50 protein-coding genes and 1 riboswitch (1 of these 51 running past the window's edge) are annotated in these 57671 nt (G+C 49.7%); of the genes, 10 read left to right on the top strand and 40 right to left on the bottom strand.

The window, feature by feature from the left end; translation table 11 throughout:
• The first annotated feature begins 66 nt into the window (after window positions 1-66).
• The 4 genes from typA (at window position 67) to C6I21_RS03160 (ending at window position 4965) form a co-directional block, all read left to right on the top strand.
• The gene (gene typA, locus C6I21_RS03175) at window positions 67-1908 is read left to right on the top strand and encodes a translational GTPase TypA (protein WP_105957975.1); all 1842 of its coding nucleotides are present in this window, start codon (window positions 67-69) and stop codon (window positions 1906-1908) included.
• Window positions 1909-2038: 130 nt separating this feature from the next.
• The gene (gene ectA / locus C6I21_RS03170) at window positions 2039-2569 is read left to right on the top strand and encodes a diaminobutyrate acetyltransferase (protein ID WP_105957974.1); all 531 of its coding nucleotides are present in this window, start codon (window positions 2039-2041) and stop codon (window positions 2567-2569) included.
• The gene (ectB, locus tag C6I21_RS03165; protein ID WP_105957973.1) at window positions 2570-3847 is read left to right on the top strand and encodes a diaminobutyrate--2-oxoglutarate transaminase; all 1278 of its coding nucleotides are present in this window, start codon (window positions 2570-2572) and stop codon (window positions 3845-3847) included. It begins immediately after the preceding gene.
• 71 nt (window positions 3848-3918) lie between these two features.
• Window positions 3919-4965 (top strand): AbrB family transcriptional regulator, encoded by a 1047-nt coding sequence (locus tag C6I21_RS03160; RefSeq protein WP_105957972.1) that lies wholly within the window; start codon window positions 3919-3921, stop codon window positions 4963-4965.
• On the opposite strand, the gene C6I21_RS03155 is transcribed toward C6I21_RS03160, so the two are convergent.
• Entirely contained in the window at window positions 4955-5503 is a 549-nt protein-coding gene (locus C6I21_RS03155; protein ID WP_105958021.1) for a site-specific integrase, read from the bottom strand. The two genes, C6I21_RS03160 and C6I21_RS03155, sit on opposite strands and share 11 nt — an antisense overlap.
• A 474-nt stretch (window positions 5504-5977) precedes the next feature.
• On the opposite strand from C6I21_RS03155, the gene C6I21_RS03150 reads away from it, so the two are divergent.
• Entirely contained in the window at window positions 5978-6373 is a 396-nt protein-coding gene (locus C6I21_RS03150; protein ID WP_105957971.1) for a thiol-disulfide oxidoreductase DCC family protein, read from the top strand.
• Between the two features lie 3 nt (window positions 6374-6376).
• On the opposite strand, the gene C6I21_RS03145 is transcribed toward C6I21_RS03150, so the two are convergent.
• From C6I21_RS03145 to C6I21_RS03040, 22 genes are all read right to left on the bottom strand, one after another.
• Window positions 6377-7189: a cobalamin-binding protein gene (locus C6I21_RS03145; RefSeq protein ID WP_105957970.1), complete on the bottom strand. Its 813-nt coding sequence runs from the start codon at window positions 7187-7189 to the stop codon at window positions 6377-6379.
• A gap of 10 nt (window positions 7190-7199) precedes the next feature.
• The gene (locus C6I21_RS03140) at window positions 7200-8084 is read right to left on the bottom strand and encodes a 5'-3' exonuclease (RefSeq protein WP_245411521.1); all 885 of its coding nucleotides are present in this window, start codon (window positions 8082-8084) and stop codon (window positions 7200-7202) included.
• A gap of 22 nt (window positions 8085-8106) precedes the next feature.
• A complete protein-coding gene (locus C6I21_RS03135; protein WP_105957968.1) occupies window positions 8107-8610 on the bottom strand; it encodes a DNA-deoxyinosine glycosylase in 504 nt (167 codons plus the stop codon).
• Entirely contained in the window at window positions 8610-9053 is a 444-nt protein-coding gene (locus C6I21_RS03130; protein ID WP_105957967.1) for a DUF6884 domain-containing protein, read from the bottom strand. Before C6I21_RS03130 ends, C6I21_RS03135 begins: the two co-directional genes overlap by 1 nt.
• Before the next feature lie 100 nt (window positions 9054-9153).
• Entirely contained in the window at window positions 9154-10221 is a 1068-nt protein-coding gene (locus tag C6I21_RS03125) for a branched-chain amino acid aminotransferase (RefSeq protein ID WP_105957966.1), read from the bottom strand.
• Between the two features lie 133 nt (window positions 10222-10354).
• Window positions 10355-11728, bottom strand: a complete 1374-nt coding sequence (argH, locus tag C6I21_RS03120; protein ID WP_105957965.1) for an argininosuccinate lyase — start codon at window positions 11726-11728, stop codon at window positions 10355-10357.
• Window positions 11729-11872: 144 nt separating this feature from the next.
• On the bottom strand, window positions 11873-13090 hold the full coding sequence (locus tag C6I21_RS03115; protein ID WP_105957964.1) for an argininosuccinate synthase: 1218 nt from the start codon (window positions 13088-13090) through the stop codon (window positions 11873-11875).
• Between the two features lie 79 nt (window positions 13091-13169).
• Window positions 13170-14075 (bottom strand): ornithine carbamoyltransferase, encoded by a 906-nt coding sequence (gene argF / locus C6I21_RS03110; protein WP_105957963.1) that lies wholly within the window; start codon window positions 14073-14075, stop codon window positions 13170-13172.
• A 1-nt stretch (window position 14076) separates the two neighbouring features.
• Window positions 14077-17247, bottom strand: a complete 3171-nt coding sequence (carB, locus tag C6I21_RS03105) for a carbamoyl-phosphate synthase (glutamine-hydrolyzing) large subunit (RefSeq protein WP_105957962.1) — start codon at window positions 17245-17247, stop codon at window positions 14077-14079.
• Complete coding sequence (locus C6I21_RS03100) at window positions 17226-18317, bottom strand: carbamoyl phosphate synthase small subunit (RefSeq protein WP_105957961.1); 1092 nt, start codon at window positions 18315-18317, stop codon at window positions 17226-17228. The genes carB and C6I21_RS03100 overlap by 22 nt, the downstream gene beginning before the upstream one ends.
• Window positions 18317-19489, bottom strand: a complete 1173-nt coding sequence (locus tag C6I21_RS03095) for an acetylornithine transaminase (protein ID WP_105957960.1) — start codon at window positions 19487-19489, stop codon at window positions 18317-18319. The genes C6I21_RS03100 and C6I21_RS03095 overlap by 1 nt, the downstream gene beginning before the upstream one ends.
• Entirely contained in the window at window positions 19482-20273 is a 792-nt protein-coding gene (gene argB, locus C6I21_RS03090; RefSeq protein ID WP_105957959.1) for an acetylglutamate kinase, read from the bottom strand. Before argB ends, C6I21_RS03095 begins: the two co-directional genes overlap by 8 nt.
• A gap of 14 nt (window positions 20274-20287) precedes the next feature.
• Window positions 20288-21511, bottom strand: coding sequence for a bifunctional glutamate N-acetyltransferase/amino-acid acetyltransferase ArgJ (gene argJ / locus C6I21_RS03085; RefSeq protein ID WP_105957958.1), 1224 nt, complete (start codon window positions 21509-21511; stop codon window positions 20288-20290).
• 16 nt (window positions 21512-21527) lie between these two features.
• Window positions 21528-22553, bottom strand: a complete 1026-nt coding sequence (argC, locus tag C6I21_RS03080) for an N-acetyl-gamma-glutamyl-phosphate reductase (protein WP_105957957.1) — start codon at window positions 22551-22553, stop codon at window positions 21528-21530.
• A gap of 526 nt (window positions 22554-23079) precedes the next feature.
• Window positions 23080-24528, bottom strand: a complete 1449-nt coding sequence (gene cls, locus C6I21_RS03075) for a cardiolipin synthase (RefSeq protein ID WP_425352467.1) — start codon at window positions 24526-24528, stop codon at window positions 23080-23082.
• A 152-nt stretch (window positions 24529-24680) separates the two neighbouring features.
• The gene (locus C6I21_RS03070) at window positions 24681-25643 is read right to left on the bottom strand and encodes a ring-cleaving dioxygenase (protein WP_245411520.1); all 963 of its coding nucleotides are present in this window, start codon (window positions 25641-25643) and stop codon (window positions 24681-24683) included.
• Window positions 25644-25654: 11 nt separating this feature from the next.
• Complete coding sequence (locus tag C6I21_RS03065; RefSeq protein ID WP_105957955.1) at window positions 25655-26500, bottom strand: serine hydrolase domain-containing protein; 846 nt, start codon at window positions 26498-26500, stop codon at window positions 25655-25657.
• Complete coding sequence (gene msrA, locus C6I21_RS03060) at window positions 26493-27032, bottom strand: peptide-methionine (S)-S-oxide reductase MsrA (RefSeq protein WP_105957954.1); 540 nt, start codon at window positions 27030-27032, stop codon at window positions 26493-26495. Before msrA (C6I21_RS03060) ends, C6I21_RS03065 begins: the two co-directional genes overlap by 8 nt.
• A 17-nt stretch (window positions 27033-27049) precedes the next feature.
• The gene (gene msrA, locus C6I21_RS03055) at window positions 27050-28195 is read right to left on the bottom strand and encodes a peptide-methionine (S)-S-oxide reductase MsrA (RefSeq protein ID WP_105957953.1); all 1146 of its coding nucleotides are present in this window, start codon (window positions 28193-28195) and stop codon (window positions 27050-27052) included.
• A 241-nt stretch (window positions 28196-28436) separates the two neighbouring features.
• Window positions 28437-28859, bottom strand: coding sequence for an organic hydroperoxide resistance protein (locus C6I21_RS03050; protein WP_105957952.1), 423 nt, complete (start codon window positions 28857-28859; stop codon window positions 28437-28439).
• A gap of 88 nt (window positions 28860-28947) precedes the next feature.
• On the bottom strand, window positions 28948-30471 hold the full coding sequence (locus C6I21_RS03045) for a prenyltransferase (protein ID WP_105957951.1): 1524 nt from the start codon (window positions 30469-30471) through the stop codon (window positions 28948-28950).
• A gap of 36 nt (window positions 30472-30507) precedes the next feature.
• Window positions 30508-31605 carry a C45 family autoproteolytic acyltransferase/hydrolase gene (locus C6I21_RS03040; protein ID WP_105957950.1) on the bottom strand — a complete coding sequence of 366 codons (1098 nt, stop codon included), beginning with the start codon at window positions 31603-31605 and terminating at the stop codon, window positions 30508-30510.
• Between the two features lie 151 nt (window positions 31606-31756).
• Here C6I21_RS03040 and C6I21_RS03035 point away from each other — a divergent pair, with 151 nt between their 5' ends.
• A complete protein-coding gene (locus tag C6I21_RS03035; protein ID WP_142393203.1) occupies window positions 31757-32272 on the top strand; it encodes a hypothetical protein in 516 nt (171 codons plus the stop codon).
• Here the strand turns inward: C6I21_RS03035 and C6I21_RS03030 are convergent.
• The 3 genes from C6I21_RS03030 to C6I21_RS03020 form a co-directional block, all read right to left on the bottom strand.
• Window positions 32254-33090 carry a gamma-glutamylcyclotransferase family protein gene (locus C6I21_RS03030; RefSeq protein ID WP_105957948.1) on the bottom strand — a complete coding sequence of 279 codons (837 nt, stop codon included), beginning with the start codon at window positions 33088-33090 and terminating at the stop codon, window positions 32254-32256. The genes C6I21_RS03035 and C6I21_RS03030 overlap by 19 nt on opposite strands.
• A 51-nt stretch (window positions 33091-33141) precedes the next feature.
• Complete coding sequence (locus C6I21_RS03025; protein WP_105957947.1) at window positions 33142-34077, bottom strand: hypothetical protein; 936 nt, start codon at window positions 34075-34077, stop codon at window positions 33142-33144.
• 133 nt (window positions 34078-34210) lie between these two features.
• The gene (locus C6I21_RS03020; protein WP_105957946.1) at window positions 34211-34819 is read right to left on the bottom strand and encodes a hypothetical protein; all 609 of its coding nucleotides are present in this window, start codon (window positions 34817-34819) and stop codon (window positions 34211-34213) included.
• Window positions 34820-34960: 141 nt separating this feature from the next.
• Here C6I21_RS03020 and C6I21_RS03015 point away from each other — a divergent pair, with 141 nt between their 5' ends.
• Window positions 34961-36565: an ABC-F family ATP-binding cassette domain-containing protein gene (locus C6I21_RS03015; protein ID WP_105957945.1), complete on the top strand. Its 1605-nt coding sequence runs from the start codon at window positions 34961-34963 to the stop codon at window positions 36563-36565.
• A 55-nt stretch (window positions 36566-36620) separates the two neighbouring features.
• Here the strand turns inward: C6I21_RS03015 and addA are convergent, their stop codons facing one another.
• From addA to C6I21_RS16745, 6 genes are all read right to left on the bottom strand, one after another.
• Entirely contained in the window at window positions 36621-40184 is a 3564-nt protein-coding gene (addA, locus tag C6I21_RS03010) for a helicase-exonuclease AddAB subunit AddA (protein WP_105957944.1), read from the bottom strand.
• A complete protein-coding gene (addB, locus tag C6I21_RS03005; RefSeq protein ID WP_105957943.1) occupies window positions 40165-43599 on the bottom strand; it encodes a helicase-exonuclease AddAB subunit AddB in 3435 nt (1144 codons plus the stop codon). The genes addA and addB overlap by 20 nt, the downstream gene beginning before the upstream one ends.
• Before the next feature lie 175 nt (window positions 43600-43774).
• Complete coding sequence (locus tag C6I21_RS03000; RefSeq protein WP_105957942.1) at window positions 43775-45112, bottom strand: FAD-dependent oxidoreductase; 1338 nt, start codon at window positions 45110-45112, stop codon at window positions 43775-43777.
• Between the two features lie 21 nt (window positions 45113-45133).
• Complete coding sequence (locus tag C6I21_RS02995; protein WP_105957941.1) at window positions 45134-45793, bottom strand: TVP38/TMEM64 family protein; 660 nt, start codon at window positions 45791-45793, stop codon at window positions 45134-45136.
• 42 nt (window positions 45794-45835) lie between these two features.
• The gene (locus tag C6I21_RS02990; RefSeq protein WP_105957940.1) at window positions 45836-46948 is read right to left on the bottom strand and encodes an NAD(P)/FAD-dependent oxidoreductase; all 1113 of its coding nucleotides are present in this window, start codon (window positions 46946-46948) and stop codon (window positions 45836-45838) included.
• Between the two features lie 290 nt (window positions 46949-47238).
• On the bottom strand, window positions 47239-47370 hold the full coding sequence (locus C6I21_RS16745; RefSeq protein ID WP_280953434.1) for a hypothetical protein: 132 nt from the start codon (window positions 47368-47370) through the stop codon (window positions 47239-47241).
• A gap of 136 nt (window positions 47371-47506) precedes the next feature.
• Window positions 47507-47691, top strand: a riboswitch (Lysine riboswitch).
• Window positions 47692-47808: 117 nt separating this feature from the next.
• Between C6I21_RS16745 and dapA the strand changes: the two genes are divergently transcribed.
• Window positions 47809-48702 (top strand): 4-hydroxy-tetrahydrodipicolinate synthase, encoded by an 894-nt coding sequence (gene dapA, locus C6I21_RS02985; protein WP_105957939.1) that lies wholly within the window; start codon window positions 47809-47811, stop codon window positions 48700-48702.
• A gap of 86 nt (window positions 48703-48788) precedes the next feature.
• Here dapA and C6I21_RS02980 read toward each other — a convergent pair whose 3' ends face one another.
• From C6I21_RS02980 to C6I21_RS02970, 3 genes are read right to left on the bottom strand one after another with little or no spacing between them, the layout of a single operon-like run.
• The gene (locus C6I21_RS02980) at window positions 48789-49610 is read right to left on the bottom strand and encodes a YihY/virulence factor BrkB family protein (protein WP_105957938.1); all 822 of its coding nucleotides are present in this window, start codon (window positions 49608-49610) and stop codon (window positions 48789-48791) included.
• Between the two features lie 24 nt (window positions 49611-49634).
• Window positions 49635-50720, bottom strand: coding sequence for an AI-2E family transporter (locus tag C6I21_RS02975; RefSeq protein ID WP_105957937.1), 1086 nt, complete (start codon window positions 50718-50720; stop codon window positions 49635-49637).
• Window positions 50721-50735: 15 nt separating this feature from the next.
• Window positions 50736-51680 carry a ribose-phosphate diphosphokinase gene (locus C6I21_RS02970; RefSeq protein WP_105957936.1) on the bottom strand — a complete coding sequence of 315 codons (945 nt, stop codon included), beginning with the start codon at window positions 51678-51680 and terminating at the stop codon, window positions 50736-50738.
• Window positions 51681-51801: 121 nt separating this feature from the next.
• Here C6I21_RS02970 and pssA point away from each other — a divergent pair, with 121 nt between their 5' ends.
• Entirely contained in the window at window positions 51802-52500 is a 699-nt protein-coding gene (gene pssA / locus C6I21_RS02965; protein ID WP_181186062.1) for a CDP-diacylglycerol--serine O-phosphatidyltransferase, read from the top strand.
• Between the two features lie 56 nt (window positions 52501-52556).
• Here the strand turns inward: pssA and C6I21_RS02960 are convergent, their stop codons facing one another.
• From C6I21_RS02960 to C6I21_RS02950, 3 genes are all read right to left on the bottom strand, one after another.
• Complete coding sequence (locus C6I21_RS02960) at window positions 52557-53048, bottom strand: TraR/DksA C4-type zinc finger protein (RefSeq protein WP_105957934.1); 492 nt, start codon at window positions 53046-53048, stop codon at window positions 52557-52559.
• 222 nt (window positions 53049-53270) lie between these two features.
• A complete protein-coding gene (gene pfkA / locus C6I21_RS02955; RefSeq protein WP_105957933.1) occupies window positions 53271-54230 on the bottom strand; it encodes a 6-phosphofructokinase in 960 nt (319 codons plus the stop codon).
• A gap of 67 nt (window positions 54231-54297) precedes the next feature.
• Window positions 54298-55011: an HAD family hydrolase gene (locus C6I21_RS02950; protein ID WP_105957932.1), complete on the bottom strand. Its 714-nt coding sequence runs from the start codon at window positions 55009-55011 to the stop codon at window positions 54298-54300.
• 380 nt (window positions 55012-55391) lie between these two features.
• Here C6I21_RS02950 and C6I21_RS16325 point away from each other — a divergent pair, with 380 nt between their 5' ends.
• Window positions 55392-55679: a hypothetical protein gene (locus C6I21_RS16325; protein ID WP_181186061.1), complete on the top strand. Its 288-nt coding sequence runs from the start codon at window positions 55392-55394 to the stop codon at window positions 55677-55679.
• A 170-nt stretch (window positions 55680-55849) separates the two neighbouring features.
• On the opposite strand, the gene rlmN is transcribed toward C6I21_RS16325, so the two are convergent.
• A complete protein-coding gene (rlmN, locus tag C6I21_RS02945) occupies window positions 55850-56941 on the bottom strand; it encodes a dual-specificity RNA methyltransferase RlmN (protein WP_105957931.1) in 1092 nt (363 codons plus the stop codon).
• Between the two features lie 48 nt (window positions 56942-56989).
• A protein-coding gene (locus C6I21_RS02940; RefSeq protein WP_105957930.1) for a S1 family peptidase crosses the window boundary here: on the bottom strand, window positions 56990-57671 show its 3' portion. It continues 230 nt past the right edge of the window; the window shows 682 of its 912 coding nt (coding positions 231-912); its start codon lies beyond the right edge, outside the window — the gene reads right to left on this strand; it ends in the stop codon at window positions 56990-56992.

Raw genomic sequence — 57671 nt, 5'->3', positions numbered from 1 at the left:
TATTCATCCGCTCCTGTGCTATACTAGGACAGATGTAATCTAAACAAGACAGGAGCGTTTTATTGAATGAACGTACGAGAAGATTTACGCAACATTGCTATTATCGCCCACGTAGACCACGGAAAGACGACACTGGTGGACGAGCTGCTTAAGCAGTCAGGTACTTTTGGAGACCACGAACAGGTTGCTGAGCGGGCAATGGACAACAATGATATAGAGAAAGAACGCGGAATAACGATTCTTGCAAAAAATACCGCAGTCAAGTTCGAAGAAAAGCGGATCAACATTCTCGACACTCCCGGACACGCTGATTTCGGTGGTGAAGTGGAACGAATCCTGAAAATGGTGGACGGTGTATTACTCGTTGTCGATGCGTTTGAAGGCTGCATGCCGCAGACACGCTTCGTGCTGAAAAAGGCACTCGAACAGAAGCTGACGCCGGTTGTCGTGCTGAATAAAATTGACCGGCCGATGGCACGTCCCGACGAAGTCGTCGATGAAGTACTCGATCTGTTCATCGAACTTGATGCAGATGAAGACCAGCTTGACTTCCCTGTCGTTTATGCTTCCGCGATCAACGGAACAGCAAGTAATGACCCGGAAAAGCAGGATGAGAACATGAATGTTCTGTTTAAGTCCATTATCGAAAATGTTCCGGCGCCGAAAGATACGCGCGAAGAGCCGGCTCAGTTTCAGGTGACGATGCTTGACTACAATGAATACCTCGGCCGTATTGGTATCGGCCGCGTTTTCCGTGGAACACTGAACGTCGGAGACCAGGCGGTACTCATCAAGCGCGACGGAACGCAGAAATCATTCCGCATTACGAAAATGTTCGGTTTCTTCGGTCTGAAAAAAGAAGAAATTCAGACAGCGGAATCCGGTGATCTGGTCGCACTATCCGGTATCGAAGACATCATGGTCGGCGATACAATCTGCCCTCCGGACCATCCGGAGCAGATGGAACTTGTCCGTATTGACGAACCGACGCTCCAGATGAAGTTTCTCGTTAATAACAGTCCGTTTGCCGGCCGCGAAGGCGATCACGTCACGAGCCGCAAAATTGAAGCACGTCTTCTGACTCAAGTGGAAACTGACGTCAGTCTCCGCGTGGAACCTACCTCGTCTCCGGACGCATGGACTGTTTCCGGACGCGGCGAACTGCACCTTTCCATCCTTATTGAAAACCTGCGCCGCGAAGGATATGAGCTTCAGGTTTCCAAGCCGGAAGTTATCGTCAAAGAAATTGACGGCGTAAAGTGTGAGCCATTCGAAAGCGTCCAGGTGGATGTACCTGAAGACTACACGGGCTCAGTCATGGAATCTCTCGGAGAAAGAAAAGGCGAAATGCTGAACATGATTAATAAAGGAGACGGACAGGTGCGGCTGGAATTTCTCGTTCCTTCCCGCGGACTGATCGGCTACTCCACGGAATTTATGTCTCAGACAAAGGGATATGGCATCATTAATCATTCCTTTGACAGTTACCGCCCGAGAGCACAGGGCTTTGTCGGCGGCCGTCGTCAGGGTGTTCTCGTTTCCATGGAAGCCGGTAAGACAACCGGGTACGGCATGCTTCAGATTGAAGACCGCGGTACGCTCTTCCTTGAAGCCGGTACGGAAATTTACGAAGGAATGATTGTCGGCGAGCACAACCGCGACAATGACCTGACAGTCAACATTACGAAAATGAAGCAGCAGACCAACATCCGATCGGCAACGAAAGACCAGACCGTTACGATGAAGCGCCCGCGTATTCTTACGCTGGAAGAAGCGCTCGAATTCCTGAATGACGATGAGTACTGCGAAGTCACTCCGGAATCGATCCGCCTCCGCAAAAAAGTACTCGATAAGAGTACACGTGAGCGCGAAGAAAAACGACGCAAGCTTGCTGCGAAAGACAGCTGATCCACGAAAAGTCACCACATCTATTCCGGGTGTGGTGACTTTTTCTTTGAATTAGTGATTAAATCTTCTGAAAACAGGGTATATATATGCTGTACTTATTATTTCCACTAACTTAAAAAGGGTGACTGCCATGGGAGATCATTCATTGAAAGAATCGCTTGTTTTTGAAGCCCCTTCCAAAGAAGATGGTCAAAAAATGTGGGCACTCGCGAAAAAAACATCACTGGATTTAAACTCAGCCTATAAGTACGTTATGATGGCCGAATATTTCAGTGAAACATGCATGACTGTAAAAGAAAAAGATGACGTCGTCGGTTTTGTGACCGGATTTATCCAGCCGGATAATCCGGACGTCTACTTCGTCTGGCAGGTTGGGGTTGATGCATCCCAGCGCGGCCGGGGCCTTGCCTTCCGGATGCTGGATACACTGCTTTCCAGGCCGGTGATGGAAGACGTTTCGTATGTCGAAGCGACGATTACAAAAGACAACAAAGCATCCCAGGCTCTTTTCAAAAAAATTGCTGAGACGAGAAACACCGAATTTACCGTAACGGAAACATTTCCTGCAGACGTATTTCCCGGCGATTCCGGCGAAGCAGAATTTACGTACCGGATCGGCCCGTTCCCCTACGCCGGCTCTCAAAAAAAGGAGGCAGATTAAATGGAAGACCGTTTAGCGATTATTCATGATATGGAATCCAGTGTACGAAGCTACGTCCGCAGCTTTCCCGCTGTGTTCACCAAAGCGAAAGGGTGCCGCATCTGGGATGAAGAAGGCGCTGAGTACCTGGACTTTTTCTCTGGAGCCGGAGCGCTTAACTATGGACATAATGATGACAACATGAAGAAAAAGCTCGTTGAATACATTAAAGACGACGGTATTACGCATTCACTTGATATGGCATCTACGGCGAAAGTTGCGTTTCTTGAAACGCTGCGGGACGTTATCTTAAAGCCACGCCACATGGACTACAAAGTGATGTTTCCCGGACCGACCGGTACAAATACGGTCGAAAGCGCGCTGAAGCTTGCACGCAAAATGACCGGCAGAACGGAAATCGTCAGCTTTACAAACGGATTTCACGGAATGACTGTCGGCGCCCTTTCTGTTACCGGAAACTCCATGAAGCGCCGCGGCGCAGGTATCCCGCTGAACCATACCGTAACGATGCCTTACGATGATTTTATGGAGGAGGATACACACGATTCCCTTCACTATTTTGAACGTTTCCTTCAGGATAACGGAAGCGGTGTTGCGGTGCCTGCAGCCGTCATTCTGGAAACGGTACAGGGAGAAGGCGGCATCAATGCAGCCAGAATGTCCTGGATCAAACGGCTGGAGGAGATCTGCCGTGAGTGGGGCATTCTGATGATCATCGATGATGTCCAGGCCGGCGTCGGCCGCACCGGTACGTTCTTTTCCTTCGAGCCTGCCGGCATATCTCCGGATATAATCTGCCTGTCAAAATCCATCGGCGGCTACGGCATGCCGCTTGCTGTTACGCTGATTAAACCGGAACTGGACGATTGGATCCCGGGAGAGCATAATGGAACGTTCCGCGGAAACAATCCCGCATTTATTACGGCGGTGGAATCCCTCAAATACTGGGCCGATCCGGATTTTGAAGCGTCCATCCAGCGCAAAGCAGCTGTGGTCGAAGATTTTCTGAATGAAATGATTGCCAAATATCCGGATATGAAAGGGCGGCGTAAAGGCCGCGGTCTGATGCAGGGCATCGCCTCAGATGTGGAAGGCTTCAGCGAGAAAGTCGCCGAGCATGCGTTTGAACATAAACTTATTATGGAAACGGCCGGCGGCAGCGACGAAGTGTTCAAACTGTTTCCGCCGATCAATATTTCCGACGAAGACCTGCGCGAAGGTTTGACCCGTATCGAAAAAAGCATACAGGATACGTTGAAAAGCCACGTTTCCTCCTGATGGTGAAAAAGCACGCAGCCCGTTCGGCTGCGTGCTCTTCCACGTTCAGGTACATAAACTAAATCATAAACATGTTGGTGATCGGATTGTCTTTTTTAGTAAGTTTTGCAGCTGCTGTAGTGGGTGGAAGTATTTTTAGCATGTTGTCACTCCCGCTTCCATGGATGCTCGGCCCGTTAACTGCAGCGCTCCTCCTAAAAGAATATGTGAAACCGGGTCCGGCAGTACCGGATATGGTTAAACAGGCGGGCCTCGGTATTCTCGGGATCACGTTCGGCATGACATTTACCGCGGATACGTTCTCCCAGGCTGCTCCAATCCTTCCCCCCTACCTGCTTCTAACCTGCTTTACCATCGCTTTCGGCGCATGTTTCGGCTGGCTCATCAGCAGGCGGACCGGTATCCAGAAGCAGGCAGCCATCTATGGAGCGGTGCCGGGCGGGCTTTCCGAAATGGTCATTGCCGCAGAAACGGTGCGGGCCGACCCTTCCATCGTGATCGTATCGCAGACGATCCGCCTCGTCATGGTTCTTTTTCTCGTACCAGCCGCCATGACCATGATTTTTGCTTCCGGCAGCTCTGGAACGGAAACGATGTTTTCTGCGCCGGCAGTCGAGGCTTCCTATGTATCATCAGGTACCGTCTGGCTCGCTGCAGCCATCGCGGGAGGATGGGTGCTCCGAAAAGCTGTGCCGGCCGGCATGGTACTGGTGCCGCTTCTTTTCGTCATCGCACTCCAGCTCTCCGGCACAGCGCTCCCTCCCGTTCCGGAGACGATGTTTTTGGCTGCCCAGGCTGCTGTCGGCGTATCCCTCGGTATATCGATATCGTTTACGGATATCGCCTATGCCGGAAAGCGGAGCACGTACTTTTTCACGATGGCGCTTTCGCTTATCCTGTTCAGTGCTGCCATGGGTGTTTTACTCATGTTCTGGACCGGCATGGACATTGCTACTGCGCTGTTGTCCACCGCGCCGGGCGGGCTTGTGGAAATGGTGCTGACAGCCGGAGCAGTCGGAGCAGACGCAGCTGTCGTAACGAGCCTCCAGCTGTTTCGTATTCTGCTCATCCTTCTCCTTGTCCCGCCGATTTTTAAACGGCTGCTTGCTAAAGAATGAAATCATCCATCGCGTCATCGATCTCCTCCTGGGAAATCCCGATATAGCGGAGCGTGATGCTCTGGGAGGAATGATTAAATATCTGCTGAAGCATGGATGCATCTTTATACTGCTTGTAAAAATGATAGCCGAACGTCTTCCTGAGCGTGTGGGTGCCGACAAAGTCACACCCTGCTTCTTCGGCTGCATGGCGGAGAATTTTATAGGCCCGGTCCCGCTTGATGGGCCTGCCGGATTTTCTCGACGCAAATAGGTACTCTTTATCCGTCATGCCCCGCGTATATTCATCGAGCTCCCTGCGGATCCCCTGGTTTAATGCAAACCGTTTCGCTTTGTTTGTTTTTTCTTCTTTTAACACGATGTATTTTCGTCTCCGGACATCGCCCGCCGTTAATGGCAGCAGGTCACCGATCCGGAGCCCGGTATTTAATCCGGTTAAAAACAGCATGTAATTGCGCTCTCCGTTTCTGCGGAGAGCCTTTTTCATTTTTTCGATTTTGTCCCGGTCCCGGATCGGCTCCACCGTCCTCGGCGCCATCGCCGAAAGTGCCTGGAAATCCGAGCGCATGATTTTCGGCCTTTTCCCGCTGTCTTTCAGCTTCTGCAGCTGATCGAGCCTGCGCTTAAATTCGTGGCTTCCGAGCTGTGCTTCCAGCGACTCCTTCTGTTTTTCGGTTACAAATATATCTTCGGCGATTCGTATTTTTTCCATGTGGCTGACTCACTCCCCTGTATTATACTATCACACTCATTTAGTATCTTGCGATATCAATGAAGCCTGCTGCTGAATATCGTCTGTAAACCCTTGAGGCTCAATGCTTTCAGCCATTTCGAAAAACAGAATAAAACAGGATAGGATACAAATTGAGTATTTAGTATCTTCCGCATGATCCAGCATCCGCCCTTTCAGATTTCCACTGAATGGTTCTGACTGGACAGATGAAGGGGAAAACACGTACGATAAAGAAAAACGCAGAGAAGAGAATCTCTGCGTTTTCAGGAGGTTTCGTTCATGCCCACTCATATTTTATTGTTTGACGGTGAATGCGAGCTCTGCGACCGCTCTGTCCGCTCGATTCTTCAACTGGATAAAAAAGAACAGTTCCAGTTCGCTTCGCTGCAGTCAGAAGCAGGAAGCAGGCTTAGAAAAGAAACGAATACAGAAGACATTGATTCGGTTGTTCTGCTTCGTGCGGACGGACGTGTATTTATCCGCTCCGATGCGGCACTTGAAACCGCGGCTCTTCTCGGCTGGCCGGCTAAAGCGGCAGCCATTTTCAAATGGCTGCCGCGGTTTGTCCGGGACCCTGTATACAACTGGATCGCAGAACACCGGTTTCAGCTGTTCGGGAAAAAAAGCGTCTGCGGCATTCCGTCGAAAGCCGACCGGGCACGATTTCTTGATTAACAGCTATATCCGGAAAAGAAACGCATCTTCGTCTCCATCTGGAACCGGAAACCGATCGGGATGAAGCAGGTGCGCCGCTTTGGCCAGACCAGCCAGAAGTCTCGGAGACGGCCGGCAGAACAGTGCTTCCTCTACGATGTGCCAGTTCATTGTTTCTAATAATTCGGCCCGGGGTCTCTGCATAATCGCTTTTTTCGTCACTTTTTCCGGATCCACCCCCACCCAGGCAAACAGTGCTGTATCCGGCATGCGCCCGGCTGCCTCCTCCCAGGTCGTCTGCACAGAGGCTGTATCTTCACCGGCAAAGACATTGACTCCGCCGGCAAGTTCGGTTAATTCGGTCAGCCAGTTCCGCGCCCCGGGGGTGAAAACGGGTTTCGGCCACCATTCCCAGTAAACGGCAGGACGATGTTGTATCCCGCTGCTCTGTTGGCGGTACTGCTCCAGATGCTCCAGGTACGCTTTTTCCAGAAGCTCTCCACGGTCCGGGTTCCCGATGCCTTCGCAGATCTCTTTTAATGCCGTCCCTACTTCAGAGAGGGTTTCCGGATTGCGGACAATGGTATACGGCAGCCGGCGTTTTTCAAGTTCTTCAATATTTTTCTCCATGCCGGGTACAGAAAGGGAGGCATAGATCATATCCGGCTTCAGCGAAGCTGTTTTATCCATATCAATCGATAAATCAGGCCCAAGCTGAGGGAGCCGCTTCACCTCCACAGGCCAGTCACTGTAGTTATCGACACCAACCAGCTGTTTTCCGAGTCCTGCATAATATAGCAGCTCGGTGTTACTCGGACAGAGCGAAACAATCCGCATAAATGCCTCCTTACCCGCCGAACGGCGCTTTGACGATTCCTGCCTCTTCCAATACTTCCTGACGCAGTTCCGGGTCGGATACGCCAAGCTCGTCGATATCCAGCTCCAGAATTTCCTTCACCTCGGGATCAATTGCCGCAAGCTCTTTGCTGATCTTTACATTTTCCTCGCCGGCTGCAAGCTTTTTGTAATACCGCTTAAACAGTGGATCCAGCTCGTCCAGCTTTTCGTAAAGCTCTTCCACCGTTACGTACTGCTTAATTAACGGCAGCGCGGCTTTTTCTCCGACACCCGGGCATCCCGGAATATTGTCGCTCGGGTCCCCAAGAAGTGCCTTGACGTCCACCCACTGGTACGGCTCAATTTCATAATCCCGCTTAAAATCGTCTACAGTATAATGAATTTCCTGCTTTTTCTTCATGAACAGCTGATCTGTATGCAGATTCAGCAGCTGAAATAAATCCCTGTCGTTACTGTACATATACACATGAAGATTTTCGTCCGCACGTTTGGAAAAGGCACCGATAATGTCATCCGCTTCAAATCCTGTGACATTCGTGTGATGAATGCCCATATTATTGAGGACGGTGCTGGCAGTATGATACTGGCTGATTAATGCTTTCGGAAGGTCTTTCCGCTGCGCTTTATAAAAAGTGTGCTGCTGGTTCCGTGTCGTATCCTCTCTTTTTCCGTCCCATGCAACGCTGATATGTGATGCTCCAAGCTGGCGCTCAAGCTGGTTCATTTTTGCAAAAAATACGCGGAGCGCATTAATGTACTCTCCTTTATCATTGACCGGAAGCTCCTCCTCGGGACGCCCGTAGGACGTAGCGAAATAGCCTCGGCTCAACAGGTTGAATCCATCGATGACGATCAGCTTTTTCATAGCAGTCATTCCTTTCCAGTTCAGTTTCGTTTTATATTGTTTGCTTTAAATAAGGCTGAAGAAAATCCCGCCACACTTCCACTTTCTCTTCAAAAGAGAGTACGTTTTTACCGGGAATCGGGCTGGTTGACGGTAATTTTGTTATGTAAACTTCATCGCCCGTCACATATTTCGTAAAGGACGTGTATGCTTTCGTTCCATTTAATCCGCAGGCCCGGATTTTAGTATATTTTTTGAATATGCCCCCTATATCGTTTGGATTCTCCTTCTTTATCCTGCTGTCGAGGCTCCCCTCCCGTTCGCAGGAGCCGATAACATCCCACAGCGCAATCCGGTGCTCTTTTAAAAGCTTCACTTTTGTTTCATAATCTGACGCTGTGAATGGGATTCCTGTCACACGCTCTAAAATCGGCCAGAAATGGTTGCGTGGATGCGCATAGTACTGCTGCGTTTCAAGCGACTTCGCTCCCGGCATCGAACCGAGCAGCAGAATAACCGGATGCTCGGGAAGAATCGGGTCCATAGAGTATAACATCAGTACCGATCCGCCTCCTCTTTTTTTAAATAGTTCAGTATATATCCGATGCCGCCGAGACCTTCCAGTGGATAGGTCCGCCGCTCTTCAGGAATAATCCCTTTTACTACCTTCTCATATTTTCTTCCGGTCATCATCATATACCGGTCAAAAGCATCCAGCCCTTTTTCATGAAACTGCCGTGTGAGCTCACCCGTTGAAATGGTCTCCGACGGCGGCTGGGAAAAACTGCGGTCATAGTCTTCCGGTACAATATCTTCAGGCAGAAGAAATCCGTGCAGGGCGGATAAAATGCAGAAGTCATCTGCATGAAATCGTGCATAAGACTGCATATACCGGTGAAGCGTCCCTGTATATGCTTCTGCTGCGAAAGCAGGCCCGGATTCCGGGTGATGCTTCCAAATTTTCTGTTTCCCGCATGGCAGAACGGCAAGTGTTCGCATTGAAGTCCTCCTGAAATACATGGTATCCGGGAAAAAACGCCACCCGGAGACTATTATTGTCTCAGGATGGCGCCCTTCTGTCATCTATCTTTATCTTTTTCTAAATTTTCATGACCCAGTTGAACGGATCGTCTTGTTTTCCTGTTTGAATACGGGTGAGCGTCTGATACAGATCGCGAGTCGTATCTCCTGTCTCACGGCCGTTGACGATCATGGTTTCCCCTTTCCACGTCAATTCACCAATCGGGGAAATCACTGCCGCCGTACCGGAGCCGAACGCCTCTTCCAGCTTTCCCTCCCGGTGCGCATCAAATATTTCCTGCATCGTAATTTTCCGCTCTGTTACCGGAACACTCCAGTGTTCCAGCAGTTCGATGACCGATTTTCTCGTCACCCCCTGCAGAATACTGTCGTTCAGCTGTGGCGTCACGACTTCACCGTCAATTTTGAAGAACACGTTCATACTGCCGACTTCTTCGACGTATTTTTTCTCCACACCATCAAGCCACAGCACCTGCGCATGCCCTTCCTGGGACGCTTTCGCCTGCGCGTTGTATCCGGCCGAATAGTTACCACCGGTTTTGGCCGTGCCGGTACCACCGCGTGCTGCACGCGTGAAATGATCTTCCACCATAATGCTGACAGGGTGAATCCCTTCCGGATAGTAGGACCCGACTGGTGACATAATAATAAAGAACTGATACCGGTGGGCGGGCGCAACCTGCAGGCTCGGCTCCGTTGCGATAATAAACGGCCGGATGTAGAGAGACGTTCCCTCCGCTGTAGGAATCCAGTCTTTTTCAAGCTCGAGCAGCTGGCGGAGATAATCGAGCGCCAGTTCCTCATTGACCGGTGGAATGCTGAGCCGCTTATTGGACCGGTTCAGCCGCTTAAAATTCTCCTCGGGGCGGAACAGAATCACTTCTCCGTCTTCGTTTTTATATGCCTTCAGTCCTTCAAACACGCTCTGGCTGTAGTGAAACACCATTGCGGCCGGATCGATTTCCACCGGAGCGTACGGTTTAATTTCCGGATAGAACCAGCCTTTTTCCGAAGAGTACTGCATCGTAAACATATGGTCTGTGAACGTTTTTCCAAACTGAAGAGTTTCGGGATCCGGTTTTGGCTTCAGCGTTTCTGCTTTTGTGATCGCTACCGTCGCTTCCATTACATATCTTCCTTTCTTCTGCCTGAATTTCAACTTATAACTTCCCCGCTCAGTTATGAACGGGGTGTGGCTGGTTGTTGGGAATGAGCCTTATTGTATCATGATCTCCGGTGAAAATCACGCTGTTTACAGACTATTCGAAACTTTTGGCTGCTTCCTCCAGCTGCCGGCGCACCTGCTCCTGACCGGTTCCTCCGTAACTGTTGCGGTTCCGGACGACTTCGGAAGGCTTCAGCACATCAAAAATGTCTGCCTCAAAGGCCGTGTGGAACTGCTTGTATTCATCAAGCGTAAGGTCCAGAAGGAATTTTTTCTGCTGGATCGCTGTCAGGACAATGTTTCCGATGACTTCGTGCGCCTCCCGGAACGGCACATCCTTCGTGACCAGATAGTCGGCGATATCGGTTGCGTTGGAAAAGTCCTCCGATACGGCTTTCGTCATTTCGCCCGTATTTACGGTCATTGTTTCGATCATCGGAGCGAGCATCTGAAGCGCCGCTTCTACTGTTTCCACGGTGTCGAACATGCCTTCCTTATCTTCCTGCATATCTTTGTTGTAAGCGAGCGGAAGCCCCTTCAGGACCGTAAGCAGCCCCATGAGGTTGCCATACACGCGGCCGGTCCGGGCCCGAAGCAGTTCCGGAACATCCGGATTTTTCTTCTGCGGCATGATGGAGGAGCCGGTGCAGAATGAGTCATCCAGTTCAACAAACTGGAATTCCTGGCTGCTCCATAAAACGAGCTCTTCGGATAACCGGGAAATGTGCATCATCATAATCGACGCGGCCGACATAAACTCCAGTATGAAATCCCGGTCGCTGACGGCATCCATGCTGTTAGGATAGACCCGGTCGAACTCGAGCTCCTCTGCCGTCTGATGACGATCGATCGGAAACGTCGTCCCGGCAAGCGCACCGGCACCGAGCGGAGAAATGTTCGTCCGCTTCAGGCTGTCCAGAAGACGTCCGCGGTCCCGGTCCAGCATCCAGAAATACGTCAGAAGATGATGCGCAAAGGAAACCGGCTGCGCCCGCTGCAGATGTGTATAGCCGGGAATCAGCGTATCGACGTTCTGCTCTGCCTGCGTATAGATCGCTTTCTGCACCTCTTCCACCAGGCTGATAACTGCTTCCGTATGATCTCTTAAGTATAAGTGCATATCCGTGGCGACTTGATCGTTCCTGCTCCGACCGGTATGGAGCTTCCCGCCGACCGGGCCGATCTCATCGATCAGAAATTTTTCAATGTTCATATGAATATCTTCGTTTTCTGCGGAAAATGTAAGCTTTCCTGCTTTCAGCTTCTCTGCTACGGCACTCAGTCCGTCGAGAATCGTATCCCGTTCCTCTTCTGTCACGATACCGCTCGAAGCAAGCATCCGAACGTGCGCTCTGCTGCCGCGGATATCCTGATCCGCAAGCTTATAATCAAATCCGATGGAAGCTGTTTCCTCTTCCACAATTTTATTCGTCGGCTTTGTAAATCGGCCGCCCCATAATTTCGACATAATCAAACCGCCTTTCCAAAAGTCTCCTTCATAAGTATACCTGTCTTTCCTGAAAAAACAAACCCCGCCGTGACGGAAGTGTCACCGCGGGGAAAACGGAACGGCGTGCAGTTTTGCTGACGCCGCCCGGCTGCCTTCCTTCGTTTATTTCGACTCGACGAGATTCTTCTTTTTGTTCACCTGGGAATAAGTCTTAGTCGACAGTCCCCAAAGCTTGATGAATCCGAGCGCTGCATTGTGATCAAACGCATCACCTTTCGAGTACGTAGCAAGCTCTTCATTGTACAGGCTGTTCTCTGAGTGACGGGCCACTACGGTGTGCGTTCCTTTCCAGAGCTTCACCTGGACTTTGCCGTTTACCTGGCTCTGTGTTTCAGAAATGAAGCTGTACAGTGCATCTTTGAGCGGAGAATACCAGAGACCGTCATAGATCAGCTGCGTGAACTTCTGCTCCACCGATGTTTTAAACTGCGTGACTTCTTTTGTCAGCGTAAGAAATTCCATTTCTTTATGCGCATTGATCAGAACGAGCGCTCCTGGATTTTCATACACTTCACGCGCTTTGATACCGACGAGACGGTTTTCAATGTGGTCGATACGCCCCACACCGTGGATGCCGGCCGTTTTGTTCAGCTCCTGAATGATGGAGACGAGCGGTTTCTTTTCGCCGTTCAGTGATACCGGCTTTCCGTGTTCAAATCCTATTTCCACGTATTCCGGCTCATCCGGTGTATCTGCAATGTTCGCCGTCCAGTCAAATGCTTCTTCCGGTGCCTCTTTCCACGTATCTTCAAGCACTCCGGCCTCACACGCACGGCCCCAGATGTTCGCATCGATGGAATATGGCTTTTCCACATTAACAGGTACTTTAATACCTTTTTCTTTCGCGTATTCAATCTCTTCTTCACGGTTCATGCCCCACTCGCGTACCGGAGCGATGACGTCGAGATCCGGATTGAGCGCCTGAATCGACACTTCAAAGCGTACCTGATCGTTTCCTTTACCGGTACAGCCGTGCGCTACGGCCACGGCTCCTTCCTGCTCTGCCACTTCCACGAGAAGTTTGGAAATCAGCGGACGGGACAGCGCGGACGACAGCGGGTATTTCCCTTCATAGAGAGAGTTTGCCTGAAGCGCCGGAAGCAGATACTCTTCAGCGAGAAGCTCCTTTGCATCAATGATGACGGCTTTTTCTGCGCCGACTTCCAGTGCTTTTTCCTTCAGCGCATCAAGATCTTTGCCTTCCCCGACTTCCAGTCCGAGAGCGATAACCTCATAACCATATTCTTCCTGTAGATATTTAATGCATACGGAAGTATCAAGTCCTCCGGAATATGCGAGTACTACCTTTCCTTTGCTCATGAATAACCTCTCCTCAATTAGTATTTATATAGATAGTAACGTATCTTTATGCAGAAAGCAACAAAAAAATACAAATTCGTCAGAGAAGTTTTTTCAACAGCGCTTTCTGTGCGTGCAGGCGGTTCTCCGCTTCGTCGAATACAGCCGACTGAGGACCATCGATGACACCGGCGGAAACCTCCTCCCCACGGTGGGCCGGCAGGCAGTGCAGAAACAGTGCATCCGCAGCTGCGCTGCTCATCAGTGCTTCGTTTACCTGGTATCCTTCAAATGCTTTCAGCCGCCCTTCTGTCTCCGACTCCGACCCCATGCTCGTCCACACATCTGTTACGACCACGTCTGCTTCTTTCACCGCTTCGGAAGGATCGTGGGAGAAGAAAACCGTGCCCGAAGCTTCTGCTTCTTTCCAGACTCCTGCGTCCGGTTCATAGCCTTCCGGGCTCGCCACGTGCATATTCATACCGGATAATACAGCACCCTGAATCAGAGAGTGGGTCATATTGTTGTTGCCGTCGCCGATAAACGCCATCGTCAGCCCTTCCAGCGTCCCTTTGTGCTCCTGGATCGTCATCAGGTCGGCTAGCACCTGCGTTGGATGATGCTCGTCGGTCAGACCGTTAATGACAGGAACATCGGAATGTGCTGCAAATGACTCCACCATGTCGTGTCCGAACGTGCGGATCATTACGCCATCCACATACCGGGAGAGCACTTTCGCTGTGTCATGAACGGACTCTCCGCGTCCGAGCTGCATGTCTTTGGAGCTGAGAAAAATCGCATGGCCGCCGAGCTGTGTCATGCCGACTTCGAAAGAGACACGTGTGCGGGTGGACGCTTTTTCAAAGATCATTCCGAGTGTCTTTCCCGCAAGGTGGGGGTGCGGGACCCCCTCCTTCACCTGCTGCTTCATGATTTTGGCATCATCGAGAAGGTCCATTAATTCGTCTTTTGTCACGTCTGTTATTTTCAGTAGATGCTGTGTCATATTATGCGCGCTCCTTTTGTTTTAACGAAAGATCCTGCACGGCGACCGGCGTTGTTTTTTCCGGTCTGCTTTGAAAATAAAGTGCCGCTGTATCTGCGTGCGTGAAGCAGGTGACGGAGTAGGCGGCAGCCAGCTCCCGGACCTGAAAGCCGAACGATCCTGGATTTCTTCCCTGCTTCGGTATATTGATGACGACATCCAGCTCCCCGTTTTTCATCCGTTTTTCGATCTCGGATAAATCGTCCAGAAGCTCTGCGTCTATATGATGCACTTCAAGAAACGCTTTCGTTCCCTTCGAAGCAGCCAGATGGGCATCCAGCTTCTGAAATACCGGGAGCAGCTCCTCCCGTGAACGCTCTGAGGCGGATACGTAGATATTTTTCACATCCACGCCCGCTGGGAAAACTTTTTCTACTGCTTCATCCAGTGTAGCAGCGATGCCGATTTTCTCGCCGGTTGATTTCATCTCCGGACTCAATGCGTGGTCGACACCCTTCAGTTTTGTTACGGAATAAACCGGTGCTTTCACGGTGATGTGATCCGGTGGTGTCATGAGACCGGTCTGCTGCATCGGAATGCCGAGCTGTGCTTTCACTGCTTCCTCAACCATTTTCACGCCTGTCACCTTACTCATAATCGGCACCGTACGGCTCGCTCTCGGATTCACTTCCAGCACGTAAACCGTATTATCGTGCAGAACGAACTGAATGTTCATCATTCCGGAAACCGGCGCATTCTCTGCGATAGCACGGCTGATGGATACAATCTCGTTTTCCTGCTCTTTTGAAAGTGACTGTGCAGGAAAAACGGTCGTGCTGTCACCGGAGTGGACACCTGCTTTTTCAATGTGTTCAAAAATACCCGGAATAAACACGTCTTTGCCGTCACTGATCACATCGACTTCGCATTCCATTCCCGGCAGAAAACGATCCACCAGGAGCGGCCAGCAGCGGTCATTTGTCGTCTGGGCAAGCCGTTTCACGTAATCATCCAGTTCTTTCGGGCCGTAGCAGATATACATCGACTGGCCGCCAATGACGTAAGACGGGCGTACGAGAACTGGAAATCCGAGCGAGGCTGCCGCTTCATGAAGCCCTTCTTCGGAATCTGCAAGATTCCCTTCGATATGGGCAATGTTCAGCTCATTCAGCAGCGAATAAAACTGTTCGCGGTCTTCCAGACGGTCGATAGCTTCCGGTGTCGTGCCTAGAATCGGCAGCCCGGCCTCTTTCAGGCTTTCTGCAAGATTAACGGCCGTCTGGCCACCGAACTGCAGCAGCACACCGTCGATCTTTTCCTTCCATGCTACATGCAGGACGTCTTCTGTCGTAAGCGGTTCAAAATAAAGAGAATCCGCCACGGAATAATCGGTACTGACGGTTTCCGGATTGTTGTTCATAACGACCGCTTCATAGCCGAGGGCTTTTACCGCTTCTGCAGCGTGTACCGAGCAGTAATCAAATTCGACCCCCTGGCCGATACGGATCGGCCCGGAGCCGATGACGAGAAGCTTTTTCTTCTCATGCTTCGTTTCCACTTCATCCGCACCGTGCCAGGTGGAGTAATAATACGGCGTCTCTGCATCAAATTCCCCTGCGCACGTATCAACAAGCTTGTAGCCAGGGTACAGCTTTTCATTCACACGCTGCATGCGGATGTCCATTTCAGAACGGCCGGTAAGTTCTGCTATCCGCGCATCGCCGAGGTTCCATTTTTTCGCTTTTTTGAGCAGCGCTTCCGACCATTCACTTTTCTGAACCTCATCTTCCAATGCGGTCATGCTGCGCAGCTTCAGCAGGTACCAGAAATCTATTCCGGTTAATTCATGAACATGCTGTTCGCTCCAGTCTCTTCTGAATGCCTCAGCCAATGCGAAAAGGCGCAGATCATTCGGCTCTTCAAGAAGTGTTCTCAGCTCCTCGTCTGTCTGCAGCGGCATCGTTTTCCAGTGAAGTCCCTGCACGTTCATTTCCAGGGACCGTATAGCTTTAAACATCGCTCCCTCAAACGTGCGGTCCAGCGCCATAACTTCCCCGGTCGCTTTCATCTGCGTGCCGAGCGTGCGGTCGGCCTCCGAAAATTTATCGAACGGAAAACGCGGCAGTTTCACAACGATATAATCAAGTGCCGGTTCAAATGACGCGTACGTGTTCCCTGTAATCGGATTGATAATTTCATCCAGCTGGTAGCCGACAGCCACTTTTGCGGCGATACGGGCAATCGGATATCCTGTCGCTTTACTGGCCAGTGCCGACGAACGGCTCACACGCGGATTGACTTCAATAATGGCATATTCTTCTTTCTCCGGATGAACAGCAAACTGAATATTGCAGCCGCCGATGACATCGAGTGCGCGGATCACTTTCAAAGAGGAGTCACGCAGCATCTGATACTGCCGGTCGCTTAACGTCTGGGATGGAGCGGTGACGATCGAGTCCCCGGTGTGTACACCGACAGGGTCCAGATTCTCCATGTTGCAGACGATAATGCACGTATCATTCGCGTCGCGCATCACTTCATACTCAACTTCTTTCCATCCTTTAATGCTCCGCTCTACAAGCACCTGATGAATGGGGCTCGCCTTCAGTGCCTTGTACAGCTTGTCTTCCAGTTCCTCTCTGCTGTAGGCAAAGCCGCCCCCGCCTCCACCGAGTGTGTAGGCCGGACGGAGGATGACCGGATAACCGATCTTCTCCACAAAATCGACGCCTTCACGGACGGATTCAACGATTTCAGAAGCCGGTGTCGGCTCGTGAATCTCATGCATGAGTGAACGGAACATCTCCCGGTCTTCCCCCTGCTTGATAGAGGAAACCGACGTTCCGAGAAGTTTCACGCCGTGCTTGTTGAGAATTCCTTTTTCCTCCAGTTCCATCGTCAGGTTCAGCCCGGTCTGGCCTCCGAGGGACCCGATCAGGCCATCCGGATTCTCTAGCTGAATAATCTCTTCCACCGTTTCCACGGTAAGCGGCTCCAGATAGACACGATCAGCGATCTGCTCATCTGTCATAATGGTTGCCGGGTTGTTATTTAAAAGAACAACCTCAATCCCTTCCTCTTTCAGCGCCAGGCAGGCCTGGGTGCCTGCATAGTCGAATTCTGCCGCCTGGCCGATAACGATCGGGCCGGAGCCGATCACGATGACTTTTTTTATAGACTGGCTGTTGTGCATGGCTTCCTGCCTCCTGTTGTCAATGCTTCGATAAATGATTGGAAGATAAAATGGGTGTCACTCGGTCCCGGATGGGCTTCCGGATGGAACTGTACCGTCTCGACCGGCAGCTCTTTATGCTTCATGCCTTCAACCGATTTGTCATTCACATTGATGAATGTCGGCTGAAACGGCGTGGAATCGAGGCTGTTTTCAGAAATGACATAGCCGTGGTTCTGCGACGTCATATGAACCGATCCATCAGGAAGATACTTTACCGGATGGTTACTGCCGCGGTGCCCGAAAAGCATTTTCTCAGAAGACGCCCCGTAAGCAAGTGCAATCAGCTGATGACCGAGGCATATCCCGAGGCTTGGGTAGTCTTTCGTGATGGAGCGGATGTTTTCAAACTGTTCCTCCAGGTCCATTGGGTCTCCCGGTCCGTTGCTGAACAGGACGCCGTCGGGATTTACTCCGCGCACTGCCTCCGCGGACGAATTGTAAGGCATCACCGTCACGCTGCACCCTGCGTCGATCAGAGCATGATAAATCGAATGCTTATGTCCGTAATCCATCAGCACGACGTGAGGACTGCCGCCGCTTGTATGATGCGGTTCGCTGACGGAAACGGAAGGAACCAGGGATTCCCCATCCGGAAATTCCGTCTCTTCAAAGGAAACGGTATCTGGATTTTTTGTAATGACCGCACGGACAGTCGGCCTGCTTCGTACAGCTTTCACAACAGCACGTGTGTCCACGCCGGTGAGACCGGGAACGCCGTGCTGCTGTAAATAGTCGCTGAAGCCGCCGACCGCTTCAAAATGACAGTAGTCCAAACAGGACTCCCCTGTTAATACTCCCTGCACGGACGGGGACCCGCTTTCGTTATCAATGCCGTTTGCTCCGTAATTTCCTATGAGCGGGTAGGAATACGTTAAAATCTGGCCTTTGTAGGATGGATCCGTAATCATTTCCTGATAGCCGGTCATTCCGGTATTGAATACGACTTCTCCGCTCGTCTCCACCTCTGCTCCGATCCATTCTCCTTCAAATATTTCTCCGGTTTCAAAAACGATGTATCCAGTACTCATTACTGATCCTCCTCCAGCACGTGGGCTAATGTCTGTATAAATGTGCTCCACTCCATTTCCGTTACGGTAAGCGGCGGCAGAATGCGCATGACTTCCGGCCCTGCCGGGAGAACGAGTACGCCGTTTTCCCGAAGTGCCTGAATGTAGGGTGCTGCCGGTTTATGAAAATCAATTCCAAGAAGAAGTCCCATTCCCCGGACATCCGCACTTTCGGGAACGAGCTTTTCCAGACTCTTTTTAAAAACGGCGCCCTTCGCCTTCACTTCCTGAAGAAAGGCCGTCTCCTGAATAATTTCAACGGTGGCTTTCACTGCCGCTGAAGCAAGAGGGTTGCCGCCGAATGTGCTGCCGTGTGTACCCGGGGAAAACGACTCCGCGCATGTTTTATCTGCGATAAGGGCTCCTGCCGGAAATCCGGAGCCGATGCCTTTTGCACATGTAATCATATCCGGCTTGATTCCGTAAGCTTCGCTCGCAAAAAACGTTCCCGTACGTCCGGCGCCGGTTTGAATTTCATCGACGATCAGAAGAATATCATTTTCCCGGCAGTACGCGGCAAGCCACGTCATCCACTCCTGATCTGCAGGATGAACGCCGCCTTCGCCCTGAACCGGTTCTACAAATACAGCGTTGACGGTATCTGCATCCAGCTCCTCCAGTGCGCTGCGGTCATTAAACGGAGCATGAACCACGCCCGGCATCAACGGAGCAAACCCGTCCTGAATCTTCGGCTGTCCCGTCAGCGCCATCGCGCCGCCGGTTCTGCCATGAAAAGATTGAGAGAACGTCACGATCGTATGTTTCTCGGATTGACTCCGGTCATGCCGGTATTTTCTTGCCAGCTTCCAAGCCGCTTCGTTCGCTTCCGCCCCGCTGTTGCAGAAAAATACCTGATCGAGGCCGGAAGCTTCCGCCAGAAGCGATGCCGCCTGTTCCTGAACCGGAATGTGATACAGGTTCGAGCAGTGCCACAATTCCTCAAGCTGCTGTTCTACTTCTTTTTTTACTCCCTGCGGTACGTGCCCGAGGTTGCAGACAGCGATTCCGGATGTAAAGTCGAGATATGTTTTCCCGTCGGTATCCCACACATAGCTGCCGCTTCCTTTCTCCAGCGTGACTGGAAAACGGCCGTACGTTTTCATTACTGCCTGATCCATTACTGACTTAGACATGACTTGTCTCCTCCTTTAAAAACACCGTTCCGCACTTTTTCCCCTCCAGGTAGTGGAGGAGGCTCTCCGGCTTATGTCCGTTCAGGATAGCCGCTTTTTCACACCCTGCGTTCAGGCTTTCCACTGCTGCTCTCACTTTCGGGATCATTCCGCCGTAAATAACGCCTTCTGCAATCAGCTGTTCCGCCTGCGCTTCCGTGAGCTCTGGAATGAGAGCCGGCTCATCCGCGGACATATTCATCACGCCGGGAATATCACTGATGAAAAGGACGTCCGCGTGCAGCGCTGCTGCTGCTGCGGAAGCTGCCTCATCGGCATTCACGTTATATGTTACTCCCTCTCCATTAGAAGATATGGGAGACAGTACCGGGATAATCTGCTTTTGCAGCAGAAATTCTAGAATCGACGTATCGACCCGGTCGATCGTCCCCACAAAGCCGAGCTCCTCGTTTTTCAGACTGCACCGGAACGTACCGCCGTCCTTGCCGCTGAATCCAAAAGCCTGTGCTCCTTCCTTCTCCAGAGAAGAAACGATCTTCTTATTAGCCATGCCGCTCAGCACCATCTCCGCTGTTTCCAGTACGTCTCCGGTGGAAACACGAAGACCGTCGTGAAATGTTACCGGCGTCTGTTTTAATTCCAGCATCCGGTTTATATCCGGACCGCCGCCATGGACAATTACAGGCCGGATGCCGTTTGCAGACAGCTCTGCACACGCTTTATAAAAGGCCTCTGGAAGTTCCTCGAGAAGACTTCCGCCGATTTTCATAACGATGGTTTTCATTCAATCCTCCTCCCTTACGTCCGGTAGGAAGCGTTAATTTTCACGTAATCATACGTCAGGTCGCATCCCCAGGCTGTCGCTTCCGCTTCCCCCTGCTTCAAATCAACGATTACTTTCACCTGCTCCTGCTCCAGGTAGGCGGTGCCTTCTGCTTCGCTGAAATCGGATGGAAGTCCGTCTTCGACGACTTGAATATCACCGAGATAAACATCAACCGTGTCCGGATCCACCGGTTCTTCGCTGTAGCCGACCGCACACACAACGCGTCCCCAGTTCGGATCTGCCCCATACACCGCTGTCTTAACAAGGTTGGAGGAGATCACCGCTTTTGCCACCCGGCGTGCGGACGTGCTGCTTGCCGCTCCTGTCACAGAAACCTCGATCAGTTTAGTAGCACCTTCTCCATCCCTTGCGATTTTTTTAGCAAGCAGTTCCGACACGAGGAAGAATGCCGCTTTAAAGGAGTCCCAGTCCGGATGAGATTCATCCAGCGCTGTATTCCCCTGCTTCCCATTCGCAAGCGCGAGGACGGTATCATTTGTGCTCGAATCTCCGTCCACCGTGATCATATTGTACGTATGGTCCGTTGCTTCTTTTAGCAAACGGTGGAGAGCCGCCTGATCAACAGCTGCATCCGTCGTCATGTAGGCAAGCATTGTTGCCATATTCGGGTGGATCATACCGGAACCTTTTGCAGCACCGCCGATCGTAATCGTCTTCCCATCGACTTCTGTCTGCACCGCCGTATGCTTCGTCACGGTATCGGTTGTCAAAATGGCCTGCTCAAAAGACTCCGGCTCATCTGCATGGACATTGATGGACTGGATCCCTTTTTCGATCGTGGCCATCGGCAGCTGTACTCCGATAAGACCGGTGGAGAGAATTGCTGTATGCTTCGGTTCAATGCCCATCTGTCCGGCGGCCTGGCTGCGCATTATCTCCGCATTTTCCATACCGATTTTTCCTGTGCATGCATTCGCGTTGGCAGAGTTGGTTACGATTGCCTGAATCTTTCCGGAGGAGGCGATCGAGTCCTGCGTCACTTTCAGCGGCGCTGCCTGGAATGTATTCTGCGTGTATACGCCTGCAGCCGCAGCCGGAACGTCCGAGTAGATCCAGCCGAAGTCCAGTTTCTTCCTCCTGAGGCCGCAGTGGACACCTCCTGCATAAAAGCCTTCTGCTGATGTTACATGCCCTGTCTCTATCACTGTTACGTTCGCCTTTTGACTGACTATCATGCCGTCACGCTCCTTTTTATGGATACTGCGGAACCGACCACAGTGCTTCTGTTTCTTCCCATCCGTTCATCACATTCATATTCTGGACCGCCTGCCCCGAGGCGCCTTTTCCGAGGTTGTCGATAACACTCACAATCAGAAGACGTCCTGTCCGCTCATCGAAGGATAATCCGATATCACAGAAATTGCTTCCGAGCACCTGCTTAGTCACCGGCATCACCCCAGCGGGCTGGATACGGACAAATGAACTGTCTGCGTAATATGTTTCGTACAATGCCTGAAAATCCGTTTTCTTTTTAACGTTCACGTACATCGTATTCATAATTCCACGTGTCATCGGAATCAAATGAGTCTGGAACATTGTGGTCACAGGATTATTTCCTGCTTCCGTCAAATACTGCTCGATCTCCGGCGTATGCTGATGAGCCCCTGTTTTGTAGGCTGTCACGTTTTCATTTGTTTCTGAAAAGTGCGTCATGAGTGACTGCTTTCTGCCGGCTCCCGATACACCGGTTTTTCCATCAATGATAATGCCGTTTTCCTCCGCATAATCCGGAAGGAGCGGAAGCAGTCCGAGAAGCGCGGCTGTAGCAAAGCAGCCCGGATTGGAAATGATGCGTCCACTTCTCACGCTGTCTTTTTTCCACTCGGTCAGGCCGTAGACAGCTTCCTTTTGAATCGTTTCCTGCGGTGCGTCCAGTCCGTACCACTTTTCATAAACCCCGGGCTCATCTATCCTGAGATCACCGGATAGATCAATAAACTGCTTTGTCCCATCGTCCAGCTGTGGCAGCAGCGAATTTGCAACGCCTGCCGGTGCAGCGATGAATACAATATCAATATCTGTGAGCTCCTCTTTAGAGAGTCCGCTGAACGTTTCTTTAAATACAGCCCGGATATGTGGATAGCGGTCCTGCACTTCCACCCCTTCCTCCGAGCGCGAAATCAGTTTCGTTACGTTTACGTATGGATGATTCTGCAGGAGGCGGATCAGCTCCAGTGCTCCGTACCCTGTTCCTCCAATAATTGCTGCTTGTTTCACCGGCTGTCCCGTCCTTTCCTTACTGTCTGAGTTAATTCATTATTATACTAGCGATATTATTTTTATGCAACGATATTTATAAATTATCATTTATTTTTATTCATTTTCTTTGAAACCATATGGAAGGAGCCGTCACGATAGGGGGGAGTTAGCTGAATAATAGCGTGAGGCTGCGCAACTGCAGGCGTATGAAACGGCGTAAGAAAGAATATAGAAATGAAAAAAGAAGACCTATAAAAAGCTGGACGGGCTGAACCTGTATACTCGTTAGAAGGATAGGAAACGGTAACGAATGGTTGGCTGCTTACCGGCTGCACCTGCAGCCATACAGGGAGCACCCTGCTGCAGGGCAGGCTTCTGTCGTGCGCGGAAAAACTCTATCAGCAGAAACAATCGATACATGGAACAGAACGTTGAAATGCTGTAACGCTTGGCATCCCTTCTTTGTAGAGGATTCGAATTTTATACAGTCTTATGATAGAAAAAACCGGCGGAAACATCCGCCGGCCATACGTATCATAAATCATTAAAGTATTGGTGAGAGAAGCCGTGATATGGACTCTTTAAAGCGTATCATTTTCGACCGCCTTGCGTACTTCTCCGGAGTCAGCCGGTCGGAATACATCATATCCTGCTCAAAGTCTGCGGCGAGTTTCTCCGACGTTTCATGATCATAGATGAACGCGTTCACTTCAAAATTCAGCCGGAAACTGCGCAGATCAATGTTTGCTGTACCGACGGAACTGACCCTTCTATCAGCAATCACACATTTTGCATGAAGGAACCCTTTCTGGTAAATATAGACCGATACCCCGGAATTCATGAGCTGACCGATGTGAGAAAGAGTCGCCCAGTAGATAAATGGATGATCCGGCATACTCGGTATCATAATCCGGACATCTTTGCCGGACAATGCAGCGATCCGGAGCGCATCCAGGAGACTCTGATCCGGAATAAAATACGGAGTCTGAATATAGACAGACTCCCGGGCGTCCGTAATCATTTTAATATACCCGTTTTTAATCTGCTCCCAGTCTGAGTCCGGGCCGCTCGATACAATCTGCACCGCTGCGTTACCTGCAGGCTGTTTCATAGGAAAGTACCTGGCTTCATATGCAATCGGCCGGCTTTTTGACGCCTGATTCCAATCCAGAATAAACCGTGTCTGCATCGGATCCACGGCATTGCCACAGATGCGCAGATGCGTATCCCGCCAGTCACCGAACCTCCGGCTGGAACCGATATATTCATCCCCTACATTAAAGCCGCCGACATAGCCGGTGCGGCCGTCAATAATAGTCAATTTACGGTGGTTGCGGTAATTAAGACGGAGATTGATCATCGCGACTTTTGACGGGAAAAACACGCCTACTTCTCCGCCGGCTTCGGTTAATGCTTTAAAGTGCCTCCGCCGCAGTTTCCTGGAACCAAGCTCATCGTAGAGCACCCGTACCTTTACCCCTTCCCGGGCCTTCTGCGTCAAATGACGGATTAATTTTTTTCCAAGATTGTCGTGGCGGAAAATATAATACTGCAGGTGGATATGATCCCTGGCAGCATCGATATCGGCAATAAGCTGATCAAATTTCCGCTGGCCGGTGTTGAATATGTCAATTTCATTATCCTTGGTCAGTACCGCATCATTATTAACCAGATGCATGTAGATTAAATCCCGGTACGGTTCAATGTTGTCATTATGAAACCGGAATTCAGGATTGCGGATCTGCTCGATCTGCCTGGATAAAATATCGATAATTCCAATTTTTCGGATGCCCTCCCAGTCAAAGAGACGCCTTCTCGTTAAATTCTGCCCGAGAAATATGTAAATGACGAATCCGAGGAAGGGAATAAAGAACAGAATCATGACCCAGGCCCACGTTGCGGTGGCGTCTTTTCTTTCAATAAATATAATAATTCCGGCAAACAGAATATTTACGAAAAACAAGACGAGCAGCAGGCTTCCCATAATATCCACAGACCCACCTCCTTTTCTCTGCAGCTGTACTCAGTTTACCGTACTTTTCCAGCTTCTGTACAGAGGCCTTCCATTCGGCCGCCGTTTTTCACATTAAAACGTCCGCCACAACGAGTGACGGACGTTTTAAGTTTTTGGCCAGCTGCCTGCAGTTAGTACGTGGACAGCGGCTTTAACTTCTTTTCAATAGCTTCTCTTTCCGGTTCAAGAAACGGCGGCAGTGCCAGGCGTTCCCCGAGAGAATCCAGCGGTTCATCCGCCTGAAAGCCGGGACCGTCTGTAGCAAGTTCGTACAGAATGCCGTTTGGTTCGCGGAAGTACAGTGACTGAAAATAATAACGCTCGACGATCCCGGAATTCATGTAGCCGGCACCATCGATGCGGTGTGCCCAGTACTCGAGCGCCTCCCGATCCGGAACCCGGAAGGCAACGTGATGCACACTCCCTCTTCCCGGCTTCTCGGCACGCTCTTCGGTTTCAAAGACATGAACTTCTGCAGCGGACCCTCCGCCAGATGCTGTAAATACCTGTGCTTCTCCAAGCGAACAAGAATACGTTCCGCTCTCTGAGAAACCCAGCACCTCCGTTAAAACGTAAGCCGTTTTGGACCGGCGTTTCACATGAAGGTGCGCCGGACCGAGTCCGAGAATGGCCGCCTCTTCGGGAACATCCGTCCCGCTCCACGGAGTACCGGGACGAATACCTGCATTATCAGCATCTGAAATAATGGCAATGCGCTGTCCCTCCGGATCGTGAAACAGCAGTGAGTCGTGGCCGTTCAACGTTTCTCTTGATTCCACCAGGGCAGCATCATACTGCTTCAGTCTCTCTTCCCAGAAGGAAACAGCCAGGTCATCCGGTACACGAAGACTCGTTCTGGAAATACTCCCGGAGCCGGGATACGTTCTGCCGGCCATCGGTATTTCAAAAAACGTAAAATCGGTTCCCGGCGTACCTTCTGCGTCGGCGAAAAATAAGTGGTACATGCCCGGATCATCCTGATTGACGGTTTTTTTCACGAGCCTCATGCCTAGAACAGAAGTATAAAAATGATAGTTTTTTGATGCATCCGCCGTAATGGATGACACGTGATGTATACCAGTGATAGGTTCCAAGTTATCCCTCCTCAACGAAGCCAGTCCTGTTCTTTCGCAAACTGCATAAACCAGCGGAATGGAAGCAGCTCTTCTTTCTGCAAATCCCCGACAAAAGCCGCGCTCACATTGTGTTCCGGAATAAACGCAATGATCTTTCCGAAACGGCCGGCTGCATAAGGAATGCCGGATGCAGGCTCGATCCACCAGTGGCGGCCGTACTGCTGCCCGCGCATTCCTGTTTTGGATTCAGCTTTCCACCCCTCTGTAACCCAGCTGGCTGGTAAAGACGTTTCTCCTGCTGCCGTGGCCCGGATAAACTCAGCCGTTTTCAACAAATCTCCGGGCAGAAGCCGAATTCCGTAAGCGCCGGCCGGGATCCCTTCCGGAGCCGTATCAAATGTCCAATCGCTTACTTCTGCAGGACGGAATAGGATTTCGTCTGCAAAATCGGCCAGTCCTCCGGTCACTTCATGTAAAACGGCCGCAAGCAGGAAGCTGTCCGTGTTGGAGTACGTAAATTCTCCTCCCGGAGGACTCTCTTTCATAAATGGCTTCAGCCAGCTGTCTTCCTGCCTTTTCTTCCACACATCATCTGTAAAACCGCTCCTCATTTTCCAGAGCGTGTCCACAGTTAACGACCCGGCAGGGCCTTCTACAGAAAGGAAGTCGGAAATCGGTCTTTCCGCCGACACGTCTTCTTTCTCTAAAGCGGCAGCTGTCAGAATACTTACGATTGATTTCGTAACAGAATTAACAGGCTTCTTCTCATTCTGTGAACGATCGACGTAATGGAAGAGAGGCTTCCCGTTCTGATAGATGGCTCCACCGGCCATATGATAGGCAGCATGCTCTTTCTGAAGATCCGCTTTATTCATATGATTTCTCCTGCCACGTGTGCTTTAGAAAGTCCTCTCTGCCTGATTCTTCACGCTCTTTCTGGTAAGCATCGGGGTTTTTCTTGTAAAACTTCTGATGGTGTTCCTCAGCCGGATAGAATGGCCGCGCCGGCAGTATTTCGGTTACGACCGGTTCGTGAAAAGGACCATTTTTATCAAGCGCTTCTCTGGAGGCGGCGGCAAGCTGCCTCTGTTCTTCATCCTGATAGAAAACAGCTGTGCGGTACTGGGGACCACGGTCAAAAAACTGTCCGCCGTCGTCTGTCGGGTCCACCTGCTGCCAGTAAAGTTCCAGGAGCTTTTCGTACGGGAACACATCCGGCTCGTAGACGATTTCTACCGCTTCCCGATGATTAGTTGTGCCTGTTTTAACACGTTCGTACACCGCATCCTCTTCTGTTCCTCCGGTATATCCTGATACAATTCCCCGGATACCCGGCTGCTCGTCAAAAGGTTTTACCATGCACCAGAAGCAGCCTCCTGCAAAAATGGCGGTTTTCGTTTCTTTCATGACTGACCGTCTCCTTCCTATTCTTCGTCAAATAAATAGAGAAATTCGCTGTATCCTTCCTCTTCCATCTCTTCTTTTGGAATAAATTCCATCGCAGCTGAATTCATGCAGTAGCGCAGTCCCGTCGGCTCCGGACCATCTTCAAATACGTGGCCGAGGTGGGAATCAGCATAGGTGCTGCGGATTTCTGTCCGGCGTACAAGAAAAGACCAGTCTGCTTCACGCTGAATATATTCTTCTGAAATCGGCTCTGTGAAACTCGGCCAGCCGGTTCCGGAATCAAATTGATGGGTGGAGCTGAATAGCGGTTCCCTGGATACGATATCCACATAGATGCCTTCGGCTTCATTCGCGTGATATTCATTGTCAAAAGCAGGTTCCGTCGCATCGTTCTGCGTGACATCAAACTGCATTTCCGTCAGCCTGCTCCGGAGCTCTTCTTCCGATTCAGGTTCATAGTCGCGCCATGGTTTCGATACGATACGATCGTTTTCCGGCTCATATTCTTCGTTATTTTCCCAGTATTCCTCGATGAAATCGTCCCGACCTGAATTGGAACGGTAAAAATCATAGCGTACAGGGTTTTCCTCGTAAAAATTCTGATGGTATTCTTCCGCTTCGTAAAAAGTATCTGCCTCGCTTATTTCCGTGACGATCGGGTCGTCAAACCGCCCGGACTCTTCAAGTTCTTCCTTTGATACTTCCGCTGCCAGCTGCTGGTTTTCGTCATGATAAAATATGGCGCTCGCATACTGCTCTCCGCGGTCTACAAACTGCCCTTCATCATCTGTCGGGTCAATCTGGCGCCAGAACACTTCAAGAAGGTCGTTGTAGGAAATCACTTCCGGATCATAATAAACCTGCACCGCTTCAACGTGACCCGTTTCCCCGGAAGAAACTTCTTCATAGGATGGGTTCTCTTCCGGACCGCCGGTATAACCTGAAATCACGCGGTCCACTCCTTCAAGTTTTTCAAACGGCGGTTCCATGCACCAGAAACAGCCGCCTGCGAAGGTCGCCGTTTCCCACGGCTCTTCGTCCGCCGTTTCAACCGGTTCACTTCCGTAGGACCGGGTAGTAAAGTAATCATATATTATTGGAATGAAAATGACAGATACAACTGTAAAAATAAGGGCAAAGAAGATCACCATTACTTTTTTCATGCGGTTCACCTCCTCTACACAGTATAAATCATCGTGCTGAAATTCTCACTTATTCCGCCTGATGCTTTATGTATACTCTTTAAATCAGGGGTAGAAAAAGCGGAAAAGTGACGGACGAAAATAGAAACAAACGCCGGCCGTTTCAAACTTCCGCCGGAGAGTCTGCTATTCGCTTCAGAAAAATACCGCCTGAAGAAGTCAGTACTTCCTCAGGCGGCAGCGATAATCATTTTTCATGTTATTATCCGGCGGAAACGTTCAGGTCTACATCAATGTTGCCGCGGGTAGCTTTCGAATACGGGCAGAAGTCGTGTGCTTTATGAGCGAGCTCCTCTGCCTCTTCCTTCGAGACGCCTTTGATATGGACGTGAAGCGTGACGCCTACTTTAAATCCGTTATCTTCCGGATCTTTATTGAGGCTCACTTCTGCTGTCGTCTCCGACTCAATGTCTTTTTTCGCTTTCTGAGCCATCAGGTTCAATGCGCCGTCGTAACATGCGCTGTAACCCGCTGCAAAAAGCTGTTCCGGGTTGGTCGCATCGTCAGGAATGCCATTCTGATCCGGCATTTTCAGATCAAGATCAATCACTCCGCTGTCCGACTTTACGTGACCTTCGCGGCCGCCTACAGCAGATGCTTTAGTTGAAAATACTTTATCAGCCATATTAATTCCTCCTTCGATTTTGCGTACGCTACTTCTATTCTCGGCATAGAAGAATATTAAACATATTTCTCAAAAATAGGTCTTCCGGTTATTTAGAAAATGCCTGCTTAAACGTGTTCATAACTCTGCGCTGACGTTCAATATACCGCCAGATCCAAAACACAAACAGCCCTGCTCCAACAAGCATCAGCCCTGTCCACCAGATTGCCATAACAGGCATTAACAGTGCGATAGAGAGCAGCAGCCCGGTCAACAGATGATGAATAGCCGTGTGGGCGTTACCCGGAATCAAATCGGTGGAGGACGCATCATAATACTGCTGCGCATAGCGGACCGCCTGAATCAGAAACGGCAGGGATAAAAAGGCAAGAAAGACCGTCAGCGGAATATCTCCAAGAAATGGAGCGGCCGCAGTCAGCACTGCACTTGCAGCAAATAAAAGCACGAGAACATTTTTTGCCTGCTTTCTGCCGAGGCGGACAACTAATGTCTGCTTATCCTGTTCTTTGTCACTTTCCGCATCCTGAAACTGATTAATTAATAATACATTGGTAACAAGAAGCGCCACCGGCAGAGACAGGAAAGCAGCTTCCCAGCTGTAATAACCGGTCTGAATATAAAAAGCACCAAGTGTAATTCCGATGCCATATGTCCCGGCAATTAATAATTCTGCAAGTCCCGGGAAGGCATTAATGAAGGAAAATCTCCCCTCACGGTTCGTGTAGAAAAAGCCCGCCATCAAACCAAATGCAATCAGCGGAAGAAGTCCTGCTCCTGCCTGAACAGTCAAGTACAAACCGAGTGCAGCAGCTGCGGCGGTTAACACAATACCGAAAAAGCCCATATCTGCTTTGGATATTAACCCGAGCTGAATCATTTTTGACCCGCCGGTGAAAGGGCGCACGCCGCCGGTATTTTCTGCATCCCTCTCGGCATCTTTAAAGTCGTTTATCATGTTGGTGCCTGCCTGCACAAGTACGGCGGCAAACAGGGTCAGCAGGAAGAGCGGCCAGGAGAATACTCCCGCGAGCGAAAAAGCTGCTGCACCGCCGAGAACCGCCGGCACAACCGAAGCAGTCAGGGAAAGAGGCCGCACTGCTTCTTTCCATGCTCTGACGCGGGACAGAAGATCCTGTTTGTCCGTGGATTCCTGTCTGCTGGAATAATCAAATATCGTCGGTGCTTCCCCCTGCAGAATTTCCGGGACATACCGGTATTTCACCGTCGCAGGAACCACCTTGATAAATTCCAGTCTGTCCACTGCCTCCTGCTGGACGAAATTACCGACAATGGGAGAGCGGTCCTTCAGCAGATTAACGGCTTTTTCCCGCTCTTCCTCCCCTTTGACAATTTCAGCTCTGCCGATAATCTCGCATTCTTCCATCTCCATAAACGTATTTCCCTGGTGAATCAGCATTGCTGTTTCGGGTATGTTGCTCCACTGTATAACTTTCGGATCGCCTTTCATTGAGGATAGATATACTTGAAAGGATTCATCCACTGCAAAATGCATCATCCGCTGCCGCGGACGGCCCATGTTCGACGTGCCGACAGAAGCTACTTCTGCCCGCTGCAGATAATCATATACTTCCTCTCTGGATCTTTCCGCCATAGGAAAACCTCCTTCATTTCATGTGAAAACTTTCACTTACATTGTAGAAAAGGAATCGTTATCTGTAAATGAATCTGCCTGCTGCGCCAGGTGATCTCCCCCGTCCGGCTGAGGAAGGGCCCCGCGCAGCTTTTTCACTGGAAAACGGCCGTTTTCCAGCCATTTTTTCAGTGAAATCGTCACCGGCACCGCATCCGGACCGATGCCGGCGGTGACTTCCAGGTTTACCGTATCATAAACGGCTGTATGAATCGTACCGGACCAGTTCCGGTAGTCATGCTTCACAATACCGTGCGCCGAGTTGTTTAAAAAGTCATAGCCGGAAGCAGGGTCCGAAAATTCATGACGCAGATCTTTCAGGTGCTCGAGACGGTGTTCAGACTCTTCCGTACGATGCCGGTTTTCAGTTAATTTTCCAGGTGTGCGAAAATGATTCGTACATACGCCCCCGCTTTTCCGTAAAACGTTGACGCTTTGACCGGAACCTTCCACGACGGAAAAACGGCCGGTACGATCAGCCAGCGAATAATTAAATGCGTGCCGGTGGGGCATTTCCTTCAGCAGGTGCTCCGCCTCCGGAACATTCCGGCACTGGTCGAGGACAATTCTTGCCAGCGTGCAGCATATCCAGCCGTCCGTCGGGGCAATCCGGTTGACAAAGTGGTACCCGATGGCAAGACCATGTTCATTCATACCGTCCATTCTGCCGATCATCCGCTGGGCGAACCCGATGTGGGCTGCCCCCGATCCACCAGAAGGTTTCCATAGAACGAAGCGGCCGTCGTAAGTCTTCGGGTGATAATCATAGTTCCTGGCGTAAAGGCCATTTCTCATCATCGCACTGCATCCACTTTTCTTCCAGCTTTCCTGATAGCCTGCATATTCATGCACCACGTCCTCCAGACGCCATTCAAGCCCATCTGCCAGACCGTGCAGTTCTTCCCAAAGACCGGGTGACCAGTCCAGAAGCCACCTCTTCGCTTCATGAAGGTCTGTCTGGTAACGCCGGATGGATTTTTTTCGTCGTGAGGCATGTTTTAGATATAAAGGGGTTTTTTTCAGTTGTTCTGCCTGTCTGCGCCCAAATTGATACGCATCGCCGGCGTCCGCAAGAGCCTGAATCTGAACGTCCATCGTAAGCCTCCTTTTTATAAAATCCTAGCATGAAACGATGTTACGTCAAATAAAAAAGCCTTGATCTAAGGCAGATAGTAACGTAGAATATCCTGCTGGAATGAAAGAGACATGCGATAAACGATTTGGATGAAACAGGAAAGGATGAGTGATGATGCAGTCCGCTTTCGCAATGGAGCAGACAGAAAAGTCCGCAGAGGAATGGAAGGAATCCTTCGATCAGCTGGAAATGCAGATGCTGCGGATGAAAGACAATATGGAAAAAATCAGCCGGGATTATGACATTCTCGGAATCGAAGAAACGAAATACGGTGAATGGACCATTCTTTATAAAACCGAACAGAACGGCTGCATTCAAATTATGGCGCACCCGTGTACGAAAGCATTCAAAGGAAGCTGGGACTGCGCTCTGCAGGCGAGCGCAGAGGATAATGCGTTTCATCTTGATGATATTAAAGGAACACCGGACAGCGGCCTCGGCTCGCTCTGCCTGAAACAATTTCAGGAAATTGCCGCAGACCGCAACACACCGGTTATTAAAGGCCGGCTGAGCGAGAGAGATGCCGACCACACGGATCGACTTCATTATTTTTACAAGAAGCATTCGTTTTATGTCCGCTGGAATGATGACGGAAAAACAGGATCTATTTACTGGGAAAGGAATTGAAGCCTCGCTTCCAGCTGTTTATAGTAAAAAGCGGATACTACTTCGGAGGCGCCTCTTAAAATTTCTTCCGCGTAGTGGGAGGGCGGTGCTGATTCCTCCTCTTTCCGGCAGACTAGAAACGTCAGTGCAGGCACAGTGTTTTTGCCCTGCAGAACAGGAATTACGGCAGGCCGGTACCACCCTTTAGTGACTCCTTCCCTCTCCCACAAATATTTCCGCGCAGATTCTGTTATGGAATAAAGGACCCCTTCGGCCGGGCCGGTTTGTGTCTCAACCAAATCGGCCCGGCTGCCGTCATGAAGTGCAAATCGATATTCCACCTGCCAGCCGGGAACCTTTCCGCGTGTTTTTTTATGAAATTCATGGAAACAACCATCCCGTTCTATCCGCTTGCTGTCCATACAGGAGCCGTAGGCGAAATAACGGAGCGGCTCCACCCCTTCATCCAGCATCCGGTGCAGCGACCAGTCCTGAAAAGGCACTGGATCCACCGCATCATCCTCCTGATAAAAATAAGTCCATGCAAATACGCTTCCCCGGTCCGTGTGAACAGGTACGAGACGCTTTAAATAGAGGCTGGAGGATTCGTTATCCGGATCGTATCCTTCAAGCCTTTCTACCAGTTTATCCACTTTTCCCGTGATTTCATAAAGTTCTCCGATGACGTCCTCCGAACCTTCGAGCAGCGCAGGGTACGGCTGACTCGTAAAACACAATTTTCCTGAGCTCCAGGCATTTTCAGACACACAGGACATTTCATCTAAAAAAGAATGGTTGGTTTGAAATTTTCGCAGCGTACCGTAAACGAATAAGAGCATATCGTCCTCCACTTAGTTTACATAATATTGATATGGTAAACTATTAAATTTTCAGGCTTCCTGTATGAGCCGGATACGCTCTGCAGCTGCCTCTTCCATTTCTCCCCGTACACTGGTGCGGGTGTCTTTTAATTCGTTCACCACTTCTGACACCCACGCCTGCAGCTCCGATGTTCGATCCTGGGCTGTACGGATTTTGTCATGGACGATCCAGTCGACAATAATGCCATCAAAAAAGTAATCCGCAGCTGTCAATACCTCCCCTATGGAGAAAGAGAGCGTAGAGTACGGTTCTATGTCATGCAGCTCATCGTAGAACTGACGGAGAAGACGTTCCGAGCGGTGCAGCGCCTCTTTTGCTTCATCCAGTCGGCTGTGCTTCATATACGTCGTAACCATGCCTCCTCCGATCATATCAACCGTGGACCAGCTGGATGCATTATCAAGCGCTTTGGATACCTCTTCCAGCGAATAATACACATCCTCACCGGCATCCACAGCCTCATTCAGTTCCTGCAGCATTCCGATTTTATCAATTTCCTTCTCGGCAGCTGTATATAATTTTTCGCTCCATATAGAGGATTCATCCAGAATCAGCCTCTCTTTTTCCTTCAGAAGAAGATCGTATTCTCCATGCGGATCTCCGAGCGTTTCCAGATGCTCTTCATACATCACTCTTTCCTGCTTTAATTCTTCATATGTACGCAGGACATCCTGATACTGAAGCTTTGCCGATGCGATCGACTCTTTCAGCCCTTCGGTTTTTTCATATTTTTCCCGTTTGATGGAGCTGATCACGGCTGCAAACGTAAAATTGTGAAGATCCTCAAGCTCCTCCCCGTATGCTTCCAGCTTTGACTTTATATCCTCTGCTTTCGTTTCTTTTTCTTGAATCTGCGAATTCAGCAGCTCCACATGTGCCGTCCATTTTTTATAAAGACGTTTCTTTTCCAGCACCTCGGTAAGTTGTTCATTCAGACTTCTCATAAATGTTCCTCCCAGCGGAATATGTCTATGCTCTCAGTGTAAAACCTTCTCGCAGAACCTGCAATACCGGCAGCATGCATTTAAAAAAGCCGCGGGCAGCAGCGCTGTATCCCGCGGCAGGAGCCGGGCAGTATCAGGAGGAAAGATTTTTTGAGAAGGGCTCCTCGTTTTCGGCAGTGTGCCGTTTGGACTGAAGCAGGATAGCAGCAGAAATAATATGCTGCACAAACCGCTCCAGCTCTTCACCTCCCGACGTCATCAGGTCCACTACCGTCTGTTTTTCCAGCCCCCATTTTTTCAAAATGAGGTGCATCCGCTTTCTGTCGTACTCACTGACAGCTTCCGGAAGCTGGATCACTTCCACATTTAATTTATCTTTATCCTCCGATAAATAATCCATCAAGTCTATCTCCAGCTGGTGGCTCTGCGGAATGGAGCTGTCCCCCCTCCTGATTTTATCAAACCGGACTGACGCATGAACCGCAAGGCCCCCGCTTGTTTCAACGGGATATGTCCACAAAAGCGCTCCTTCATATGTCAGCTTATCCCTATAGTATATTTGAAAATTCCGTGCTTTCCGCCGATGCTCTTCTTCTTTTAATGTATAGGATTTATCCTCCCACAGCAGTGCAAATTCATGCCATGAGGAATTTAAATCGACGCTTGATATCATTTCAATAAAATGAATAAATCGCTCCTGAACATCATGCTGCGGGGCACCCTGCTCTGGCAGTGTATTCATGATGACCCCTCTTTTCTTTGTTTTTTATACCAATATACTTAATTCCCTTCTTTCTTTTTCATAAACCTTTCGGGGCTCGTTTTTTCCTGCAGTAAATGTTATACTAGTGAACAGTATGTAAAAGAAAGAGGATGGTATGAAATGCTGCAGGTTCAAGATGTCAGCTTACGCTTTGGCGATAAAAAGCTTTTCGAAGATGTAAATGTAAAATTCACTCCCGGTAACTGCTACGGGCTTATCGGGGCAAATGGCGCAGGGAAATCAACGTTTCTAAAGGTACTTTCTGGAGAGCTGGATTCTCAGTCCGGCCACGTTTCTCTTGCGAAGGACGCGCGCATGGCTGTTCTGAAACAGGATCACTATGCCTATGAAACGGAACAGGTTCTGGAAGTCGTCATGATGGGTTATGAACGCCTTTATGAAGTACGCAAGGAAAAAGATGAGATCTATATGAAGCCGGATTTCTCCGACGAAGACGGAATGAGAGCGGCGGAGCTTGAAGGTGAATTTGCGGAGATGAACGGCTACGAAGCCGAATCGGACGCAGCAGTTCTTCTTCAGGGACTCGGTATCGATGATTCGAAGCATTATCTTACCATGGCAGAGCTGACGGAAAGCGATAAAGTAAAAGTGCTGCTTGCACAGGCGCTGTTCGGCACGCCGGAAGTACTGCTTCTTGATGAGCCGACTAACGGTCTTGATATTGAAGCAATCCACTGGCTCGAAGACTTTCTGATCCAATATCAAAACACGGTCATTGTTGTCTCCCACGACCGTCATTTTTTAAATAACGTATGTACGCACATTGCCGATCTTGATTTCGGAAAAATTCAAATCTATATCGGTAACTATGATTTCTGGTATGAGTCCAGTCAGTTTGCTCTGAAAATGGCTCAGGAGCGGAACAAGAAAAAGGAAGAACAGATCGAGGATCTCAAATCCTTTATTGCCCGATTCAGTGCGAATGCCTCGAAGTCAAAGCAGGCAACGTCGAGAAAAAAGCTGCTTGATAAAATTGATCTGGAAGATATTAAACCTTCCTCCAGAAAATACCCTTATATCGCATTTAAGCCCGAGCGGGAAATCGGAAACGACCTTCTGCAGGTAGAGAATCTGTCCAAGACGATCGATGGGAAAACGTATTTGAAAGACGTTTCCTTTACACTCCGCCCCGGAGACAAAGTGGCGCTTGCCGGTCCGAATGAACAGGCTAAAACGGTATTAATGCAGATTCTTGCAGGAGAGCTTGAACCGGACAGCGGTACGTATAAGTGGGGCATCACGACAAGCCAGTCCTACTTTCCAAAAGACAACAGTCATCACTTCAGCGGATCGGAAGGGTCACTGATCGAATGGCTGCGCCAGTACTCTCCGGAGGACCAGTCGGAAACATTCATCCGCGGATTCCTTGGAAGAATGCTTTTCTCCGGGGAAGAAGCAAAAAAGAACCCTTCGGTGCTTTCCGGAGGAGAGAAAGTCCGCTGCATGCTTTCCAAAATGATGCTGTCAGGTGCAAACGTCCTGCTGCTGGATGAGCCGACGAACCACCTGGACCTTGAAGCAATTACCGCATTAAACAATGGTCTGATCGAATTCAAAGGCTCGCTTATTTTTGCCACACATGACCATCAGTTCAACCAGTCGCTTGCCAACCGGATTATTGAAATCAAAGATGAAGGTGTCTACGACAAAGAAATGACGTACGATGAATATATCGAAGAACGCGTGAAGTCCGCTTCCGTATAATTCTTCAACAGTAAAAGGCAGCCGGCGGAATCTTATTCCACCGGCTGCCTTTTTGCTATGCGTTTTTTGCAGGTATCCGGACCGTTTCCCCGGTTTCCAGAACATACAAAAGCGCTTCGGGTGCTTCTCCACCCCATGCTTCCTTGAGCGCGCGGGCATACATATTTAACTGAAGCGCATACTGTTCTTTCAGCCGTTCATAAAACGCATGAACCGTTTCTTCCTTTCTTCGACGGTTCGTTTTATAATCAACGATCATTCTCGTTCCTTCTTCCGTCACCACACATACATCAATAATTCCCTGAACAAAAACCGTTTCCTCCGGATCACTCCAGGACGTGTAAACTTCCTGGGCAGGCATTGGCAGGGAAAACGGAAGTTCTCTATAAAGCCGGTGGGCATTCCGCATTGTCTCTGCTAGTGAACTCTGCAGAAACAGCGCAGCACTGCTTTCATCGACAGATTCACGTTCTTCCGGAGTCATTAATTTCTTTTCCACCAGCTCGTCAGCTTTTCTCTCCACCTGTTCCTCGCGGTCGAAGGAGAGGGGCAGGTGCTGAAGCAGCAGGTGCATCGCCGTACCATACTCTGCAGCACTGAGCCTCTTTTTCTGCATAAACGAAGGGCGGTGCAGCTCTTCAACCGGCTGAAAATACGAAACGGCGTACGGATCTTCATCGCGCCGTTTTATTTCGGAAACAGACTGCTTCATGCCCGCACTTACCGAATCGGTATAAGGATACTGCCAATCAAGTCTGTTATAGACTGCCTCTTTCATCGTGCTGCTGTCCACCCCGGACGTATGTTCCACCGGTTCTCCCGCAGCCCGCGTGACCTCTTCTTCTTCCCAGACGCGGATCTGCCAATTCCGCTGAGACTGCATACTTCCTTCAGGAAATCCGGACTGCTCAAGAAGGTGGCCGGCAGCTGCGTGCTGCATTAACGAAGGCATAAGCCAGTCAAAGTAAGATTTGGCTCCTTCTCTTTTTGACAGCGGGACCGCTTTCTCGGGGAGGTGGTCCGCCCATTTTTCCACTCTTTTTTCGACACTGTCCACTGTACCTGTCAGTATAAGACGCTGCTCTGCTCTTGTCATCGCGACGTAAAGAACACGCATCTCTTCTGCGAGCGTTTCACGGTGGATCTGTTCACGTACGAGGTGATAATACAGCGTTGGATAGGAAGTTCTTCCTGCACTGTCAATTTTTCTGGAAGCGAACCCGAGACGCCGGTGCAGCAGGTAGGGCTTATGAAGATCCATCAAATTAAAAGGACGTGCCATTCCCGTGCAGAAGACGACCGGGAATTCGAGACCTTTGCTTTTGTGAATCGTCATGTACCGGACGACATCCTCCTGCTCCCCGACAGCATCTGCTGTGCCGAGGTCGTCTCCCCGCTCTTTCATCCGCTCAATAAAACGAAGAAATCGGAACAGTCCGCGGAACGTCGTTTTCTCATACCCGCGTGCACGGTCATAGAGCGCTGTTAAATTTGCCTGACGCTGCCTGCCTCCGGGAAGACCACCTGCAAAATCCAGATAGCCCGTTTCCCGGTATAAATACCAGATGAAGGAAGAAACACTCATATATCTCCCTTCCAGCCGCCACTTTTTCAGCAGATCATAACTTTCTTGAAAGCGGGGATTATCTTCTGCCGCTCTGGAAAACGCATCGAAATAAGAGCCTTCCGGGGCAGCCGTCCGAATCTCAGCAAGTTCCGGTTCGGTCAATTGAAAAATGGGCGAGCGAAGTACGGCAGCCAGAGGAATATCCTGTCTCGGATTATCCATAACCTGCAGCAGAGACAGCATTATTCGTATTTCCACCGCATCGAAATATCCGGAGCTCCGGTCGGCGTGAAGCGGGATACCTGCATCAGCGAATGCTTCATCAAAAGCGTCCGCCCACGTCATTGACCTGCTTAGCAGCACAATGTCACGGTATTTGAGAGGACGCTCCGTACCGAGTGCGCGGTCATACACCATCGTCCTGCCGTCAATCATCTTACGGATTTCCTGGGCACATGCACGTGCCTCTGCTTCCGCAGTTTCTTCCTCACCGTTGTCTTTCTCAATAAGAACAACTTCTGCAGGAATTTCCGGTATCTGCGGATAATCCTCATTGCCTGGTTTCAGCGAGGCCTCCTCATTGTAGTCCAGCTCTCCGAATTCACGGCTCATAATCTGACGGAAAAGAAAGTTGACGGCCTCCAGTACTTCTCTACGGCTGCGGAAATTCTCCGACAGATCAATGACACTTCCTTTCGTCGTGGGAAGTGTATCATATTTCTCCTGAAACAGACCCGGCTCCGCCAGACGGAAGCGGTAAATTGACTGCTTCACGTCTCCAACCATGAAAAGCCGGTCCTCTCCTGCAGCTGCCGTCAGCACAGCTTCCTGAACAAAGTTCGTATCCTGGTACTCATCGACCAGAACTTCCTTTAATTTTTTCCGGTATTCTACTGCCACATCCGAGGGCTCCCCGTGCTGATATAAAATATGAAGTGCAGTATGTTCCAGATCGTTGAAATCAAGTGACTGCCGTTTCTGCTTCGCATCATAAAACATCCGGCTGAATTCCCGGACACACGATACGAGCGTTTTAATGACAGGTGCTATATAGCTTAAATCTGCTTTTGCTTCTTCTTCCGGCTGAAGTGCAAGCGGACGGATCTCGGCTGCTTTCTTTTTCGCTTCCTCTCTGAATTTTTTCGTTCGCGTTTTTAATTCTTCTTCCACATCTTCTTCTTTCTTTACTGCCGGAAGCCTGCCGAATGACAGGGTCCGCACAGCTTCCATTCGTCTTTTTCGATCCCCGGCTTCCAGCACAGATAGAACGAGGGAACGCTCTTCTTCAAGCACAGGCGCATAAGCGGACGGTCCTCCTGTCGACTGCGCCGTATCCAAAGCCTGTTCCAGATGCTGCAGAACAGCTTCATACTTCTGGCGGATCAGCGCATCGGCTTCCTGAAACCAGCTTTTATGGCTGAGTGCACCGTTCCCGTCATAGGTATCGAGAATCTGATCCAGCCAGGCATCTGGATCCGGATGAGCACGGGAAAACTGATAAACTTCGAGAATCAGCTGACGCAGCGCTTCATCTGTTTTATCGCCGGTAAAATAGGAAGCAAGCTCACGGAAAGATTCTTCCCTGCTCTCATAACGGGATTCCAGCAGCTCTTCACACGTTTCTTCTGCGATAAGGGAAGCTTCGGTCTGATCCAGCAGTCTGAAAGCCGGATCGATGTCCACCGTATAATAATACGAGCGGATTATGGATAGACAAAATGAATGAAGGGTGGAAATATTTGCTTTTGTAAGCAGGGTCAGCTGCCTGCGGAGGTGACTGGAGGAAGGGTCCTGCTCCAGCTTTTCCTGCAGGGCCCGGCCGATCCGCTGCTTCATTTCGGCTGCTGCAGCGTTCGTAAACGTTACAACAAGCAGCTCATCCAGATCGACTCCTTCTTCTTCGTCAATTACCTTTTGAATGATTCGTTCGACAAGTACGGCAGTCTTTCCGCTTCCTGCTGCGGCAGCCGTCAGAAGCGGGCGGTTATTCGAAGCAATAGCTTCCCATTGTGCGTCTGTCCACCGGCTCTGTTCAGGTTTCGTTTTCATCATGATCCTCCTCTCTGATTTTATTCATGATCTGGTCCGGTGACTGTGGTTTCAGACTGCGGTACGTGTTGGCTGCAAACGACGGATCGAATTGACAGACCGCCCGGAACGAACAGAATTGACACGGCACCTGGTTTTTTTTACGGTACGGTGTGATGGACGTGTCCCCTTCCATAAGCTTTCTGCCGATCAGCTGCAGGTGGTTCCGTACATAAGACCTGAGGTGTGCAAAATCTTCCTGGGAGATTGTTTTTGATTTCGCACCGGCTTCTCCACTTTTTTTCAGCTGAACCGGCACAATGGTTGAATATCCTGAATCCAGTGTATGGTCACTCGCTTTAATCACCGATGGATCGGACGAGAGGAGCCCTTTCATTTTAAATTTTTTCAGCAGCTCTTCTTCCACTTCTTCCTCTGAAAGCTTCCGCTCTTCTTTCAGAAGCGGGTTGTGCAGATGAAAATAAAGCATACCTGCAGCATCTGCTTCTACTCCGAGCAGTTCGTGGGAAAAAGCCAGGATGACATCCAGATAAACGAGCATCTGAAGAGAAAGTCCGTAATAAATATCATCCAGCTGAATATCGCGCTGGCTGGATTTGTAGTCAATAATCCGGAGAAATGTTCCGTTTTCTGTATCCGCACGGTCCACCCTGTCGATAATCCCCCTCATTTCCATCTCTGTGCCATCCGGAAGAGGCATCATCAGCGGTGGAAGCCCCCCCGATAACCCGAAGCTCAGCTCCATGCCCACAGGAACGAAATCCTGGCGTCTGGCATGTTCACTCATCATCCAGGAGGCCTGGGACACGACATCTGTTAATTTGGAAAGGAGATAATCGTACCGATGGGACTGTTTGAAAATGTCCCTTTGAATTCTGGGCGCTATACCACTGACCGCCTCTTCTGCCATTCGTGATGTTTCCTCTTTCGTAAAGCTGTCCCACGGACGGTCGAGCGTTTGAATTTTCTCCGTCACTTCTTTCATTGCCTCATGAAAAAGAACACCAATATCCGGCGCTTCCAGTTTATGAATTTTCCGCTCCTTCAATTTTAACCCGTAGCCGGCAAACTGCGAAAAGGGACAGGCGTTATATTGTTCCAGCCTGGAGACACTCGCTTTTAGTTTTTTTCCATAGAGGCGCGCTCCCTCTTCTTTCGTCAGGGCTGCAGCTTCGTTTTTGTAATTCAGGCTGTTTTGTAACAGACGGTGAAGCCGGGTCTCTCCTTTTTCTTTATACCAGCTTTCCGCTGCATGCCAGAGCAGTGGAACACTGTATCCGCCCTGCTCTTCTTTAAGCATTGCTGCAGTGTAGCCGAGTGTGCGCTTCGGATTCGTAACGAAACGGGTCTGTTCACGCCAGTCATGATCAGCAGGAGAAGGGTATTTCACTTCCACTTCGAGCTCCGGCAGTCTTTCCTGCAGCGGGCGGACATAAAGGGAAGGCTGCAGCCTGCGCCCCTCATCATCTGAAAGGGCCCAGCTGATATAAAGCTGATGCGAGGGCTGGGTCAGGGACCGGTAGAATACATATTGTTCATTCATCAGCTGTTCTGACGCATCCGGAGCCAGCTCCCCTCCCGCAGCCTTTACCATCTTCCGCTCATCTTCACTTAAATATCCATTCTCGCCGGGCTGAAGTGGAAAAACTCCTTCATTGACGCCAAGCAGAAACACCATTTTCGGTGAAGACAGCCTGGATGTTTCTGCATCAGCACACGTCACCTGATCGAACGCAGGAGGGATAATCGAAAATGTCAGAGCATCCAGACCTGCTTCAATCATTTCAGCAAACGTTTCTCTCGTCAGCGCCATCCGTCCGCCAAGCTCATTCATGTCTTCAAGCAGCCGGATCCATTCCTTCCAGAGCTGCTCATTTTCTCTTAATGTTTCTTCTGTTTCGGCAGCCAAAAACGTTTTAGGGATGCCGCTGTCCTCTGTGTACGTATAGAGCGCCTTAACAAAATGCGTGGTTTCACTGGAAGCCTGCAGCGCCCTTTCCAGCTTGCGGAGCGCCCCTGTCCACCGCTTAATGATAGATGAAATCGGCTCATCATCCAGCTTCTCCAGCTCTGAAGGCACCTCTTCCCATCTGCTTTCTTTCTTCCACGCTTCTCCACGGATTCCCCGCTCGAGGACATAGTTTTCCACGATATCGAGTTTCTGCCATTCCAGATCCGTATCTCCTGAAAACAAATAGCCGGTTTTCAGCAGCCGGAAAACGGCATCGTAGGGCCAATTCCGGTCAATTGCCTCCAGGGACGCTTTCATAAACTCTGTAAATGGATGGTCATGTGCGTACCTTTTTCGATCGGAGAAATAGGGGATGTCCTCCGCAGGAAAAATTGTTTCAATATGCGGTTCGTATGCATCCATATTACGTGTGACAACGGCGATATCTCTATAACGGATCTGCCCTTTTCTTACAAGGCCGCTGATCCGCCTGGCACAGTGTTCCACTTCAGTTCTGCGGTCCACTGCCTCCCAGAGACGAACCCCTTTTACAGCTGCGCCTGGTTTTGCAGGGAATGCTGCCCATGTTTTCTCCAGATGATTCAGAGCCGGCGTGGAAAAGCGTTTCACTTCCGCTAGGTGATGAACGTGAAAGTCAGTGTCCGGAAGCTGCAGCTGAATTCTCTGCATCGCATTTTCTGTTTCAAAGAATAAATCCAGCGGATCGAGCCATGTCTCGTTATCCGGAACCTTTTCACCCGTAAAACATGCTTTTACCTGACAGCACGTCATCACTTCGGTAAGAAACGTTTCTTCCAGAGGGGTAAAACTGTGGAAGCCGTCCAGGTAGACAACGGCACCGGTGAGAAACTCAGAAGGCTTGACTGCCCTGGTGCCTAAAAGCAGCAGATCCTCCGATTCAACAAAGCGTCCCGAGAGCGCTTCTTCTGTATAACGCTTCATCAGCAGCAGATCATGCAGTTTTGCCTGAAGCCGCTTTTCCCCGGGGCCCCCGCCTTCTTTTTCCAATGCCTCATAGATTGTCTGCATGCGCTCTGTATCCAAATGATAACGGCGGCTTTCTTTTAGAAAATCTGCTGCCTGGGAAATAAATCCGTTCGGCAGTCTTCCGCCGCGGTAAAGCTGCCATTCTTCTTTCGTATCTGCAAAAACCCTGCGTATAAGTGTATGAATGCCCGTTTCACTGATCAGTGTCTCAGCTGCCCCGCCGGTTTCTTCGAGCAGCTTTACGGCCAGGCGCGGGAGACTGAGAACATGAAGCCGGGTATATGCTCTGCCAAGCTTCTGCAGTATGTCTTTTTCTGTCTGAAATGTCATCTGCTCCGGAACAATCAATAAAATCGGAGGTCCGGAAGGATTCTGAAGCAGGTCTTCCACGATTTCATTATGTATAAGCGTCGTTTTGCCGGAGCCTGCCCTGCCGGTTATAAACGTAACAGCCATCATCTTTTCCTCCTTTAATAAAGTGCTTTTATGTTTTATCGGGAGAACGTAAATACCGGATATGCAATCATATGTTCGTGCTTTTAGTATATCAGATAATGATCTCCGCCTGAAGTGTTTTCATTTCAAAAATGCCTGTCAGCGGCCGCTGACAGGCATTTAATGATGTGCCGGGAAATCAGCTGTACCTCCACGGATAATCATCTTTTTCAGTAAAGATAGCTTCCTCACAGCGTCTCCGGAATCTTCTTTTCAAGTACATCCAGGAAGGCCCAAAGAAGCGGATACCGTCAAACGGCGTGTAATTCCACCAGCCGATACCGGATATGTTGAGCATATGCTTGTAGTGAAGGATCGGATGCCGCTCAAACCGTTTCAATGCCTGCATCCGGCCGAACTGGTACCACCGGAACGGCCACATGTAGCCGAGTGCAGAAAAATGACTCATAAGAGAAAGGCGGTCCGCCCGCTTTTTCCGGACCTGTTCAAACTGTTTCAGCAGCGATGGATTTTTATTGTTCGTTTCATGCATCCAGGCAAGAAGATCTCCAAGCACCGCCCCGTCCTGAATAGCCAGATTCATTCCTTCACCGGCCATCGGATGTACGGCATGCGCTGCATCCCCGATGACAGCAGCATTTCCTTTCACATATTCATGGATATTGTGCCGTACGGGAATCATAAGCTGAATCTGTTTCCATGATTCAATCTGCGTCACGTAGTCTGCAAGTTCCGGCTCAAAATGCGAAAATGGTTCCGTAAAGGTATGCAGCCCTTCTTTTTTCATTTTCGGGTAATCTCCCGGCTTAATCAGCATTACACAGCGTACTTCATTATCCGGAAGCGGAAACAGACCGATAAATGATTTATGGGAGGCATACATCCGGGCTTCCGTATAGGATTCGGGCCTGGGGAAGGTAACGGTTAAAAAATGATGGTTGTACTGCGTCGTTACCACCTGCTGTTTCATCGCTTTTCTGATTGCGGAGGAGCGACCCTCCGCCCCGACGAAAAAAGAGGCAGATACGTGCAGGTCTTCCTTATTCATATGAATAAGTGCTGTGCTGTATTCATGCTTTTTCTCATTCATCTCAGAAAATCCTTTAAACACAGCTGGATTCCAGTAGTGGAATGAGTCATAGGAAGAGGCTTTATCCAGCAGAATGTTTTTTAACGTTTCATGAGGGATCATCCTTGCTTCCGGATATTTAAAGGCGAGTCTGGAATAGTGGAGAGGTATATACATATTTTCCCTGACACGACCATCTTTTAACTCTTCCACTTCATATGTGTGAATAGTGGAGAGAGGATGGCTCACATCCAGGATGGGCTGAATCACGTTCAATTCATCGAAATACATAAGGGATTTTGGCTGAAGAAGTTCTCCTTTGTAAATCTTGCCCGGATTTTTCTCCTTTTCCACGACGAGAACTTCTACGCCGGACTGTGCCAGTTTCAGCGCCAGCGTAAGGCCCCCGACACCTCCTCCGATAATGACTACATCATAATTATACATAAGCGTGCACCGCCTTCTTAATCAGGACTCTTTCCATTCATCCGTTGAAATATTCCGCTTTTCCAGCTGCCTCTTCACAATCCACGGAATGGACAGTGCAATGAGAAACATGAGCACAGTAGCAGCTGCCAGCGGGATCGAGACATCTGCAATGGAGGCCCCCAGCAGGTTAAATGCAAGTGTGCCCGGAATTATTCCGGCCATGGTCGCATATAAAAACGTTCTGAAACGGACCCTGGCCATAGCGGATAAATAGGTAACTAGATCAAAGTGAATAACTGGAATAATCCGCAGAGAAACCAGATAGAAAAATCCATTTTCTTCAATGCGCTGCTGAATAACCCGGCGCTTCCCACTGTGGTCCGGTATCTCATGGTTTCTGCGGAAAAAGCGGACAGCCCAATAGGAGAGTACCGCCCCGGATAACGATCCTGCATAAGTCAATATCGGCCCAAGAAATGGGCCGAAAGCCAGGCCGGAAGTCAGTGCAAGTATAGAAGCCGGAAACAGGAAAAACGGACGGATACTAAATAAGAGAAGGAATACAAACGGGGCGAGCAGCCCGAATGAAGAAATAAATGGCTGTATATCGTCCGGTTCCATGTCCAGAAATTCACGGTTAATCCAAAATAAAAGAAGAAGAAGGCCGCAGACCGCAGCTGCTTTTATCGTAAAACGCATCCCTTTCTCCTCCTTTTTGTACTATTCCCTTTAAAGAGCGGACTAATCCTCCAGCACCTGAGAAACATCGTACTGTTCCGTCTCCAGTTCCGTCTTCTGACCGAGCGCCAGATGAGCGGTCTGTCTGCCTACAAATGGACCACTGGTCAAGCCGGAGGCTCCGAGACCATCTGCCATAAAGATCTGTGGGTAATCCGGCAGGCTGCCAAAAACCGGCATGAAATTTGGAGCAGAGGGACGAAGACCTACTCGTGTTTCTACGACCTCTGCGTCCTTCAGACCAGGAGCCAGCTCCAGCGCTGCACTCAATATTTCCCGGTGACCCTCTGCTGTTCGCCGGGTGTCATAGCCGCTGTTATCTTCTCTGGTTGCACCAAACACGACGTGCCCTTTTCCAAAGTGAAGAAGATAGTATTCATTGTGCGGCATCACAACAGGCCAGCTGTGATTTTCTTCTTTAATCTTCAAATGAAGTATCTGCCCTTTTTGAGGCTTTATCGCACTTTTCACACCTAAAGGTGCCAGCAGTCCGGAACTCCACGCTCCAGCTGCTGCAATTATTTTATCAGGATGAAGGGTGGAGCCGTCCACTTTCACGCTGACATCGTTTCCTTGATGTACAAGTTCCGCCCGGCCATAGATGACCGTTACGCCTTTTTTCGCTGCAGCACGAATAAGCGCGTTACGGACCTTTCTTCCATCAACTCTGCCTCCTCCTTCCACCCAGACCGAGCGGTATCCAGGCCTGAGCTGCGGAAAGAGGCTGTTTGTTTCATTCTCACTGAGGAGTTCGACCGCCCCCATCTCCGGTGCAGTCTCCCTGCGTTTAAGTGCGTGGCTGTACTTATGCTGGAGTCTCTCTTCGATATCATGGAGGTGGATAGCGCCACTCCGGTAATAACCGGTGTCTGTCTCCCCGTATTCTTCCAGGGCCTGAATCAGCTCGGGATAGTAGGCAGCCCCTCCTCTAGCCAGTGCATACCAGGCTTTATTTCGTCTCTGGGAAAGCCAGGGGCTGATAATCCCCGCGCCCGCAGCCGTCGCCTGCCCGGGGTGGCTCTCATCGATCAGCGTCACTTCCGCGCCCGCCTCCGCAGCGTGAAACGCCGCAGAGGCGCCGGTAATTCCGCCTCCGATTACAACAACATGTTCCATCACAAATCACCTATTCTCATAAAGTTATGATGCCCATTTTACCTGATTCCGACCCACAATGCATGATCTGCGGTAAGATCGCTTAAAATAAACCAGGCAGAATCCGGCTCGTCTTAATAGAAAGAGAGATAGATGAAGTGGGTAACCGTTTCCTGCCTGCACTAGAAGCCGTAAGTGTTCCGGAGGGAATCCGAAAAACGGAAGCACCCTGCCCGCGAAAGCCGTTCTTCGCTTTCTTCGGCAGGGGTGAAGGAACCAGAGCGGGTGCTGCAGCTGGACAACGCTTCGATTTAAGAAGCATGACTCCGCGCGGCCGCGCCGACGGATAGATAAGCATTTTCGGCGGCAGTACTAATTGCATGATCCGCTTCTGCCGAAAAGCGGAGAAATACCGTAATAAGAGGAATATACAGATCGTTCACACAAAAGCAAATTATAGCCTGCTTCCAGTAATAATAGAATACGTATTCAGTTTTCAGCTTCTCTGTAAAATAGTATTGCATCCCTGTTTTTTATCTGATAGGCTGGGAGTATCATACGATTACTTCAACAAATTGAAGTGAGTGTAGAGGCGCATCTGCTATCAGTAAACTGTTTTAGGAGAAGGGACTCCGGGTAGAGCAGTTGAAAGGAGAAGATGCCGAAGCAGAACAGCATCCCCTGCCGTTCTGTTGGGACTGTGTTTAAGAAGCACAGTACTGTCGTACAGCTGAAATCCGGCTGTATGGAGGGCTATCTCACGCTGGAAATTCCGGCAGTGGACCCTCGTGTCCCTGCTTTTTTTATTTCCAAGCCAATGATTTAGCTCTATTCAACGGCGCATCCGCGCTGATCATTTTGAATAGAGGTGGTTATTAATCATGAATTTTGGACAGGTAGTAACAGCAATGGTAACCCCGTTTGACGATAACGGATATGTCGATGTACAGGGTCTGAGGACGCTCGTGAATTACTTAATTGACAATGGATCGGATGCAATCGTCGTAGCCGGTACAACCGGTGAAGCGCCTACATTGACCCACGAGGAAAAGGCAGCACTTTTCAAAAACACCGTGGAGTTTGCCGGAGGTAGAATTCCGGTTATTGCCGGCGCAGGAACGAACAGCACCCACGCTGCATGTGAACTCGTTCAGCTGGCTGAACAGGCAGGCGCAGATGCTGTGATGCTCTCCACGCCTTATTACAACAAGCCGAGCCAGGAAGGAATGTATCAGCATTTCATGGCATGTGCCGGGGCAACCAATCTTCCGATCATGCTGTACAATGTACCTGGACGGACCGGTGTTCATTTGACAGCGGAAACGACTTCACGCCTTGCATATGATGCAGATAATATCGTGTCGCTGAAAGATGCAAGCGGTGACCTAGATCACATGACGGCTGTACTTTCTTCCGTGCCCGCTTCATTTACAGTATACAGTGGGGATGATTCCCTGACTCTCCCTGCCCTTTCTATTGGAGCGTCGGGCATCGTCTCTGTATCCTCCCATATTATCGGCACAGAGATGCAGGCGATGATCAATGCACACTTCTCCGGTCAGCCGCGCTATGCGGCCTCGCTGCACCGTGATCTCGTGCCTGTCATGGATGCTATGTTCTGTGCACCAAGTCCGGCTCCGGTCAAAGCAGCACTGGAACTGACTCACGTTCATGCAGGAAGTGTACGCCTTCCGCTTCAGCCGCTCTCTGAAACAGAACAGCACTTCGTTTTTCAGACATTGAAGCGCTCGTTGTTCTCTTCATCGGCTGTATAAATCCGTGTGAAGTCATACAGACTTTCAACAACGAAAGCGTCCGCCGTCATATAATCGACGGCGGACGCTTTTTGCTGATTTCTAATTTATCGGCCTTTTCTTCTGCGGTGGTACACAGCGTTAATTTCTGCGCCGATCATCAGGATGGCTCCGGTCAGAAAAAACCAGATCATAAGAATGATAATTCCACCGAGGCTTCCGTACGTGGCAGAAAAATTACCGAAATTGTTAATATAGATGGAAAATCCGAAAGAAGCAAGCAGCCAGAGAACCGTGGCGGTCACTGCTCCCGGGATCACGTGCAGGAACGGCACCTTCATATACGGTGCTGTCTTATAAAGAATCGACAGCACAAGAATGATAACAATAAGCGCTCCGATCCACCTTGCCGCCTGAAGCAGAAGTGCAGCTTCTTCCGGCAGAGACAAAATCTGTGCGGCAGCATCAAAAATCGCCTGACCGAATACCGGTAGAATCAGTGCCACAAGAAGCGAAATAATGAGGAGAAACGTCAGTCCGATGGATAATAGCCGGTGTATGAGAAACGAACGCTTATTCTCCACATTATATGCCGTATTAACCGCCTGAATAAATGCATTCATGCCGTTTGAAGCAGACCAGATCGTACCGAGTGCACCAATGGTGAGAAGTCCGCCCTGCGGTTCGGACACTGCTGAGATGATTGTATCTTCCAGCAGGGACACTGTCGTCCGGGGGAGAAGTTCTTCCATATATGTGATGACCTGATCCGGGTTAAATTGAAAATAAGGCAGAATGGATAGTATTAATATAACGAGCGGCACGCTTGAAAGAACATAGTAATACGCCTGTGCAGCCGCAAGAAGCGGCACTTCGTCTTTAGACCATTCTTTCCATAGTTCACGTGCGTAAGCTTGAATGATATGCAATTTTCTCCCCGCCTCTCCTCAGGTTCATCCATTTAGACTCGGATACTTCAGTTTCAGCAGCCGGTAAACGTTCTGTACGATTACTTTCGTTACCGCATACGTCGGTATGGCAAGAATCAGTCCGATCAGGCCGGCGAGATTGCTTGCCAGAAGCAGTAGCAGGATGATCGTCAGTGGATGAATCTGCAGTTTGTGGCCCATGACATTCGGCGAAATTAAATTGCTCTCAATCTGCTGAATAATAACAATGCCAAGAATGACCCACAGTGCTGTAACAGGGGAATCAAACAGGGCAACAATGACAGCAGGAATGGTGCCAATAAATGGCCCGATAAATGGTATGAGGTTCGTAAACATGGCAATCAGTGCCAGGACAATAGAGTAGTCCAGCCCGACAATCAAATAAACGATGTAGGATAAAATCCCGATAAAAACACTCACGATTGCCTGCCCCTGAATATAGGCACTAATCGTTGAGTCCATATCGCTCATAATCCGGTGCCCTTCTTCCTGCTGGTCCTCCGGAAAGTACCTGAGCACGTTATCCGGCAGCTTATGCGCGTCTTTCAGCAGAAAGAAAAGCACAAAAGGAAGGATAACCAGGACAGTAATGACACTGACAAGCATTCCTAAGAAGGAAAGCAGGTTCCCTCCGGACTGCTGCAGGATCGTGGAAATATTCTCTGTGATAGAGGAAGCATCAAAGTTTTGAAGTGCCTCCATTTCCATAATCCGCTGAAACCAGTCGTTCTGCATCAAATTGGAAATAAACGATTCCGTATCGTTCATAAATGACGGGAAATTATTGATGAAAGACGAAATCTGCCTGACGACTAGTGGGCCTGCCAGCCAGACGACGAGTGTAGCCGCCCCGATAAAGGTTAAAAATATCGTCAGAATAGCTAAAACCGTTGGTATAAACCGTTCAAGCAATCGGACAAGCGGACGAAAAATATAATAGAGCACCCCGCCGATCAGAATGACGGGGGCCAGAGTGCTGAACGCAATCCCAATCGGCCGGAAGATAAATGGTACCTGTTTAGCAAGAAATACTATCAGCAGTATAAGTACAGTGCTGTAAAGAAATAAAAACCACTTCGATTTAGGCATGGGAGGCAATCCTCCTTAAAATAATGTGCTTACCGATTCGTTGGACTGCACTCTGCGGATTCCTTCGGCAAAAAGTCGACCTACAGAAAGCGTGATGATCCGTTCATCCCGCTTCTGGGGAGGCTGAAAAATAGAATTCGTAATGATGACCTCTTTTAAACTGGATTCCCGGATCCGTGAAACTGCCGGCTCAGAGAGTACACCGTGGGTACAGCAGGCAAATACTTCTTTCGCTCCATTTTCCAGCAGTGCCATGGACCCTGTCGTCACCGTACGGGCTGTATCAATCATGTCATCTATGATAATGGCCGAGCGTCCCTCAATATCACCAATGACGTTAACTCCCTGAACAGCTCCGGGAGCATTCCCGCGCTGTTTGTCCAGGAAAGCAATCGGTGCATCCAGCTGATCCGCCAGTTTTCTTGCTCTTGAAGTCCCTGCATTTTCCGGCGCTACGACCGTAACGTTTGTCAGGTTTTTCTTCTGGAAGTATTCTGTTAACAAGCGGTTTGCCCGGAGTTCATCAACGGGGATATTGAAAAAGCCCTGTACCTGCGCAGCGTGCAGATCCAGTGTGAGCACCCGCGTAGCACCAGCTGCCTCAAGCAGATTGGCAATCAGCTTCGCCGTGATCGGTTCCCGTGAACGGGCTTTTCTATCCTGTCTGGAATAGCCGTAATATGGAATAACGATATTAATGGACCTCGCCGATGCCCGCTTTAATGCATCAATCATAATCAGCAGTTCCATTAAGTATTCACTGCCGGGCTCAGATGTGGATTGTATCAGGTATGTGTCGAATCCTCTGACAGTTTCTTCAATACGTATCTGTACTTCCCCATCACTGAAACGAGTGATCGAGGATGCACCGATTTCCATATCCAGTTCCTGTGCAATCTCTTCTGCTAATGCCCGGTTTGAATTAAGTGTAAAAAGTTTCATTTCCTCCATCATCGTCATCCCTCCAAAAAGTTCTCATCATTTATCCTACCATAAATGGCGCCCGTGCAGACTTTCCACCGGAAAAAATATACACCTTCCCCCTGCATGCGTTATACTACAAAAAGAAGGAGGCTGTAACGTGTGGAAACATCTTCCCAACTCACTCACTTTAGCTAACGTCTGCTTTGGCTTTTTAGCCATTGCGTCGGTTACGCAGGAAAATTACACAAATGCTGCTGTATTTATTTTTATCGGTATTATGCTCGACAGTATGGACGGCTGGACTGCGAGAAGATTTCAGCTTGAATCCGAAATGGGAAAAGAACTGGACTCGCTTGCAGACATCGTCACGTTTGGTGCAGCACCTGCTGTTCTGTTATATGGATCCAGTTTTTCCGATCTCGGCTTTGCCGGCATGATGCTCTCGGCCGCTGTTCCCGTTTTCGGTGCCTACCGTCTGGCACGATTTAACATCAATCATCAAAAAGGGGAAAAAGCTTATTTCACAGGGCTTCCCATAACAGCTGCCGGAGGGATTATTGCACTGCTGACACTATTCAGCTATGCTGTGCCGCAGGCTGTACTTTCTGCAGTCACCATGTTTCTATGTATTCTCATGGTGAGCTCTTTCCCAATACCTGCGTTAAAAAGAGTTCCGGTACCTAAATATGCTATACTTGTTTCCCTCTTCTTTATCAGCATCTTTGCCGTGATTCATTTTAATGACAGCATCTCTTTTACCCCGTGGATTCCGGCAGGCATTTTCTTTTATATTGTGTTTATGGCGATCTTTTTTATGCGCCGGAGGCGGCGCAGCGGCACAGAGACAAACATCTAATAAAATAAAACAAAATGGAGCACAGGAGAACATTCTCAGCCTGTGCTCCATTTTCATTATGATCCGCGGTCTTCTTTCCCCGGCGGGCGTGTATCTGAGTCGGAAGAAGAACCGTGTGATTCTGCTTCATCCCAGAAATCTTCCCGGTAGGAGTCTCTTGCTCCGCCGTCGATTGGTGATACAACAGATTCTTCGGGCGGCCGCGCAGGCCCCTTCGTTTCACCTGCGTGCTCCACGGTCGTTCTCGCCGTTGGTACGAGCTCCAGACGTTCTTCCGGGATCTTTTCACCACTTACTTCACATACACCGTATGTGCCTTCTTCAATACGACCAAGAGCTGCCTCAATTTCCTCCAGCTCTTCTTCATCTTTTCTTTCCAGTGCCGCATCTGTATGCTTCTCGGATAATCCCGTTCCTTGATCCGCAGGATGATTATCGTAATCTGCAAGCTCCTCGGTATCTCCTTCATTATCATGGGTGCGGGAAGTCAGTTCTTCCTTTCGATCCAGAAGCTTTTTCTTAAAATAAGCCAGTTTTTCTTGATCCATAGTACCTGCCTCCTTATTCTAGTGTACTTATTCTCTTTTTCCAGATGATTCAAACATGATGATTCGCTCTATACTGGAACTCCCATATTTCTAACCTGATGAAAATAACGAAGGCATAACCCGCCCGGCTTTCAGGAATAAGCGGAATGTAACAGGGACAAATCACCTGGAATAAGAACAGCCGGCAGGAAAAAAATCTCCCGCCGGCTGTTTATTCACCGGTTATACAGATAAAATTGAGGAAAGCCGCATCAATTCTTCGTTCCCTTTTGATTCTGCTGTCAGTGCAGTGTTTATGCTTTCTGCAAACAGCTCTCCCCGGTCAATCCCGATAACATGATCACTCGTGCCTGCACGGAGCTCTTCTACTGCCCGAAGCCCCATTCTGCTCGCAAGCAGGCGGTCTGAAGCTGTCGGATCACCGCCCCGCTGAATAAATCCGAGCACCGTAACCCGGGCTTCCTCCCCGGTCTCTTCTACAATCTGCTGCTGAAGATTGGAGGCGCTTCCGGCACCTTCTGCAAGCATGATGATGTGGTGTTCTCTGCCGCGGGCTCTGCCTTCATCAAGTTTATGAATAACATCTTCATACGTGACTGGATTTTCCGGAATGATAATACTTTCTGCACCGCCTGCGACACCTGCATAAACAGCGAGGTCTCCACAGTTTCTGCCCATTACTTCAATAATCGTCGTTTTCTCATGTGACGAGGATGTATCCCTGATCTTCGTTACCGCTTCCAAAACAGTATTTACTGCTGTATCAAAGCCGATTGTATAATCCGTGTATGCCAGATCATTATCAATCGTCCCTGGTATACCGATGGTAGCTGTCCCCGACCCCTGAAGCGTTTGTGCACCCCGGAAGGAACCGTCTCCACCTATAACAACCAGTCCATCGATCTGGTGCCTGCGGAGCTGGTAAAATGCCTGATTTCTGCCCTCTTCAGTCATAAATCGAGGTGAGCGGGCTGTTTTTAAAATCGTTCCGCCCTTATGTATAATATCACCAACGGATGAGGCAGTGAGCCGCTTAATATCTCCGTGCATAAGCCCCTCATAGCCACGCTGAATTCCGTATACCTGCATATTATAATAGACTGCCGAACGGACAACCGCGCGGATCGCTGCGTTCATTCCCGGTGAGTCGCCGCCACTCGTTAATACCGCAATATTCTTCATCATCATCCTCCATTATGTCGTCAGACGTCTATACTTATTGTACAGTGGATGAATGTTTTTATCCAGTCTATACCGAGAAAACACCGCGTCGATGATGAAGGGCTTCAATCACCTCTTCCAGGGAGCCTTCCATATCCGGTGTAAAAGAATCATCATTTTTTACCGCCCACGTAGAGATGAGGATTGTTTTCATGCCTGTCGATTGAGCTGCACCGTCTTCCCTGGCATCGTTTCCGATCATGACACACTCTTCGGGGGATACGTTCAGCTTATCGGCAATTTCTCTGTAATAGGCAGGATTCGGCTTAGCTGCAGTCGAGTTTTCATACGTGGAAATGATATCAAAATCGGAAGGCGTCAATCCGGCCCAGGAAATCCGGTGGTGCACAGCAGCCTCAGGAAAGACCGGGTTCGTCGCCAGCGCAGTCCTGTACCCATGTCTTGCGGCGCCTTCGACCAGTATGGCTGCAAGAGGAGTCGGATCTGCCATATAGCCGAAATGATAAAAATCGTTTTGATAAAACTGATCCAGAATCGGAACAATTTCTTCCTGGGGCAGTTTTGTCAGGCTGAGAAAGGATTCTGTAAATACTTCCTGATTCGTCCGTTGGTCTGTGCTCTGCACGACGTCACCTGTTGCTTTCCAGAGGGCTTTAATAAAAGCATCCGGTGCCAGCAGGTGCTGAAGCTTAGGTGCCAGACCAGCCAGATATTCTTTCACAAATGCGTCGGTATCCATCGGCAGCAGTGTGCCGTCCAGATCAAACAATACTGCTTTCACACTAATCTCCTCCTTATTGCTTCCTTTTTTCAGGATACGTTATTTTTTCCGAGTTTTCTATAAAATCGTCCTTATTTAATGAAATCCAGTCATTACATAATGCAACAATACGCCCTCCCCGTTTTTAATGTCTGTAAAATAAACCAGGCAGAAACCGCCTGGTCTTAAATGCTAAGAGACGTTTGTTGAATAGGTTCCCGCTTTCTGCCTGCACCTGCAGCCGTACGCGTTCCGGAGGGAACGGGCTCAACTAATTCCTTCTTCCTTCCGTCAGAAGGAATGGATTTTCGCCTCGTTCGGATCCTCCCGGAGTCGACGGCCTCCGGTTTCGGCAGGTAGAAAGAAAACGCCTGTTAGAAGCGATCCCTTTTGCGCAGAAAATGCTGTCATTCAATCGAATTGGAAGAGACCATCATTACCTTATAAACATCGTTTCTGCTATAAATCCTTCGTATTTCATCTCTATTTTATTGCGCTTCGAAGCGTTCGGCAGAGACGCCGGTGGGGTTCGTTCTCCGCTTGAAGAAGCATGGCTCCGCGCGGCCACGCCGCATGGCAGAAGTTCGCTGCCCTGCGGCTCAAACCATAGGCCGGCTCCGCTCATGCTATACAGCCGTGCAAACAGCGCCCGGCTGAAAGACAAGCCCACGCAGGCTTCTGCCGAGTAGCAGAGAAGCTCTACCAACAGAAGCAAATAGTTAATTCAGCAAAGCTTTAAAATGCCAAAACCCTTGGCATCCCTGCTCGTAAGAGGCTTCGAATTTTATACTTCCCTATCCTCCATAGAAAAACACCGGAAGAGCGCTCTCTTCCGGTGCCTGTTCAGCAGATTCCTCTATTAAGCGTTCGTTTTTTCGCGTGCCTTTTTTGCTTCACGCTCTTTCTGCATCTGCTTGCTTCGAAGCTGGCCGCAGGCAGCGTCGATGTCCGATCCCTGTTCATGGCGGACACCACACTGGATACCCTGCTTCATCAGCGTATCAAAAAACGTCAGAATGTTATCTTTTTGACTCTGCTTGTAAGCAATATGCTCATCTACCGGATTGTACGGAATCAGATTGACGTAAGAAAGCTTTTTCTTATCGCCGATCAGTTCTGCAAGCTCCAGCGCCTGCTCTTTGCCATCGTTGACGCCATCGAGCAGAATATATTCAAACGTAATGCGCCGGTTTGTTTTTTCCAGATAGTAATCAACCGCATCCATCAGTTTTTCAATCGGCTGTGCTTTATTAATTTTCATAATCCGTGTACGGAGTTCGTTGTTAGGAGCATGAAGCGAAACAGCCAGATTCACCTGAATGTTTTCATCCGCAAAGTCGTAGATCCGCTTAACGATGCCGCTTGTCGAGACGGTAATGTGGCGCGCACCGATTGCAAGTCCTTTATCGCTGTTCACAACCCGGAGAAATGCCATCAGGTTGTCGTAATTGTCAAACGGTTCGCCGATTCCCATAACGACAATATGACTGACGCGTTCTTCCTTCGCTTCTTCATCCATTGCTTTCTGGACGTGCATTATCTGTTCCACAACTTCTCCAGAGGACAAATCGCGGTCCTTGGTAAGCAGTCCACTCGCACAGAAGCTGCATCCAATATTGCATCCGACCTGCGTCGTAACACAGACGGAAGAACCGTAATCAAACCGCATGAGTACGGTTTCGATCAAGTTTCCATCCTGAAGACGAAATAAAAATTTCATTGTACCGTCACGGGAAACCTGTTTGGAATGAACTTCGAGCGTCTGCATGGTAAATGATTCTTTTAACTCTTCACGCACATCCTGCTTGATATTTGTCATGTCATCAAACGTATCTACACGTTTCTTATAGAGCCAGTCCCACACCTGCTGCGCCCGGAACGATTTATGACCACGCTCCGTAAACCACGATTCCAGCGACTGCAGCGTGTATCCGTAAATCGATTCTTTCATGGTATTCCCTCATTTCTTTACGTACTTTAAAAGCCAACGAATATTATCTCAGCCTTCGTCAGAAATTGCAAGCCCTGACGCTTCCAAAAAGGTAACGGCTTCTTCTGCACGCACTGCAAGACCTACGCGCATGTCTTCGCCGGATATAGGCCGGGTGCTTGTAGCATAGACGATGGCAGCTACGCTCCCGTTTTCTGTAATAACCGGACTGCCGCTTGAGCCTCTGTACACAGGCGCGTTGATAGCTGCCACAGGCTGGTCCCTTCCACCGGAGGAAGTTTCCTCCAGGAAGGTGCCTTCATTTGGAATAAAATTGAAAAACATTGGATTCCCGATCACATACATCTCTTCTCCAGGATCCCACCCAGGCTCCAGGCTTAAGGCAGGATGATCAAATGAATCCCCTTCTGCTTCCAGAACGGCGAGATCAAGCGTTTCATCTGAAGCAGCCGCTTCGACCCGGTAGGAGGTTCCATCTTCGAAATGAACGGATACCGGACTGCCGTCATCAATCACATGCTCATTTGTCATAATGAGTCCGTCACCGATGACAAAGCCCGTTCCTTTCGAAGCTTCTGTGCGGACAACAACAATGGATTCTTTATATTCTTCAATGACCGGATCATCGTTCAACCTGTTGGCATTAGCCAGAAATTCAGCTGCTGGAAAATTGAAAAGCTGCGGCCAGACGGCAAACACATTGACTAAAAGTGCCAGAGCAGCCAACGAG

The sequence above is a fragment of the Alkalicoccus urumqiensis genome, assembly GCF_002993335.1.
GTDB classification, from domain to species: domain Bacteria; phylum Bacillota; class Bacilli; order Bacillales; family Salisediminibacteriaceae; genus Alkalicoccus; species Alkalicoccus urumqiensis.
The sequence above is the reverse complement of the archived record's forward strand: the minus strand, read 5'-3'. Positions and strand labels throughout refer to the sequence as shown.

Bases quoted from the DNA above. Each gene is read 5' to 3' on its own strand.
- C6I21_RS03030 (WP_105957948.1), bottom strand. From the start codon at position 33,090: ATGCTCTTATTCGTTTACGGTACGCTGCGAAAATTTCAAACCAACCAT.
- typA (WP_105957975.1), top strand. From the start codon at position 67: ATGAACGTACGAGAAGATTTACGCAACATTGCTATTATCGCCCACGTA.
- C6I21_RS03000 (WP_105957942.1), bottom strand. From the start codon at position 45,112: ATGTATAATTATGATGTAGTCATTATCGGAGGAGGTGTCGGGGGCCTT.
- addB (WP_105957943.1), bottom strand. From the start codon at position 43,599: ATGATGGCTGTTACGTTTATAACCGGCAGGGCAGGCTCCGGCAAAACG.
- argJ (WP_105957958.1), bottom strand. From the start codon at position 21,511: ATGATAGTCAGTCAAAAGGCGAACGTAACAGTGATAGAGACAGGGCAT.
- C6I21_RS03040 (WP_105957950.1), bottom strand. From the start codon at position 31,605: ATGGACGTTCAGATTCAGGCTCTTGCGGACGCCGGCGATGCGTATCAA.
- C6I21_RS02960 (WP_105957934.1), bottom strand. From the start codon at position 53,048: ATGGATCAAGAAAAACTGGCTTATTTTAAGAAAAAGCTTCTGGATCGA.
- C6I21_RS16325 (WP_181186061.1), top strand. From the start codon at position 55,392: ATGCTGTCATTCAATCGAATTGGAAGAGACCATCATTACCTTATAAAC.
- C6I21_RS03050 (WP_105957952.1), bottom strand. From the start codon at position 28,859: ATGGCTGATAAAGTATTTTCAACTAAAGCATCTGCTGTAGGCGGCCGC.
- C6I21_RS03130 (WP_105957967.1), bottom strand. From the start codon at position 9,053: ATGCGAACACTTGCCGTTCTGCCATGCGGGAAACAGAAAATTTGGAAG.
- C6I21_RS03015 (WP_105957945.1), top strand. From the start codon at position 34,961: ATGCTGCAGGTTCAAGATGTCAGCTTACGCTTTGGCGATAAAAAGCTT.
- C6I21_RS03115 (WP_105957964.1), bottom strand. From the start codon at position 13,090: ATGAGCAAAGGAAAGGTAGTACTCGCATATTCCGGAGGACTTGATACT.
- C6I21_RS02995 (WP_105957941.1), bottom strand. From the start codon at position 45,793: ATGCGTTTTACGATAAAAGCAGCTGCGGTCTGCGGCCTTCTTCTTCTT.
- C6I21_RS03145 (WP_105957970.1), bottom strand. From the start codon at position 7,189: ATGCGGATTGTTTCGCTCTGTCCGAGTAACACCGAGCTGCTATATTAT.
- C6I21_RS02990 (WP_105957940.1), bottom strand. From the start codon at position 46,948: ATGGAACATGTTGTTGTAATCGGAGGCGGAATTACCGGCGCCTCTGCG.
- C6I21_RS03135 (WP_105957968.1), bottom strand. From the start codon at position 8,610: ATGTTATACTCTATGGACCCGATTCTTCCCGAGCATCCGGTTATTCTG.
- C6I21_RS03160 (WP_105957972.1), top strand. From the start codon at position 3,919: ATGTTGGTGATCGGATTGTCTTTTTTAGTAAGTTTTGCAGCTGCTGTA.
- ectA (WP_105957974.1), top strand. From the start codon at position 2,039: ATGGGAGATCATTCATTGAAAGAATCGCTTGTTTTTGAAGCCCCTTCC.
- C6I21_RS02970 (WP_105957936.1), bottom strand. From the start codon at position 51,680: ATGACGATGATGGAGGAAATGAAACTTTTTACACTTAATTCAAACCGG.
- pfkA (WP_105957933.1), bottom strand. From the start codon at position 54,230: ATGAAGAATATTGCGGTATTAACGAGTGGCGGCGACTCACCGGGAATG.
- C6I21_RS03035 (WP_142393203.1), top strand. From the start codon at position 31,757: ATGATGCAGTCCGCTTTCGCAATGGAGCAGACAGAAAAGTCCGCAGAG.
- C6I21_RS03150 (WP_105957971.1), top strand. From the start codon at position 5,978: ATGCCCACTCATATTTTATTGTTTGACGGTGAATGCGAGCTCTGCGAC.
- C6I21_RS03025 (WP_105957947.1), bottom strand. From the start codon at position 34,077: ATGAGAAGTCTGAATGAACAACTTACCGAGGTGCTGGAAAAGAAACGT.
- C6I21_RS03100 (WP_105957961.1), bottom strand. From the start codon at position 18,317: ATGAGTACTGGATACATCGTTTTTGAAACCGGAGAAATATTTGAAGGA.
- C6I21_RS03020 (WP_105957946.1), bottom strand. From the start codon at position 34,819: ATGAATACACTGCCAGAGCAGGGTGCCCCGCAGCATGATGTTCAGGAG.
- argH (WP_105957965.1), bottom strand. From the start codon at position 11,728: ATGTCGAAATTATGGGGCGGCCGATTTACAAAGCCGACGAATAAAATT.
- argB (WP_105957959.1), bottom strand. From the start codon at position 20,273: ATGAAAACCATCGTTATGAAAATCGGCGGAAGTCTTCTCGAGGAACTT.
- C6I21_RS03125 (WP_105957966.1), bottom strand. From the start codon at position 10,221: ATGGAAGCGACGGTAGCGATCACAAAAGCAGAAACGCTGAAGCCAAAA.
- argF (WP_105957963.1), bottom strand. From the start codon at position 14,075: ATGACACAGCATCTACTGAAAATAACAGACGTGACAAAAGACGAATTA.
- C6I21_RS03045 (WP_105957951.1), bottom strand. From the start codon at position 30,471: ATGGCGGAAAGATCCAGAGAGGAAGTATATGATTATCTGCAGCGGGCA.
- C6I21_RS02975 (WP_105957937.1), bottom strand. From the start codon at position 50,720: ATGCCTAAATCGAAGTGGTTTTTATTTCTTTACAGCACTGTACTTATA.
- dapA (WP_105957939.1), top strand. From the start codon at position 47,809: ATGAATTTTGGACAGGTAGTAACAGCAATGGTAACCCCGTTTGACGAT.
- msrA (WP_105957953.1), bottom strand. From the start codon at position 28,195: ATGAAAAAAGTAATGGTGATCTTCTTTGCCCTTATTTTTACAGTTGTA.
- addA (WP_105957944.1), bottom strand. From the start codon at position 40,184: ATGATGAAAACGAAACCTGAACAGAGCCGGTGGACAGACGCACAATGG.
- carB (WP_105957962.1), bottom strand. From the start codon at position 17,247: ATGCACAACAGCCAGTCTATAAAAAAAGTCATCGTGATCGGCTCCGGC.
- C6I21_RS03065 (WP_105957955.1), bottom strand. From the start codon at position 26,500: ATGAATAAAGCGGATCTTCAGAAAGAGCATGCTGCCTATCATATGGCC.
- C6I21_RS03155 (WP_105958021.1), bottom strand. From the start codon at position 5,503: ATGGCGCCGAGGACGGTGGAGCCGATCCGGGACCGGGACAAAATCGAA.
- C6I21_RS03095 (WP_105957960.1), bottom strand. From the start codon at position 19,489: ATGTCTAAGTCAGTAATGGATCAGGCAGTAATGAAAACGTACGGCCGT.
- rlmN (WP_105957931.1), bottom strand. From the start codon at position 56,941: ATGAAAGAATCGATTTACGGATACACGCTGCAGTCGCTGGAATCGTGG.
- C6I21_RS03140 (WP_245411521.1), bottom strand. From the start codon at position 8,084: ATGACTGCTATGAAAAAGCTGATCGTCATCGATGGATTCAACCTGTTG.
- msrA (WP_105957954.1), bottom strand. From the start codon at position 27,032: ATGAAAGAAACGAAAACCGCCATTTTTGCAGGAGGCTGCTTCTGGTGC.
- ectB (WP_105957973.1), top strand. From the start codon at position 2,570: ATGGAAGACCGTTTAGCGATTATTCATGATATGGAATCCAGTGTACGA.